Origin of the sequence: Pseudomonas mandelii, assembly GCF_024138395.1 — a bacterium.
In the GTDB taxonomy this organism is placed as follows: Bacteria; Pseudomonadota; Gammaproteobacteria; order Pseudomonadales; family Pseudomonadaceae; genus Aquipseudomonas; species Aquipseudomonas mandelii_E.
Genome location: NZ_JAMYDU010000019.1, coordinates 1 through 57,671 on the forward strand (window position 1 = coordinate 1; position 57,671 = coordinate 57,671).

Annotated in this window: 47 protein-coding genes and 1 pseudogene (1 of these 48 running past the window's edge); 21 read left to right on the plus strand and 27 right to left on the minus strand. The window is 59.2% G+C overall.

Going from position 1 to position 57,671, the window contains the following annotated elements; translation table 11 throughout:
- The first annotated feature begins 188 nt into the window (after window positions 1-188).
- From NHU87_RS21980 to NHU87_RS21990, 3 genes are all read left to right on the plus strand, one after another.
- The gene (locus NHU87_RS21980; protein WP_253552475.1) at window positions 189-1,226 is read left to right on the plus strand and encodes an NADP-dependent oxidoreductase; all 1,038 of its coding nucleotides are present in this window, start codon (window positions 189-191) and stop codon (window positions 1,224-1,226) included.
- A gap of 74 nt (window positions 1,227-1,300) precedes the next feature.
- Window positions 1,301-1,903, plus strand: coding sequence for a recombination mediator RecR (recR, locus tag NHU87_RS21985; protein WP_095051991.1), 603 nt, complete (start codon window positions 1,301-1,303; stop codon window positions 1,901-1,903).
- Window positions 1,904-2,102: 199 nt separating this feature from the next.
- On the plus strand, window positions 2,103-3,251 hold the full coding sequence (locus tag NHU87_RS21990; RefSeq protein ID WP_253552478.1) for an acyl-CoA dehydrogenase family protein: 1,149 nt from the start codon (window positions 2,103-2,105) through the stop codon (window positions 3,249-3,251).
- A 136-nt stretch (window positions 3,252-3,387) separates the two neighbouring features.
- Here the strand turns inward: NHU87_RS21990 and NHU87_RS21995 are convergent, their stop codons facing one another.
- The 16 genes from NHU87_RS21995 to ccoN (NHU87_RS22070) form a co-directional block, all read right to left on the minus strand.
- A complete protein-coding gene (locus NHU87_RS21995; protein WP_253552480.1) occupies window positions 3,388-3,936 on the minus strand; it encodes an adenine phosphoribosyltransferase in 549 nt (182 codons plus the stop codon).
- Between the two features lie 79 nt (window positions 3,937-4,015).
- Window positions 4,016-4,750 carry a fumarate/nitrate reduction transcriptional regulator Fnr gene (gene fnr / locus NHU87_RS22000; RefSeq protein ID WP_253552482.1) on the minus strand — a complete coding sequence of 245 codons (735 nt, stop codon included), beginning with the start codon at window positions 4,748-4,750 and terminating at the stop codon, window positions 4,016-4,018.
- Window positions 4,751-4,842: 92 nt separating this feature from the next.
- Complete coding sequence (hemN, locus tag NHU87_RS22005; protein WP_253552484.1) at window positions 4,843-6,225, minus strand: oxygen-independent coproporphyrinogen III oxidase; 1,383 nt, start codon at window positions 6,223-6,225, stop codon at window positions 4,843-4,845.
- 191 nt (window positions 6,226-6,416) lie between these two features.
- Window positions 6,417-7,100: a sulfite exporter TauE/SafE family protein gene (locus tag NHU87_RS22010; protein WP_253552486.1), complete on the minus strand. Its 684-nt coding sequence runs from the start codon at window positions 7,098-7,100 to the stop codon at window positions 6,417-6,419.
- Complete coding sequence (gene ccoS, locus NHU87_RS22015) at window positions 7,093-7,311, minus strand: cbb3-type cytochrome oxidase assembly protein CcoS (RefSeq protein WP_253552488.1); 219 nt, start codon at window positions 7,309-7,311, stop codon at window positions 7,093-7,095. Before ccoS ends, NHU87_RS22010 begins: the two co-directional genes overlap by 8 nt.
- Window positions 7,312-7,333: 22 nt before the next feature.
- Window positions 7,334-9,784, minus strand: coding sequence for a heavy metal translocating P-type ATPase (locus tag NHU87_RS22020; RefSeq protein ID WP_253552490.1), 2,451 nt, complete (start codon window positions 9,782-9,784; stop codon window positions 7,334-7,336).
- Between the two features lie 135 nt (window positions 9,785-9,919).
- Window positions 9,920-10,459 (minus strand): FixH family protein, encoded by a 540-nt coding sequence (locus tag NHU87_RS22025; RefSeq protein ID WP_253552492.1) that lies wholly within the window; start codon window positions 10,457-10,459, stop codon window positions 9,920-9,922.
- An 11-nt stretch (window positions 10,460-10,470) separates the two neighbouring features.
- Window positions 10,471-11,886 (minus strand): cytochrome c oxidase accessory protein CcoG, encoded by a 1,416-nt coding sequence (ccoG, locus tag NHU87_RS22030; protein WP_253552494.1) that lies wholly within the window; start codon window positions 11,884-11,886, stop codon window positions 10,471-10,473.
- Window positions 11,887-12,208: 322 nt separating this feature from the next.
- Window positions 12,209-13,192, minus strand: a complete 984-nt coding sequence (ccoP, locus tag NHU87_RS22035; RefSeq protein WP_253552496.1) for a cytochrome-c oxidase, cbb3-type subunit III — start codon at window positions 13,190-13,192, stop codon at window positions 12,209-12,211.
- Window positions 13,189-13,374 carry a CcoQ/FixQ family Cbb3-type cytochrome c oxidase assembly chaperone gene (locus NHU87_RS22040; protein ID WP_003175465.1) on the minus strand — a complete coding sequence of 62 codons (186 nt, stop codon included), beginning with the start codon at window positions 13,372-13,374 and terminating at the stop codon, window positions 13,189-13,191. Before NHU87_RS22040 ends, ccoP (NHU87_RS22035) begins: the two co-directional genes overlap by 4 nt.
- Window positions 13,375-13,379: 5 nt before the next feature.
- A complete protein-coding gene (gene ccoO, locus NHU87_RS22045) occupies window positions 13,380-13,988 on the minus strand; it encodes a cytochrome-c oxidase, cbb3-type subunit II (protein ID WP_007905434.1) in 609 nt (202 codons plus the stop codon).
- Window positions 13,988-15,430, minus strand: coding sequence for a cytochrome-c oxidase, cbb3-type subunit I (ccoN, locus tag NHU87_RS22050; protein WP_253552498.1), 1,443 nt, complete (start codon window positions 15,428-15,430; stop codon window positions 13,988-13,990). The genes ccoO (NHU87_RS22045) and ccoN (NHU87_RS22050) overlap by 1 nt, the downstream gene beginning before the upstream one ends.
- 481 nt (window positions 15,431-15,911) lie before the next feature.
- Window positions 15,912-16,865, minus strand: a complete 954-nt coding sequence (ccoP, locus tag NHU87_RS22055; protein WP_253552500.1) for a cytochrome-c oxidase, cbb3-type subunit III — start codon at window positions 16,863-16,865, stop codon at window positions 15,912-15,914.
- Window positions 16,862-17,065 carry a cbb3-type cytochrome oxidase subunit 3 gene (locus NHU87_RS22060; RefSeq protein ID WP_030128452.1) on the minus strand — a complete coding sequence of 68 codons (204 nt, stop codon included), beginning with the start codon at window positions 17,063-17,065 and terminating at the stop codon, window positions 16,862-16,864. Before NHU87_RS22060 ends, ccoP (NHU87_RS22055) begins: the two co-directional genes overlap by 4 nt.
- Window positions 17,066-17,086: 21 nt before the next feature.
- Window positions 17,087-17,695, minus strand: coding sequence for a cytochrome-c oxidase, cbb3-type subunit II (gene ccoO, locus NHU87_RS22065; RefSeq protein ID WP_253552502.1), 609 nt, complete (start codon window positions 17,693-17,695; stop codon window positions 17,087-17,089).
- A 10-nt stretch (window positions 17,696-17,705) separates the two neighbouring features.
- Window positions 17,706-19,130, minus strand: coding sequence for a cytochrome-c oxidase, cbb3-type subunit I (gene ccoN, locus NHU87_RS22070; RefSeq protein ID WP_253552503.1), 1,425 nt, complete (start codon window positions 19,128-19,130; stop codon window positions 17,706-17,708).
- Between the two features lie 109 nt (window positions 19,131-19,239).
- Here ccoN (NHU87_RS22070) and NHU87_RS22075 point away from each other — a divergent pair, with 109 nt between their 5' ends.
- On the plus strand, window positions 19,240-19,920 hold the full coding sequence (locus tag NHU87_RS22075) for an alpha/beta family hydrolase (protein WP_253552504.1): 681 nt from the start codon (window positions 19,240-19,242) through the stop codon (window positions 19,918-19,920).
- Here the strand turns inward: NHU87_RS22075 and NHU87_RS22080 are convergent.
- The 3 genes from NHU87_RS22080 to acnA form a co-directional block, all read right to left on the minus strand.
- Complete coding sequence (locus tag NHU87_RS22080) at window positions 19,910-20,416, minus strand: hypothetical protein (protein ID WP_253552505.1); 507 nt, start codon at window positions 20,414-20,416, stop codon at window positions 19,910-19,912. The two genes, NHU87_RS22075 and NHU87_RS22080, sit on opposite strands and share 11 nt — an antisense overlap.
- A gap of 339 nt (window positions 20,417-20,755) precedes the next feature.
- Entirely contained in the window at window positions 20,756-22,321 is a 1,566-nt protein-coding gene (locus NHU87_RS22085; protein WP_253552506.1) for a methyl-accepting chemotaxis protein, read from the minus strand.
- A gap of 158 nt (window positions 22,322-22,479) precedes the next feature.
- Complete coding sequence (gene acnA / locus NHU87_RS22090; RefSeq protein WP_253552507.1) at window positions 22,480-25,221, minus strand: aconitate hydratase AcnA; 2,742 nt, start codon at window positions 25,219-25,221, stop codon at window positions 22,480-22,482.
- A gap of 222 nt (window positions 25,222-25,443) precedes the next feature.
- Here acnA and rlmM point away from each other — a divergent pair, with 222 nt between their 5' ends.
- Together rlmM and tusA are read left to right on the plus strand one after the other, a co-directional pair.
- Window positions 25,444-26,517, plus strand: a complete 1,074-nt coding sequence (rlmM, locus tag NHU87_RS22095) for a 23S rRNA (cytidine(2498)-2'-O)-methyltransferase RlmM (protein WP_253552509.1) — start codon at window positions 25,444-25,446, stop codon at window positions 26,515-26,517.
- Between the two features lie 178 nt (window positions 26,518-26,695).
- A complete protein-coding gene (tusA, locus tag NHU87_RS22100; RefSeq protein ID WP_007907805.1) occupies window positions 26,696-26,947 on the plus strand; it encodes a sulfurtransferase TusA in 252 nt (83 codons plus the stop codon).
- On the opposite strand, the gene NHU87_RS22105 is transcribed toward tusA, so the two are convergent.
- Window positions 26,944-28,353: an MATE family efflux transporter gene (locus tag NHU87_RS22105; protein ID WP_253552511.1), complete on the minus strand. Its 1,410-nt coding sequence runs from the start codon at window positions 28,351-28,353 to the stop codon at window positions 26,944-26,946. The two genes, tusA and NHU87_RS22105, sit on opposite strands and share 4 nt — an antisense overlap.
- A gap of 341 nt (window positions 28,354-28,694) precedes the next feature.
- Between NHU87_RS22105 and pdxB the strand changes: the two genes are divergently transcribed.
- Entirely contained in the window at window positions 28,695-29,837 is a 1,143-nt protein-coding gene (gene pdxB, locus NHU87_RS22110; RefSeq protein WP_253552513.1) for a 4-phosphoerythronate dehydrogenase PdxB, read from the plus strand.
- 176 nt (window positions 29,838-30,013) lie between these two features.
- Here the strand turns inward: pdxB and NHU87_RS22115 are convergent, their stop codons facing one another.
- Window positions 30,014-30,193 carry a PA1571 family protein gene (locus NHU87_RS22115; protein ID WP_253552515.1) on the minus strand — a complete coding sequence of 60 codons (180 nt, stop codon included), beginning with the start codon at window positions 30,191-30,193 and terminating at the stop codon, window positions 30,014-30,016.
- A gap of 266 nt (window positions 30,194-30,459) precedes the next feature.
- Between NHU87_RS22115 and NHU87_RS22120 the strand changes: the two genes are divergently transcribed.
- Both NHU87_RS22120 and NHU87_RS22125 read left to right on the plus strand, forming a co-directional pair.
- Window positions 30,460-32,238, plus strand: a complete 1,779-nt coding sequence (locus NHU87_RS22120) for an ABC transporter transmembrane domain-containing protein (RefSeq protein WP_437180849.1) — start codon at window positions 30,460-30,462, stop codon at window positions 32,236-32,238.
- Window positions 32,239-32,359: 121 nt separating this feature from the next.
- Window positions 32,360-33,394 carry a Fic family protein gene (locus NHU87_RS22125; RefSeq protein ID WP_253552519.1) on the plus strand — a complete coding sequence of 345 codons (1,035 nt, stop codon included), beginning with the start codon at window positions 32,360-32,362 and terminating at the stop codon, window positions 33,392-33,394.
- 151 nt (window positions 33,395-33,545) lie between these two features.
- Here NHU87_RS22125 and NHU87_RS22130 read toward each other — a convergent pair whose 3' ends face one another.
- Complete coding sequence (locus NHU87_RS22130) at window positions 33,546-35,474, minus strand: transglycosylase SLT domain-containing protein (RefSeq protein WP_253552521.1); 1,929 nt, start codon at window positions 35,472-35,474, stop codon at window positions 33,546-33,548.
- Window positions 35,475-35,687: 213 nt separating this feature from the next.
- Between NHU87_RS22130 and NHU87_RS22135 the strand changes: the two genes are divergently transcribed.
- On the plus strand, window positions 35,688-37,607 hold the full coding sequence (locus tag NHU87_RS22135; protein ID WP_253552523.1) for an ATP-binding cassette domain-containing protein: 1,920 nt from the start codon (window positions 35,688-35,690) through the stop codon (window positions 37,605-37,607).
- Window positions 37,608-37,791: 184 nt separating this feature from the next.
- Here the strand turns inward: NHU87_RS22135 and NHU87_RS22140 are convergent, their stop codons facing one another.
- Entirely contained in the window at window positions 37,792-38,229 is a 438-nt protein-coding gene (locus tag NHU87_RS22140; protein ID WP_010456367.1) for a universal stress protein, read from the minus strand.
- A 104-nt stretch (window positions 38,230-38,333) separates the two neighbouring features.
- Between NHU87_RS22140 and NHU87_RS22145 the strand changes: the two genes are divergently transcribed.
- The 7 genes from NHU87_RS22145 (at window position 38,334) to NHU87_RS22175 (ending at window position 46,888) form a co-directional block, all read left to right on the plus strand.
- Window positions 38,334-38,771: a hypothetical protein gene (locus tag NHU87_RS22145; RefSeq protein ID WP_253552525.1), complete on the plus strand. Its 438-nt coding sequence runs from the start codon at window positions 38,334-38,336 to the stop codon at window positions 38,769-38,771.
- A gap of 648 nt (window positions 38,772-39,419) precedes the next feature.
- Complete coding sequence (gene fadB / locus NHU87_RS22150; RefSeq protein WP_253552527.1) at window positions 39,420-41,567, plus strand: fatty acid oxidation complex subunit alpha FadB; 2,148 nt, start codon at window positions 39,420-39,422, stop codon at window positions 41,565-41,567.
- A 30-nt stretch (window positions 41,568-41,597) separates the two neighbouring features.
- Window positions 41,598-42,773 carry an acetyl-CoA C-acyltransferase FadA gene (gene fadA / locus NHU87_RS22155; RefSeq protein ID WP_253552528.1) on the plus strand — a complete coding sequence of 392 codons (1,176 nt, stop codon included), beginning with the start codon at window positions 41,598-41,600 and terminating at the stop codon, window positions 42,771-42,773.
- Between the two features lie 98 nt (window positions 42,774-42,871).
- Window positions 42,872-43,108: a DUF1653 domain-containing protein gene (locus NHU87_RS22160; RefSeq protein ID WP_007907781.1), complete on the plus strand. Its 237-nt coding sequence runs from the start codon at window positions 42,872-42,874 to the stop codon at window positions 43,106-43,108.
- Between the two features lie 114 nt (window positions 43,109-43,222).
- On the plus strand, window positions 43,223-45,850 hold the full coding sequence (gene topA, locus NHU87_RS22165; protein ID WP_253552529.1) for a type I DNA topoisomerase: 2,628 nt from the start codon (window positions 43,223-43,225) through the stop codon (window positions 45,848-45,850).
- Window positions 45,851-45,988: 138 nt separating this feature from the next.
- Window positions 45,989-46,513, plus strand: a complete 525-nt coding sequence (locus tag NHU87_RS22170) for a DUF6586 family protein (RefSeq protein WP_008073064.1) — start codon at window positions 45,989-45,991, stop codon at window positions 46,511-46,513.
- A 141-nt stretch (window positions 46,514-46,654) separates the two neighbouring features.
- Complete coding sequence (locus tag NHU87_RS22175) at window positions 46,655-46,888, plus strand: hypothetical protein (protein ID WP_007907774.1); 234 nt, start codon at window positions 46,655-46,657, stop codon at window positions 46,886-46,888.
- Between the two features lie 94 nt (window positions 46,889-46,982).
- On the opposite strand, the gene sulA is transcribed toward NHU87_RS22175, so the two are convergent.
- Window positions 46,983-47,456: an SOS-induced cell division inhibitor SulA gene (sulA, locus tag NHU87_RS22180; protein ID WP_008073066.1), complete on the minus strand. Its 474-nt coding sequence runs from the start codon at window positions 47,454-47,456 to the stop codon at window positions 46,983-46,985.
- Window positions 47,457-47,466: 10 nt separating this feature from the next.
- Window positions 47,467-48,075, minus strand: coding sequence for a transcriptional repressor LexA (lexA, locus tag NHU87_RS22185; RefSeq protein WP_007907770.1), 609 nt, complete (start codon window positions 48,073-48,075; stop codon window positions 47,467-47,469).
- 229 nt (window positions 48,076-48,304) lie between these two features.
- On the opposite strand from lexA, the gene NHU87_RS22190 reads away from it, so the two are divergent.
- The 4 genes and pseudogenes from NHU87_RS22190 (at window position 48,305) to NHU87_RS22205 (ending at window position 54,278) form a co-directional block, all read left to right on the plus strand.
- The gene (locus NHU87_RS22190; RefSeq protein WP_007907768.1) at window positions 48,305-49,012 is read left to right on the plus strand and encodes a TetR/AcrR family transcriptional regulator; all 708 of its coding nucleotides are present in this window, start codon (window positions 48,305-48,307) and stop codon (window positions 49,010-49,012) included.
- A gap of 158 nt (window positions 49,013-49,170) precedes the next feature.
- A complete protein-coding gene (gene nagZ, locus NHU87_RS22195) occupies window positions 49,171-50,181 on the plus strand; it encodes a beta-N-acetylhexosaminidase (RefSeq protein ID WP_253552530.1) in 1,011 nt (336 codons plus the stop codon).
- A gap of 10 nt (window positions 50,182-50,191) precedes the next feature.
- Window positions 50,192-50,928 (plus strand): annotated as a pseudogene (locus NHU87_RS22200) (S-methyl-5'-thioinosine phosphorylase).
- A 44-nt stretch (window positions 50,929-50,972) separates the two neighbouring features.
- Window positions 50,973-54,278 carry a DEAD/DEAH box helicase gene (locus NHU87_RS22205; protein WP_253552531.1) on the plus strand — a complete coding sequence of 1,102 codons (3,306 nt, stop codon included), beginning with the start codon at window positions 50,973-50,975 and terminating at the stop codon, window positions 54,276-54,278.
- A gap of 116 nt (window positions 54,279-54,394) precedes the next feature.
- Here the strand turns inward: NHU87_RS22205 and NHU87_RS22210 are convergent, their stop codons facing one another.
- Window positions 54,395-57,085: a DEAD/DEAH box helicase gene (locus NHU87_RS22210; RefSeq protein ID WP_253552532.1), complete on the minus strand. Its 2,691-nt coding sequence runs from the start codon at window positions 57,083-57,085 to the stop codon at window positions 54,395-54,397.
- Window positions 57,086-57,096: 11 nt separating this feature from the next.
- Window positions 57,097-57,671: the 3' portion of a CsiV family protein gene (locus tag NHU87_RS22215; RefSeq protein ID WP_253552534.1), read on the minus strand. It continues 4 nt past the right edge of the window; the window shows 575 of its 579 coding nt (coding positions 5-579); the start codon falls outside the window, past its right edge; the stop codon is at window positions 57,097-57,099.

The following is a 57,671-nucleotide window of genomic DNA, read 5'->3' on the forward strand; positions in this document are numbered from 1 at the left end:
CTTTCTTTCATGGAACCTCCAAATTGGCGAAATCATATCGCCCTTAAGAGGTGTCCGGAATTATTAGGCCAGATCAGGCTTGCCCGCGAAGAAGCCAACTCGGTCCTCGGAAGAAACATCGAACGTGACACCCACACAAAGGTCTGCTCCCTATACAGCCGAAATTCATCGATCAAGGAGACGCTCACATGCCACAAGCATTGACCCTCAACCAACGTATCGTCCTGGTGTCCCGCCCGGTGGGCGCGCCGACACCGGAGAATTTCCGCCTGGAACGGGTAGCGCTGCCAAACCTGGCCGATGGTCAGATACTGCTCAAGACGCTTTATCTGTCGCTCGATCCCTACATGCGCGGTCGTATGAGTGACGCGCCGTCCTACGCTGCCCCGATAGAAATCGACGAGGTGATGACCGGTGGCGCCGTCAGTCGTGTCGAACGTTCGCTGCATCCGAAATTCCATGAAGGTGATCTGGTGGTCGGCGTCACGGGGTGGCAGAGCCACAGCATCAGCGACGGGCGCAACATCATTCCGATCCCGTCCGGGCTGCAGAGTCCGTCGATGGCCTTGGGTGTGCTGGGTATGCCCGGCATGACCGCCTATATGGGATTGATGGACATCGGGCAGCCCAAGGAAGGCGAAACCCTGGTGGTGGCGGCTGCGTCCGGCGCGGTGGGTTCGGTGGTCGGCCAAGTGGCGAAGATCAAGGGCTTGCGAGTGGTCGGTGTAGCCGGTGGCGCAGACAAATGCCGCTACGTGGTCGAGGAGCTGGGCTTCGATGCCTGTATCGATCACAAGCGCGCGGATTTCGCCGAAGAGTTAGCGCTGGCCTGCTTCAAAGGCGTGGATATCTACTTTGAAAACGTCGGTGGCAAGGTGTTCGATGCGGTGCTGCCGCTGCTCAACCCCAAAGCGCGGATTCCTCTTTGCGGTCTGATTGCCTCCTACAACGCCCATGAAGCGCCGAGCGGGCCGGATCGCTTGCCACAGTTGCAGCGCACGCTACTGACCAAGCGCGTGCGGATTCAGGGCTTCATTGTGTTCGATGACTACGGTGACCGTCAGCCGGAATTCATCAGCGCCATGGCGCCGTGGGTGCGTGATGGCAAGGTGAAATTCCGTGAAGACGTGATCGACGGCCTGGAGAACGCGCCTCAGGCGTTCATCGGTCTGCTGGAGGGACGCAACTTCGGCAAACTGGTAGTGCGGGTTGCGCGGACTGAGTAATTGACGGCGCTATTTGACGCTAAACAGAGGCGCGGGTATAAACCGCGTCTCGTTGTTATGTCGGACTTTTCCCCATGAGCTTCAGCCCTTTGATTCGCCAACTGATCGATGCCCTGCGAATTTTGCCGGGTGTGGGTCAGAAAACTGCCCAGCGCATGGCGTTGCAACTGCTTGAGCGTGATCGCAGCGGCGGTTCGCGACTGGCCCAGGCGCTGAGCCAGGCCATGGAAGGGGTGGGCCACTGCCGCTTGTGCCGCACGCTGACGGAAGATGATCTGTGCCCGCAATGCGCCGATCCGCGCCGCGACGACACCTTGCTGTGTGTGGTGGAAGGTCCGATGGATGTTTACGCCGTGGAACAGACCGGTTTTCGCGGTCGCTACTTCGTGCTCAAAGGCCATCTGTCGCCCCTAGACGGATTGGGACCGGACGCCATCGGCATTCCACAATTGATGGCGCGGATCGAAGAGGCGGGCACGTTTGCCGAAGTCATCCTCGCCACCAACCCGACGGTGGAAGGCGAAGCCACCGCGCATTACATCGCTCAATTGCTGAGCAACAAAGGCCTGATCGCCTCGCGCATCGCCCATGGCGTGCCGTTGGGGGGCGAGCTGGAATTGGTGGATGGCGGGACATTGGCGCATTCGTTTGCCGGGCGTAAGCCGATTGCCTTGTAGTGTCTGAACTGGCCCCTTCGCGGGCAAGCCTCGCTCCTACAGGAATTGGTGGTGTGTCCACAATATATGGCACAACAAAACCTGTAGGAGCGAGGCTTGCCCGCGAAGAATGCACCTCGGTCCATCTGATTCACACAACTCTATTGAAAACCAAGCAAGCGCTCGGTTAACTTCGCTGAACCTTCAGTGGAGTTCGCCGATGCCTGCCTTTCAGGAATACTTCGACCCCAGCCACCAATTGGTCCGCGACAGCGTCAGACGTTTCGTCGAGCGCGAGATTCTTCCGGACATCGACCAGTGGGAAGAAGCCGAAAGCTTCCCCCGCGAGCTCTACCTCAAGGCCGGCGCGGCGGGGATTCTCGGCATTGGTTATCCCGAAGCCTTGGGCGGCAGTCACGAAGGCGATGTGTTCGCCAAGATCGCCGCCAGTGAAGAGCTGATGCGCTGCGGTTCCGGTGGTCTGGTCGCGGGGCTGGGCTCGCTGGACATTGGACTGCCGCCGATCCTCAAATGGGCCAGGCCCGAAGTCCGCGATCGCGTTGTGCCTCAGGTGCTGGCGGGCGAGAAGATCAGCGCCCTGGCCGTCACCGAGCCCAGCGGCGGCTCCGACGTCGCCAACCTGCAAACCCGTGCCATGCGGGACGGCGACTTTTACCGGGTCAGCGGCAGCAAAACCTTCATTACCAGCGGCGTTCGCGCGGATTTCTACACCGTTGCGGTGCGCACTGGCGAACCCGGGTTTGGCGGCATCAGTTTGTTGCTGATCGAGAAGGGCACGCCCGGGTTCACCGTCGGTCGTCAGTTGAAGAAAATGGGCTGGTGGGCGTCGGACACTGCCGAATTGTTTTTCGACGATTGCCGGGTGCCGGTTGGCCATCTGATCGGGGTCGAGAACATGGGTTTCGCCTGCATCATGGGCAACTTTCAGAGCGAGCGTCTGGCCCTGGCGCTGATGGCCAACATGACCGCGCAGTTGGCGCTGGAGGAAAGCCTGAAATGGGCTCGTCAGCGCGAAGCTTTCGGCAAACCCATCGGCAAGTTCCAGGTGCTCAAGCACCGTCTCGCGGAAATGGCCACGGCGCTGGAGGTGTCACGGGAGTTCACCTACCGCCAGGCAGCGAAAATGGCGGCCGGGCAGAGTGTGATCAAAGAGATTTCCATGGCCAAGAATTTTGCCACTGATACGGCTGATCGCATCACGACCGATGCGGTGCAGATTCTCGGTGGTCTTGGTTACATGCGTGAAAGTCTGGTGGAGCGGCTGTACCGGGATAACCGGATTCTGTCGATTGGCGGGGGGACGCGGGAAGTGATGAACGAGATCATCAGTAAGCAGATGGGGCTTTGAGTTTTGCGGTGTTACGGCTGACGCTTTCGCGGGCAAGCCCGCTCCCACAGGGATTTTTGTCGTATACAAGATTTGTATTTAACGACAATCCCTGTGGGAGCGGGCTTGCCCGCGATGGCGTCAGTACAGACGCTGCTTATTTATCGGTAAGGGCAAACTGCGTCAGGCAAAACGTAGGAATCCCCATGTCTTCCAGCCGCTGCGAACCACCCAGCTCCGGCAAATCAATGATTGCCGCCGCTTCATGCACCCGCGCGCCCATGCGCTGAATCAGGTTCGCCGCCGCGATCAGCGTGCCGCCGGTGGCGATCAGGTCATCGAACATCACCACCGCATCACCCTCGCACAGGCTGTCGGCATGGACTTCGAGAAAGGCTTCGCCGTACTCGGTCTGATAACCCTCGGCCAGCACGTCGGCGGGCAATTTGCCCTGCTTGCGGAACAGCACCAGCGGCTTGTTCAACTGATAGGCCAGGATCGAACCGATCAGGAAGCCCCGGGCATCCATGGCGCCGATGTGAGTGAAGTCGGCCTCGACGTAACGATGGGCAAAGCTGTCCATCACCAGGCGCAGGGCTGTGGGTGACTGGAACAAGGGGGTGATGTCGCGAAAGATCACGCCCGGCTTGGGAAAGTCGATCACGGGGCGGATCAAGGATTTGATGTCGAAGGAGTCGAAGACCATCGTCGAAGTGTCCTGGCGGGCTGCAAACGTCGCAGTATAGCGGCGGCTGAACCGTTTCGCTCAGCCGCCATCGCCAGGATCAGCCGTCGATTGAGCCGCCGGCCAGGGCGCAGAGCTGGATCGGGTCGAGGATGTGCACTTCCTTGCCTTCGGCGGCGATCAGTTCGTTTTGCTGGAAGCGGGTGAACACCCGGGACACGGTTTCCACCGCCAAGCCCAGGTAGTTGCCGATCTCGTTGCGCGACATGCTCAACCGGAACTGGTTGGCCGAGAAGCCCCGGGCGCGGAAACGGGCCGACAGGTTGACCAGGAACGTGGCGATGCGCTCGTCGGCGGTTTTCTTCGACAGCAGCAACATCATTTGCTGATCGTCGCGAATCTCGCGGCTCATCACTCGCATCAACTGACGGCGCAGTTGTGGCAGTTGCAGGGCCAGTTCGTCGAGGCGATCGAAAGGGATTTCGCACACCGAAGTGGTTTCCAGGGCTTGCGCCGAGACCGGGTGCTTTTCAGTGTCCATGCCCGACAGCCCGACCAATTCACTCGGCAAATGAAAGCCCGTGATCTGCTCTTCGCCGCCATCGCTCAGGCTGAAAGTCTTCAGGGCGCCGGAGCGTACTGCATAAACGGAATCGAACGTGTCGCCCTGGCGAAACAGGAACTCGCCTTTTTTCAGTGGGCGACCACGTTTGACGATATCGTCCAGCGCATCCATGTCTTCCAGATTCAGAGAAAGTGGCAGGCAGAGGGGGGCCAGGCTGCAATCCTTGCAATGAGCCTGGCTATGAGCGCGCAGTTTTACTGGCTCGGACATTTCTTTAATCCTTGTGGGAAAACACACATAAGCTGTAAGGGTAACCCACGGGAGGACATTCGGGCCAGCCTGCGACATTTAGCCACCGGTGCCTAGATCACGCGTGAAAAGCGCTGGCGATTGCTGTGTTCCAGGTACGCATCGAAGACCATGCACACCGAGCGCACCAGCAGACGGCCCGCCGGGAGTACGGTGATCCGTTGGTTGTCCAGTTCGATGAGCCCGTCCTTGGCCATGTCCTGCAACTGTGGCCAGAGTTCGCCGAAGTAACCGCGAAAATCGATATTGAAGGCCTGTTCGATCGTTGCGAATTCCAGGTTGAAATGGCAAATCAGTTGCTGAATCACGGCTCTGCGCAAGCGATCGTCAGCGTTGCACACCAGACCACGGCTGGTGGCCAGTTGAGCGGACGCCAGCGCGTTCTGGTACTGGTTCAGGTCGCTGCTGTTCTGACAGTACAAATCGCCGATCTGGCTGATCGCCGATACCCCCAGGCCGACCAAATCGCAATGGCCGTGGGTGGTGTAGCCCTGGAAGTTGCGTTGCAGGGTCGATTCTTCCTGAGCAATCGCCAATTCATCATCGGGCAGGGCGAAATGGTCCATGCCGATGTAGCGGTAACCGCCGGTCGTCAGTTGTTCGATGGTGCGCTGGAGCATTTCCAGCTTCTGTGCTGGCGCCGGTAGATCGCTGCCGTTGATCCGCCGTTGCGGCATGAAGCGCTCCGGCAGATGGGCGTAATTGAACACCGAGAGCCGGTCCGGTTGCAGGCTGATGACTTCGTCGACGGTGCGGGCGAAGTTCTCGGGCGTTTGCTTGGGCAGGCCGTAGATCAGATCAATGTTGATCGAGCGAAATTGCAGGGTTCGGGCAGCGTCGATCACTGCGCGGGTTTCTTCCAGGCTTTGCAGGCGATTGACCGCCCGTTGTACCGCGGGATCGAGGTCTTGAACGCCAATGCTGACCCGATTGAAACCCAGTTCCCGGAGCAGACCCATGGTCGACCAGTCCGCCTCGCGAGGGTCAATCTCGATACCGTAGTCGCCGGAATCGTCGTCCAGCAGATTGAAATGCTTGCGCAGCTGAGCCATCAACTGACGCAGTTCGTCGTGGCTGAGAAAGGTCGGCGTGCCGCCGCCGAAATGCAGTTGCTCGACTTTCTGCGTCGGGTCGAGGTGGCAGGCAATCAGCTGGATCTCCTGTTCCAGACGCTGCAAATAGGGCAGGGCACGGCCACGGTCCTTGGTGATGACTTTGTTGCAGGCGCAGTAGTAGCAAATGTTCGCACAGAACGGCACGTGCACATACAGCGACAGCGGCCGCAGGGCTTTACGGCTGTCGCGAAGGGCGTGAAACAGGTCGAAGGTGCCGACCTGGCTGTCGAATTGCACGGCGGTCGGGTACGAGGTATAGCGTGGTCCCGCCAGGTCGTAACGGCGGATCAGATCTGTGTCCCAACGAATGGCGTCGAGCATGCGGGCATTCCCCCGGATAGGCTGGCAGTGTTTGCGAGTCTAGGGAGAAGTGCGCAAAGGCATCTTGATTTGCATCAAGGGTCGGGATTTGTGGTGTCAGTGAGGGCCTCTTCGCGGGCAAGCCTCGCTCCTACAGGAGTTCGCGGTCCCTTGTAGGAGCGAGGCTTGCCCGCGAAAGGCGCACCGCCGATCTAGTGCCCCATCAGCCAATGTTGATGCGGCCCTGGCAAGGTCCAGATGCCAAACAGCATCACCAGCAAGCCACCGGTCATGCGGACGCTGCGTTTGCGCAACAACGCCGTGACACGTTCGGCCGCCAGCCCTGTGGCGAGCAGCACCGGCCAAGTGCCCAACCCGAATGCCAGCATCAGCAATGCACTGTCCAGCGCATTGCCCTGGCTCGCCGACCACAGCAATGTGCTGTAAACCAGCCCGCACGGCAACCAGCCCCACAATGCGCCCAGCAGCAGGGCGCGGGGCAGGTTCGACACGGGTAACAGTGTGTTGGCCACCGGCTGGATATGCCGCCACAGGCCGCGACCGAGGCTTTCGATACGGGTCAGGCCGCTCCACCAGCCGGCCAGGTACAGACCCATGGTGATCAGCAGCAGTCCGGCGAAGATGCGCATGAACATCGCCGCCGGACTATTGGCCACGGCCCAGCCGGCCAAGCCGATCAGCAGGCCGGCAACGGCGTAACTGAGAATTCGCCCCAGGTTGTAGGCCAGCAATAATCGAAAGCGTCGGCTGCGTTGCTCCTTGGGGATCGCCAGGGTCAATGCGCCCATCAAGCCGCCGCACATGCCCAGGCAATGCCCGCCGCCGAGCAGGCCGAGGATCAGCGCAGACACCAGCAGTGGCGCCAATTCAAGCATGGGGCGGCGCCTTTTCGTCCGGTTTGGCCGGAGGGCCGCTGGCCTCGTCGACCGCTGCGGTGTGGTTCGGGTCCTGATCGTCGAACAGGATGCTGTGGGCCGGGCCGTCGAGGTCGTCGTACTGACCGCTGTCGACCGCCCAGAAGAAGATGTAGATAGCGATGGCCACGATCAGCAGCGCGGCCGGGATCATCACGTAGAGAGCTGGCATCTGGACTCCATGCCCGCGCGGCTCAGGCCGGCAGCGGACGGGTTTCTGGCGTGGTGCCGACAGCCGGCGCGCTCGGCAGGCGAGTCAGGCGCAGGGCATTCAGCACCACGGTCAACGAACTGATCGACATGCCGACCGCGGCCCATACCGGAGTGATCCAGCCGAGGGCGGCGAACGGCAACATGAGGCCATTGTACAGCGCCGCCCACAGCAAGTTCTCGATGATGACCCGACGGGTACGACGAGCCAGGCTGAAGGCTTGCACCAGCGCATCGAGGCGGTTCGACAGCAGCACCGCGTCGGCACTGGTTTTCGCCAGATCGGTAGCCGACCCCATCGCCACGCTGATGTCGGCGGCAGCCAGCACCGGCACGTCATTGACCCCGTCACCGAGCATCAACACCTTGCGGCCTTCCTTGTGCAGCTGCTGCAGCACCTGCAATTTATCGTCCGGACGCAAACCGCCACGGGCCTCGTCGATGCCCAATTCGGCAGCGACGCTGGCAACCATCGGCGAGCTATCGCCAGATAGCAGTAACGTGCGCCAGCCGCGAGCTTTGCAGGCTGTCAGCAGGGCGGGCGCGTCGGCGCGCAACCTGTCGTCGAGCACGAACCACGCCAGCGGCCCGTGGTTGTCGCCGAGCAGCAGCCATTGGCCGGGCTCATCGGGCATGACTGGCGTTTGAGCGCCGCTGAGTTCACAGACAAACCCTGGCTGGCCAATGCGCAGGCGTTGCGCGCCGACCAACCCCTCAAGGCCCAGACCCGGTGTGCTGTGAACTTCTTCGGCGGCCAGCGGCGCGCGGCCAAAAGCCCGGGCAATCGGGTGTTCGGAGCGGTTTTCCAGAGCAGCGGCGAGGCTCAGGCATTGATCGCTGGTCAAGGCACCAAGCGGCCGTATCGAACGCAAGGCCAAGCGACCTTCGGTGAGGGTGCCTGTCTTGTCGAAAATCACCGTGTCGATCTGGTTCAGGCCTTCCAGCACATGGCCGCGTGTCAACAACAGACCGAGCTTGTGCAGTGTGCCGGTGGCGGCGGTGAGGGCGGTTGGCGTGGCCAGCGACAAGGCGCACGGGCACGTCGCAACCAGCATCGCCAAGACGATCCAGAAGGCTCGCGAAGAATCCAGTTCCCACCACAGCAGGCCAATGGCGGCCACCGCGATAAGTGACAACAGCAAAAACCATTGCGCGGCGCGGTCGGCGATTTCCGCCAGTCGTGGCTTTTCGGCCTGGGCGCGATCCAGCAGGCGGACGATGGCCGACAGGCGCGTGTCCTGCCCCAGCGCCAGGACTTCCACGGTCAGCGCCCCTTCGACGTTCAAGGTGCCGGCGGTGACGGCGTCGCCCGGGGTTCGTGGTTGTGGCAGGTATTCGCCGGTCAGCAGGGATTCGTCGATGCTCGATTGACCCTCGAGGATTTTGCCATCGGCCGGCAGGATCGAGCCGGGATGCACCAGCACCTGATCGCCAACGCGCAATTCGCTGAGCAGAATCCGCTCGCTCTGGCCGTCGGCACTCAGCCGCAGGCAGGAGGCGGGCAGCAGATTGACGAGCTGTGCGGTTGCGGCGGCGGTGCGTTCCCGGGCGCGACGTTCCAGATAGCGCCCGGCCAGCAGGAACAGCGCGAACATCCCCACCGCATCGAAGTACAGCTCGCCGACCCCGGTGATTGAGGTCCAGATCCCGGCGAGGTAGGCACTGCCGATCGCCAGCGACACCGAGACGTCCATGGTCAGGTGACGGGTGCGCAGATCGCGCATCGCGCCCTTGAAGAACGGCGCGCAGCTGTAGAACACGATCGGCGTGGTCAGAAACAGCGCGACCCAGCGCAGGATGGTGTGCAGCTCGGGGCTGAGGTCGATGTTGAATTCCGGCCAGGTGGCCATGGTTGCCATCATTGCCTGGAACCACAGCAGCCCGGCGACACCGAGCTGACGCAGCGCCAGACGGTTTTCGCTGGCCAGTTGTTCACTGGCACGGTCGGCCTGATAGGGGTGGGCGGCGTAACCGATGTGGCGCAATTCACTGAGCACCTGGCTCAATGGTAATTGTGCATCGGCCCAGCGCACATGCAGGCGATGGTTGGACAGGTTCAGGCGTGCTTCGGCCACCGCCGGCAAGGCACGCAGGTGTTTCTCGATCAACCAGCCGCAGGCGGCGCAACTGATGCCTTCCATCAACAGCGTGGTTTCGGCGAGTTCGCCTTCGTGGCGGACAAAGGGCTGCTGCACATCGGCGCGATCGTACAGTGCCAGTTCGTCCACCAACTGCACCGGCAAGGCTTCGGGGTTGGCCGAGGCTTCGCTGCGATGCTGGTAATAACTTTCCAGCCCACCGGCCACAATGGCCTCGGCCACCGCCTGGCAACCCGGGCAGCAGAACTCGCGGATGTCCCCGAGGACGGCGGCGGTGAAGCGGCTACCGGCCGGGACGGGCAGGGCGCAGTGGTAGCAGGGGGTTGGAGTAGTCATGAGGCGTTGTCCGATGATCGTTCCCACGCTCTGCGTGGGAATGCCTCCCCGGACGCTCCGCGTCCGCTTCGGCCGGGACGCAGAGCGTCCCTGGCTGCGTTCCCACGCAGAGCGTGGGAACGATCAGGGTAAGGCTTATTTTTTCAGGTCTTCCGCGCCTTGCAGCGGTTCATCACCGAGCAGCAGATCCTTGGCATGGCTGACTTGTTCTTCTTCGAACATGCGCCAGATCTTGTCATCCTGCATACCCAGCAATTCGACAAAGCGACGACCTTCAATCTTGTCGCTCAACTGGCCAATGTAGCGGCCCTGTTCGGTTTCGCTGCGGGCCAGGGTGATCTTGCGATCCTTCTCCGGCTGAGTCGGTGAAATCAGGTTCAGTTCAAGGGTTTTCGGCTGGCTGTTGCCGCTCAGGCGCAGGTCGACTTCGCCGGTCACGTCATCCAGATGCACGCTGGCACGCAGTTGCAGGGTCTGGGCCAGCAGTTCGCGGTCCAGCGAACGGTTGATGCCTTTGCCGGCCTCGTAATAGTTGTCGTTGACCAGGTTGTCCGGGTTGTTCACCGCGATGGTCACCATCGACAGGGTCAAGGTCACCGAGCAGGCCAGAATGGCGATAATGATCCATGGCCAAAGGTGCTTGTACCAGGGACTTGCGGCAGTTGCTGCGGGCATGATCACTTCTCTCAACGAATTTGTGGGCCGATGAATCGGCTCTTGGCTTCAACGTGGACGTTGGCGTCGTCGGCGTCCTTGAGGATGAATGTTACCTCGTTGGTGCTCGACGGCAGTTGTTCCGGTGCGCTGGACAGTTCGACCGGCTGACTGAAAATCTCCCCGGCGGCGACCTTGATCTCGCGCTTGCCTTGCAGCTTGAGGTCCGGCAGGCCGGTGGCCTCCAGCACGTACGTGTGGTCGTGCTGGTCCTTGTTCATGATCTTCAGGCTGTAGACGTTTTCGATCCGGCCTTCGGCGTTCTCGCGATACAACACGCGGTCTTTACTGACATCGAAGCCGACCAGCGAGCGCATGAAGAACGCGGTCACCAGCAACGCGATCATCGCCAGCAACACCAGGGCATAACCGATCAGGCGTGGGCGCAGTTTATGGGTTTTTTGCCCCGACAGGTTGTGCTCGGTGGTGTAGCTGATCAGGCCGCGCGGGTAATCCATCTTGTCCATGATGCTGTCGCAGGCGTCGATGCATGCCGCGCAGCCGATGCATTCGATTTGCAGGCCGTCGCGGATGTCGATACCGGTGGGGCAGACCTGGACGCACATGGTGCAATCGATGCAGTCGCCCAGGCCCTGAGCCTTGTAGTCGATGCCTTTCTTGCGCGGGCCACGGCTCTCGCCACGGCGCGGGTCGTAGGAGACGATCAGCGTGTCCTTGTCGAACATCACGCTTTGGAAGCGTGCGTACGGGCACATGTAAATGCATACCTGCTCGCGCAACCAGCCGGCGTTGCCGTAAGTGGCGAGGGTGAAGAAACCAACCCAGAAATACGACCAGCCATCGGCCTGCCCGGTGAAGAAATCGAGCACCAGTTCGCGAATCGGCGAGAAGTAACCGACGAAGGTCATGCCGGTCACGAAACCGATCAGCAGCCACATCGTGTGCTTGCTGAATTTACGCAGGAACTTGGTGGCGCTCATCGGCGACTTGTCGAGCTTGATGCGCTGGTTGCGGTCGCCTTCGGTGACTTTTTCGCACCACATGAAGATCCAGGTCCACACGCTCTGCGGGCAGGTGTAGCCGCACCAGACCCGACCGGCATACACGGTGATGAAGAACAGGCCAAAGGCACTGATGATCAAGATGCCCGAGAGCAGGATGAAATCCTGAGGCCAGAAGGTCGCGCCAAAAATGAAGAATTTACGTTCCGGCAGGTTCCACCAGACGGCTTGATGGCCGCCCCAGTTCAGCCACACCGTGCCGAAATACAACAGAAACAGCCCAGCACCGCCGATCATCCGCAGATTGCGAAACAGGCCGGTGAAGGCGCGGGTGTAGATCTTTTCTCGAGAGGCGTAGAGGTCGACGCTGTTGTTCGCGTTCTTGGCAGGCGGAGTGACGTCGTGTACCGGAATCTGATTGCTCATCATTGCATCCCACGGCAGTGGAAAAATGCCCGGTCAGTACGTGCCGACCGCGGTCAAAAAGAGGTGTTTCAGTGGCGCAATGATACGCCTGTAGCTCTAGCACAAGGGTGCGACCTTTGGTCGCGTTGGGGGAAATCAATTGATGGTGTAATGACTTGAATCAATTGACTTGTGAATTATGGACGAGTTTTCGCACGGGAGTGCCCACCGCCACTTTCCGGTTGATCCCGATGCCCAGGTCGATTGCATAGTGGAATCCAAACAAAACGGCCCCGCCAATTCTCATTGGCGGGGCCGTTTTTTGTTGCATCAAGCATTTGCCTTACTGGGCGTCTGCTTCCGGTGCTTTTTCACCGTGAGAGAGGCTGTAGACGTAGGCGGCCAGCAGGTGAACCTTGTCGTTGCCTTGCAGCTGTTCTTGCGCAGGCATCTGACCCTGACGGCCGTAACGGATGGTCTGCTGCAGTTGAGCGAAGCTCGAACCGTAGATGAAACCGGTCGGGTGGGTCAGGTCAGGGGCGCCCATTGCTGGCGTGCCTTTACCTTGTGGGCCATGGCACGCCACGCAGTTGGCGGCGAACAGTTTCTGGCCGGCAACCGGGTCAGCCTTGGTGCCTTCCGGCAGCTTGCGGTCATCGAGGTTGGTCAGCACGAACGCGGCAACGTCTGCAACGCCTTGCTCGCCAATTACTTCAGCCCAGGCCGGCATCACAGCGTGACGACCGCCCATGATGGTGGTCTTGATGGTTTCTGCCTCGCCACCCCAGCGCCAGTCGGTGTCGGTCAGGTTAGGGAAGCCGTAGGCGCCTTTGGCGTCGGAACCGTGGCAGACCGAGCAGTTGGAGGCGAACAGGCGGCCACCCATCTTCAGGGCTTGCGGGTCTTTGGCCACTTCTTCGATTGGCATGGAAGCGAACTTGGCGAAGATCGGGCCGAACTTGGCGTCCGATCTGAGCATTTCCTTCTCCCACTCGTGAACGCCGGTCCAGCCGGTCTGGCCGTTGGCGAACGCGGTCTTGTTCTCGTTATCGAGGTAGTTGTAACCCGGCAACAGGCCTTTCCAGTTACCCAGGCCCGGGTACAGCACCAGGTAGCCGAGGGCGAAGATGATGGTGCCCACGAACAGCATGAACCACCATTTCGGCAGCGGGTTGTCATACTCCTCGATCCCGTCGAAGGAGTGGCCGACCGTTTCATCGGTGGATTCGCTGCGCTGGCCCTTGCGGGTGGACAGCAGCAGCCAGGTCAGGGCGAAGATGGTGCCGAGACTGAGGACTGTGACGTACAGACTCCAGAACGTAGTCATTCTTTGTTACTCCTAGAAGCTTGCTCGACGTGCTTGATGGCTTCGGGATCATCCGCGAAAGGCAGCAAGGTCGCGTCTTCAAACTCCGACTTGCGCTTGGGGCTGAACACCCACAGCGCCAGACCGATGAAGGCCACCATCACAACAACGGTGCCCAGGCCACGAATCATCCCGATATCCATCTAAATCACCGTTTGCTTTTGATGATGGTGCCCAGGCCTTGCAGATAGGCCACCAGCGCGTCCATTTCGGTTTTGCCCTTCACAGCATCCTTGGCACCAGCGATGTCTTCGTCGGTGTAAGGGACGCCGAGCGTGCGCAAGACTTCCATTTTCTTGGCAGTGTCTTTGCCGTCGAGCTTGTTTTCCACGAGGAACGGGTAAGCCGGCATTTTCGACTCAGGCACTACGTTGCGCGGGTTGTACAAATGCGCACGCTGCCAGTCATCGGAGTAACGACCGCCGACACGGGCCAGGTCCGGACCGGTACGCTTGGAACCCCACAGGAACGGGTGGTCCCAAACGCTTTCACCGGCGACCGAGTAGTGGCCGTAACGTTCGGTTTCAGCACGGAACGGGCGAATCATCTGCGAGTGGCAGCCGACGCAACCGTTGGCGATGTACACGTCGCGGCCTTCCAGTTCAAGGGCGGTGCGCGGCTTCATGCCCTCGACCGGCTTGTTGGTGACGTCCTGGAAAAACAGCGGAACGATTTGAGTCAGGCCGCCGACGCTGACGGCGATAACCATGAAGAAGGCCAGCAGGCCAATATTCTTCTCGACTGCTTCATGCTTCATCAGTGAGCTCCAACTACAGCAATCTTGGTAGCGGCTTCGGCTTCAACCGGGTTCGAGGCGCGAACGGTACGGAACACGTTGTAGGCCATGAACAGCATGCCACTGGCAAAGAACGCACCGCCCAGGGCACGAACGATGAAGCCTGGGTGGCTGGCTTGCAGCGCTTCAACGAACGAGTAGGTGAGGGTGCCGTCATCGTTGATTGCACGCCACATCAGGCCCTGGGTGATGCCGTTGACCCACATCGAGGCGATGTACAGAACGGTACCAATGGTCGCGAGCCAGAAGTGCGTGTTGATCAGGGCGATGCTGTGCATCTGCGTGCGACCGAACAGTTTCGGGATCATGTGGTAGATCGCGCCGATCGAAATCATCGCTACCCAGCCAAGAGCGCCGGCGTGTACGTGGCCGATGGTCCAGTCGGTGTAGTGCGAGAGCGAGTTGACGGTCTTGATGGCCATCATCGGGCCTTCGAAGGTCGACATGCCGTAGAACGCCAGCGATACCACGAGGAAACGCAGGATCGGGTCGGTGCGCAGCTTATGCCAGGCGCCCGAGAGGGTCATCATGCCGTTGATCATGCCGCCCCAGCTGGGTGCCAGCAGGATGATCGACATCGCCATGCCCAGGGACTGAGCCCAGTCCGGCAGTGCGGTGTAGTGCAAATGATGCGGACCGGCCCAGATGTACAGGGTGATCAACGCCCAGAAGTGCACGATCGACAGACGATAAGAGTAGATCGGACGTTCGGCCTGCTTCGGAACGAAGTAGTACATCATCCCCAGGAAGCCGGTGGTCAGGAAGAAACCTACCGCGTTGTGGCCGTACCACCACTGGATCATCGCATCGGTCGCACCCGAGTAAGCCGAGTAGGACTTGAAGAAACTGACCGGCAGGGACGCGTGGTTGACGATGTGGAGCATCGCGGTCACGACGATGAAGGCACCGTAGAACCAGTTACCGACATAGATGTGTTTGGTCTTGCGCTTGACGATGGTGCCGAAGAACACCAGACCGTAGGTGACCCAGACAATAGCCAGCAGAATAGCCAGAGGCCATTCCAGTTCCGCGTATTCCTTGGTGGTCGTGAAACCCATCGGCAAGGTAATGATCGCGCCGACGATCACCGCTTGCCAACCCCAGAAGGTGAAGGCCGCGAGGCTGTCGGAAATCAGTCGCGTTTGGCAGGTTCGCTGCACGACGTAATAGGAAGTGGCAAACAGCGCACAACCACCGAAGGCGAAAATCACCAGGTTGGTGTGCAGCGGGCGCAGGCGTCCAAAGCTCGTCCATGCCAGACCGAAGTTCAACTCCGGCCAGACCAGTTGCGAGGCGATGAAGACACCGAGCCCCATGCCAAGGATCCCCCAGACCACCGTCATGATGGCGAACTGGCGGACTACCTTATAGTTATAAGCAGTCGGACTGATTGCTGTGCTCATTCTAAGGTTCCACGGTTTGGGTGTTTTATTAGGAGTAAAAATCGGCCGCAAGTATGTAGAAAGCGGGGGGTCATTGCAACGCGCCATGACATGGGTCAATGCTTTCAAAAGCTGATTCTGCGGCCTTTCCATGCGCTGCGTAAGGACAAAATTGCCCTCGGACAAATGTCGCAACGGATGAAAGAGGCGAGGGGTTCAGGTCAGTTGTAACGGGGTATGTTCAAACACGACGATGGTGTAACAGAGGACAACGGGGACGATAGCCGGTGTCTACCAGCCTTTGCGGCCTGTTATCGAGCAAATTCGTCGAACACATCGGGTTGAATCGACCTGGAACCGGCGCTGGCCAGCACGCCTCGCAGGACAGCTTAAACCTGAATCCGGCGAACCGAAAGGAAAGACAAGGGAGGGTGCGACAATGCGTCGCAAAGGGGCAGTGAACTGCCGCATCCGGGTGAATGCGGCGTTGCGCGGGCGAGATTTATTCGCTTTTGCCTTCAGCCTGTAAACGCTCCGTGCTCAGACCCTGAGACAGGCTGTACACGTAAGCGGCCAGCAGTTGCACCTTATCGTTGCCGAGCAGTTCGTTCTGCGCCGGCATATGGCCCTGGCGACCATGACGAATGGTTTGTTCAAGCTGCGTCAGGCTTGTTCCATAGATAAATCCGGTCGGTTGCGTCAGGTTCGGCGCTCCCATGGCTTCAGTGCCTTGGCCGTTTGCCCCATGACAGGCTACGCAGGTGGTGCTGTACGCTTGCTGTCCGGCGTGCAGATCGGCCGTGCTGCCTTCCGGCAAGGGCAGGCCGGCCAGTTCATGACGCACATAAGCCGCGACGTTCTTCACCCCGGCGTCGCCGAGGATTTCCCCCCAAGCCGGCATCGCGGCCATGCGACCGCCCATGATGGTCGTTTTGATCATTTCGGCATCGCCGCCCCAGCGCCAGTTGCTGTCGGCCAGGTTCGGGAAACCAAACGCGCCCTTGGCATCCGAGCCGTGGCACACCGAGCAATTGGACGCAAACAGGCGACCGCCCATTTTAAGTGCTAGTGGATCCTTGGCGACTTCTTCGATGGGCATGGCGGCAAATTTGGCGAAGATCGGCCCGAACTTCGCGTCAGCCTTGTTCATCTCCTTTTCCCATTCGTGGACACCGGTCCAGCCGTCCTCATAACCGGGCAAAATGCCTTTCCAGTTACCCAGGCCCGGGTAAAGGATCAGGTAGCCGACGGCAAACACCAACGTGCCGGCGAACAGCATGAACCACCACTGCGGCAGCGGGTTATCGTACTCCTCGATGCCGTCGAAGCTGTGGCCCATGGTCTGGTCGGTGCTGCCCTTGGTTTCCCCTCGGCGCGTACCGATCAGCAACCAGGTCAGGCCGATCAGGCTGCCGATGGTCAGTACGCAGATCCACGTACTCCAGAAGGTGGTCATGGCCGGGTACTCCTTGTGGCGGATTCTTGTTGGGTGCTGTTTTCCGATGGCGGCTCGTCGGCGAACGGCAGCAGGCGCGCTTCGGCGAATTCCGGATTGCGCTTGCCGTTGAACACCCACAGCGTCAGGCCGACGAAGGCCACGAACACCACGACCGTGCCCAAACCGCGGATCATTCCACTGCTCATTTCGCTAATTATTTCAAAGGGCATGGACATGGCTCACCTCTTGCTCTTGATCGCAGTGCCGAGCACTTGCAGGTAGGAGACCAGCGCGTCCATTTCGGTTTTGCCCTGGAGCGAGGCGACTGAGCCTGCGATGTCGTCGTCGGTGTACGGCACGCCGAGGGTGCGCATGGCGCGGATCTTGGTTTCGGTGTGGCTGCTGTCGACCTTGTTGTCGACCAGCCACGGGTAGGCCGGCATCTTCGATTCCGGCACCACGTTGCGCGGGTTGTACAAGTGCGCGCGGTGCCAGTCTTCGGAGTAGCGACCGCCGACGCGCGCCAAGTCCGGCCCGGTACGCTTGGAGCCCCACAGGAACGGGTGATCCCAGACACTTTCCCCGGCCACCGAATAGTGGCCATAGCGCTCGGTTTCGGCGCGAAACGGGCGGATCATCTGCGAGTGGCAACCGACGCAGCCTTCGCGGATGTAAATGTCCCGGCCTTCCAGTTGCAGCGCGGTGTAGGGCTTCATGCCTTCCACCGGTTTATTGGTCACGTCCTGAAAGAACAGCGGGACGATCTGGGTCAGGCCGCCGATGCTCACGGCGAACACCATCAGCAACATCAGCAGGCCGACGTTTTTCTCGATTGTTTCGTGCTTCATGGCGGACTCCTCAGGCTATCTGTGCGGCAGCGGCGGCTTCGGCAAGCTGCGAGGCCCGCACGGTGCGCCAGGTGTTGTAAGCCATCAGCAACATGCCGCAGAGGAAGATCGCGCCGCCCACCAGTCGCACGACGAAGCCTGGGTGGCTGGCCACCAGGGTTTCGACGAAGGAATAGGTCAGCGTGCCGTCCTCGTTGACGGCGCGCCACATCAGGCCTTGGGCGATGCCGTTGACCCACATCGAGGCGATGTACAGCACGGTGCCGATGGTCGCGAGCCAGAAGTGCGCGTTGATCAGGCCGATGCTGTGCATCTGCGTGCGGCCGAAGACTTTCGGAATCATGTGGTACAGCGCACCGATGGAAATCATCGCTACCCAGCCGAGCGCGCCGGCATGAACGTGACCAATGGTCCAGTCGGTGTAGTGGGAGAGAGCGTTCACTGTCTTGATCGCCATCATCGGCCCTTCGAATGTCGACATGCCGTAGAACGCCAGCGACACAACGAGGAAGCGCAGGATCGGGTCGCTGCGCAACTTATGCCAGGCGCCCGAGAGCGTCATCATCCCGTTGATCATCCCGCCCCAGCTCGGTGCCAACAGGATCAGCGACATCACCATGCCCAGCGACTGCGCCCAGTCCGGCAGCGCGGTGTAGTGCAAATGGTGAGGGCCGGCCCAGATGTACAGGGTAATCAGCGCCCAGAAGTGCACGATCGACAAACGATAGGAATACACCGGACGCTCGGCCTGTTTCGGAACGAAGTAGTACATCATTCCGAGGAAACCGGCGGTGAGGAAAAAGCCTACGGCGTTGTGGCCATACCACCACTGCACCATGGCATCGGTCGCACCGGCGTACACCGAGTAGGACTTGGTGAAACTTACCGGCAATTCCAGGTTGTTGACGATGTGCAGGATCGCCACAGTGATGATGAATCCACCGAAGAACCAGTTACCGACATAGATGTGTTTGGTCTTGCGCTGCATGATCGTGCCGAAGAACACGATGGCGTAGGCTACCCAGACGATGGTGATCAGGATGTCGATCGGCCATTCCAGCTCGGCGTATTCCTTGGAACTGGTGTAACCCAATGGCAGGCTAATGGCCGCCAAAAGAATCACCAGTTGCCAGCCCCAGAAGCAGAACGCGGCGATTTTTGGCGCAAACAGGCGGGTCTGGCAGGTGCGTTGTACCGAGTAGAACGAGCTGGCGAACAGGGCGCAACCGCCGAAAGCGAAGATCACCGCGTTAGTGTGCAGTGGACGCAACCGGCCGAAACTGGTCCACGGCAGATTGAAATTGAGTTCGGGCCAGACCAACTGGGCCGCGAGAAAAACCCCGAGCCCCATGCCGACGATGCCCCACACAACCGTCATAATGGCGAATTGGCGGACCACCTTGTAGTTGTAGGCGGTACTGATAGAAGTGTTCATGGTTCCCCATCCACGGTTCAGCCGAAGTGAAGGCCTGTCTTTGCGAGTAAGCCGCACGGCAGACGCTCCCTTCGCCTGGAGTTATAGGCAGACTAAAAGCGAGGCAAGCATGGACAAAGAGCACAAGGCCAGTATTGACGGGGATCAATGGGCGCAGTGCGTGCGGGATCATGGGTGGTTGTGGAATGCCGCTTCAGGACCGGCTTCGGCGACGCTGATTCTCGCTCACGGTGCCGGTGCGCCGATGGACAGCAACTGGATGAGCGACATGGCTGCGCGCCTTGCCGCACAGGGGGTCAACGTATTGCGCTTCGAGTTTCCCTACATGTCGCAGCGGCGTATCGATGGCGGCAAACGCCCGCCGAACCCGGCACCGAAACTGCTCGAGTGCTGGCGGGAGGTGTATACCGTGGTGCGACGCCATGTCGCTGGCCGCCTGGCCATTGGTGGCAAGTCCATGGGCGGACGGATGGCGAGTTTGTTGGCTGATGAGTTGGGCGCGGATGCGCTGGTGTGCCTGGGGTATCCGTTTTATGCGGTGGGCAAACCGGAGAAGCCGCGGGTCGAGCATTTGGCTTCTTTGAAGACGCGGACGTTGATTGTTCAAGGTGAGCGGGATGCGTTGGGGAATCGGGAGGCGGTTGAGGGGTATGTGTTCTCGCCGGGGATTGAGGTGTTTTGGATGGCGGCGGGGGATCATGACCTGAAGCCGCTGAAGGCTTCAGGAGTCAGCCATGATCAGCATTTGATGGCAGCGGCAAAGCGAGTGGCTGAGTTTGTCATGTGTTGATCAAGAGCGCGGGCACGTCGGTTCTTGTCATTTTGAATGTGCCAATTGGCGCCAACCGGTATATATGTTTAAAAGTGGCTTTGAAGTCACCAGTAACGATCCCCTTGGTTCGATCCAGTCTAATCGTTAACTCAGCTTCGTCCGCATCAACAATTCTGACGCCCACGGTGCCGGGGCGTACGGAATGAGAGTGGACATGCGTAACATGCATCCAATCGGCTACACCGAGTTTGTAGGTACATTCCAGGAGATCTTGATCCAGATAGGGCACGCTGAAGAGAAAACTGAAGTAATTATCTTCGTACACCGAGCCGGTGCCGCCGCTAAAAACCCAGAACTCCTCGCCAGTAACTGGATACTTGGCGTAAAAAAACTGGGTTGAATCTGAATAAATCGGTTCTGCTCCCAAGCTCCAGTGGAAATCGTTGGTGGGGTTTTGGATGCTTTTTTGTTTAGGGAAGTAAAGGTCTCTAACACTCATTTTGAAGTTCTCCATATCCATAATTCCAAGCCAAAAGCTGGCTTTTCATTAATGCCGGAATTTGGATCGCGCAACTACTGTAAGAGCTGACAGCTCTGACGCAGAGCTGAAAGTATGAGTCTGTTTCGTAAAAGTGGGCTGCACCTCGGAATTCGAGGCCTGGGTTGATAGCAACCGATATGTGGCGCGCTACGCTCACTCCTACATTGGATCTGAGGAGATCATAGGTTTTGTGCCCGACGACGATCCCCTGTAGTCGTGAGCCTGCTCGCGATTGCGTCTGCCAGACCCAATAATTCCTGATCAAAAAAAACCGGAAGCTCTCGCAACCGGTTTTTTGTATTGCCAGAACAATCAGCGGTTAAACCGCTCCACCAACGAATACTGGGTATTCGCGGTCTTGGTCAGTTCCTCACTCAGCAGCGCCGAGTGCTGTGCCTGTTCCGAGGTCTGGTCAGCCAGTTGCGAGATGTTGCTGATGTTGCGGCTGATTTCTTCGGCCACTGCACTTTGCTCTTCGGTGGCGGCAGCGATTTGCGTGGTCATGTCGGTGATGTTGGCCACCGCTTCGCTGATGCCCACCAGCGCCTGATCCGCTTCCAAGACTCGCGCCACACCTTCTTCAGCCTGACGATGCCCGGCCTCCATGGTTTGCACGGCACTGGAAGCCGTCTGCTGCAGTTTGGCGATCAGGGCGTGAATCTGCCCGGTGGATTCGCTGGTGCGTTGCGCCAGTTGACGCACTTCGTCGGCCACTACCGCAAAGCCACGACCCATCTCGCCGGCGCGAGCCGCTTCAATTGCGGCGTTCAAGGCCAGCAGGTTGGTCTGATCGGCAATGCCTTTGATCACATCGACCACGCCGCCGATTTCGTCGCTGTCCTTGGCCAGTTGCGTGACCGTCAGGCCGGTTTCACCGACCACCACCGACAGACGCTGAATAGCTTCGCGGGTTTCCCCGGCGATGTCGCGACCGCGACCGGTCAAGCGATTGGCTTCCTGAGTGGCGTCGGCGGTGCGCTGCACGTGGCTGGCGACTTCCTGAGTAGTGGCGGCCATCTGATTCACAGCGGTCGCCACTTGCTCGGTTTCGACGCGTTGACGTTCCAGGCCGGTGGAGCTGTTGTGCGCCAAGGCGTCGGACTGTTTCGCTTGTTCGGTCAGGTGTTCGGCAGTGTCCTGCAGACGAGTCAGGCAGGTTTTCAGGCGTGCTTCCTGGCTGAGAATCGACATTTCCAGGCGTGCCTGGGCGCCACGACTGTCGGTATACATCTGCGCAATCAGCGGGTCGGACGTGGTCTGTTCGGCCAGGCGCAGCAAACGCTTGATACCGCGCTGTTGCCAGCTCAAACCCATCAAGCCCAAGGGCACCGAAAGGCCGGCGGCGAGGGCGAAGCCCCATTGAGAGTTGAGCGAGGCGCCGATCATGAAACTCAACTGGCTGACCAGAATGAACGGCAGCCAGTCCTGAAGTACAGGCAACCATTTATCGGTTTGAGGAACGGCTGACTTGCCCTGATTGATGCGTTGATAGAGCGCTTCGGCGCGGCGGATCTGTTCGGCGGTGGGTTTGACCCGCACCGACTCGTAACCGATCACCTGATTGCCGTCGAACACCGGTGTGACATAGGCGTTGACCCAGTAGTGGTCACCGGTCTTGCAGCGATTCTTGACAATGCCCATCCATGGCAAGCCTTGTTTCAATGTGCCCCACATGTGCGCGAACACCGCAGCCGGGACGTCGGGGTGACGGACCAGGTTATGCGGCGCACGGATCAGCTCCTCACGAGAAAACCCGCTGATTTCGACGAAAGCGTCGTTGCAGTAGGTGATCACGCCCTTGGCATCGGTGGTGGAAATCAACCGTTGCTGAGCCGGGAAGGTCCGTTCGCGTTGTGTAATGGGCTGGTTGTTACGCATGGCTTTTTCAATCCGCAAGGCTTTGAAAGGTTGTCGGCAATGTCAGGCATTTATTGAAATGTTTTTTTCATTAATCAGTAACGCGTCGCAAAACGACATAGACTTTTGCGGCCCGAACAAAAACACCGCCCGAAGGCGGTGTCGTTGTCAGCAAGCTGTTACGAGGCAATCAATTGCCGCAATACGTAATGCAAAATCCCCCCGGCCTTGAAGTACTCCACCTCATTGAGGGTATCGATGCGGCACAACACCTCGATCTTTTCATTGCTGCCATCTTCACGGGTGACAACCAGCGTCAGGTTCATCCGAGGAGTCAGTTCGACGCCCGTCAGGCCAAGGATGTCTAGGGTTTCCTTGCCGGTGAGGTTCAGGCTCTTGCGGTTCTGATCCAGCTTGAACTGCAACGGCAATACGCCCATGCCCACCAGGTTGGAACGGTGAATCCGCTCGAAGCTCTCGGCGATGACGGCTTTCACGCCCAGCAGATTGGTGCCCTTGGCCGCCCAGTCGCGACTCGAACCGGTGCCGTATTCTTGCCCGGCGATCACCACCAGCGGCGTGCCCGATGCCTGGTAACGCATGGCCGCGTCGTAGATCGGCAGCTTCTCCCCGGTCGGAATATAAATCGTGTTGCCGCCTTCTTCGCCGCCGAGCATCTCGTTGCGAATCCGGATATTGGCGAAGGTGCCGCGCATCATCACTTGATGGTTGCCGCGACGGGAGCCGTAGGAGTTGAAGTCCCGCGGTTCCACCCCTTGCTCGCGCAGGTAATGGCCGGCAGGGCTGTCCGCCTTGATGTTGCCGGCCGGGGAGATGTGGTCGGTGGTCACCGAATCACCAAGCAGCGCGAGAACTTTCGCCCCTTCGACATCCTTGACCACCGGCGCAGGGCCGCCGATGTCATCGAAGAATGGCGGATGCTGGATATACGTCGAATCGTTGTTCCAGACATAAGTCGCCGCCTGCGGCACTTCGATCGCCTGCCACTGCTCATCGCCGGCAAACACTTCGGCGTATTCCTTGTGGAACATCGCGGTGTTCACCTGAGTGACCGCGTCGGCGATTTCCTGGGTGCTCGGCCAAATGTCTCGCAGATAAACCGGGTGGCCATCCTTGTCGTGGCCCAATGGCTCGCTGCTGATGTCGATGCGCACCGTCCCGGCCAACGCGTAGGCGACGACCAGGGGCGGGGAGGCCAGCCAGTTGGTTTTCACCAGCGGATGCACGCGACCTTCAAAGTTGCGGTTGCCCGAGAGCACCGAGGCGACGGTGAGGTCGGCTTTCTGAATGGCTTTTTCGATCGGCTCCGGCAACGGTCCCGAGTTGCCGATGCAGGTGGTGCAGCCATAACCGACTAGCGCAAAACCGAGTTCATCAAGGTATTGGGTCAGGCCCGCTGCCTTGTAGTAGTCGGTGACCACTTTCGAGCCGGGTGCCAGCGAGCTCTTGACCCACGGTTTGCGCTTCAGGCCTTTCTCCACGGCCTTTTTCGCCACCAGACCCGCCGCCATCATCACGCTGGGGTTGGAGGTGTTGGTGCAAGAGGTGATTGCGGCAATCACCACCGCGCCATTTTTCAACCGATAGGTGCGGCCTTCGTGATCGTAATCCGTTTCGCCGATCAGATCGGCGTTGCCCACCGCGACGCCACCGCCACCCTCACTTTCCAGGCGACCTTCTTCCTTGCTGGAGGGTTTGAATTGCAGGCCGAGAAAGTCAGTGAACGCTTGCGCGACATTCGGCAGCGAGACGCGGTCCTGAGGGCGTTTCGGCCCGGCGAGACTGGCCTCGACGCTGCCCATGTCCAGGGCCAGACTGTCGGTGAACTCCGGCTCCTTGCCGGGCAGGCGCCACAGGCCCTGGGTCTTGCTGTAGGCCTCCACCAGTTTCACGGTTTCCGGTGTGCGGCCAGACAGACGCAAGTACTCCAGTGTCACCTCGTCCACCGGGAAGAAGCCGCAGGTGGCGCCGTATTCCGGGGCCATGTTGGCGATGGTCGCGCGGTCGGCCAGCGGCAGGTCGGCGAGGCCGTCGCCATAGAACTCGACGAATTTGCCGACCACACCTTTCTTGCGCAGCATCTGGGTTACCGTCAGCACCAAATCGGTGGCGGTGATGCCTTCCCTGAGCTTGCCGGTGAGTTTGAAACCGATCACTTCCGGAATCAGCATCGACACCGGCTGGCCGAGCATCGCCGCTTCCGCTTCGATCCCGCCGACGCCCCAGCCAAGTACGCCGAGGCCGTTGATCATGGTGGTGTGGGAATCGGTGCCGACCAGCGTGTCGGGGAAGGCATAGGTGCGCCCGTCCTCGTCTTTGGTCCAGACCGTGCGGCCCAGGTACTCGAGGTTGACCTGATGGCAGATGCCGGTGCCCGGTGGCACCACACAGAAATTGTCGAAGGCGCTCTGGCCCCAGCGCAGGAAGGCGTAACGCTCGTGGTTGCGCTGCATTTCGATGTCTACGTTCTGTTCGAAGGCGCTTGAGCTGGCGTACTTGTCGACCATCACTGAGTGGTCGATCACCAGGTCCACCGGCGACAGCGGATTGATTCGCTGCGGGTCGCCGCCGGCCTTGGCCATGGCGGCGCGCATGGCAGCCAGGTCGACCACGGCGGGGACGCCGGTAAAGTCCTGCATCAATACCCGCGCCGGGCGGTACTGGATTTCGCGATCGGAGCGACGCTCCTTGAGCCAGGCGGCAATCGCTTTGAGGTCGGCGCCGGTAACGGTTTTCTCGTCTTCCCAGCGCAGCAGGTTTTCCAGCAGCACTTTCAACGACATCGGCAACTTGTCGAGATCGCCCAGGCTTTTGGCGGCTTCGGGCAGGCTGAAATAGTGATAGGTCTTGTCGTCGACTTGTAAGGTTTTAAGGGTTTTCAGGCTATCGAGGGACGGCATTGAAATGACTCCTTTAAATCCGCACGGCTACGGACTGAGGGAACGAACTGAGGCTTAAACCTAGTCCTGTTTGATGCTTAAGGCTAATTACTGGACTCTATGGAGAAGTCCAAGGTTCCGAACTCGGCTATCATGCGCCGGTTTTCGTGACAGGCTTTGCTTCAACGCAAGTCTGGGCATCGCGCAGTGGCTGAATTCTTCGCCAACTGCCCAGGAGTAAAAATGAACACCCTCTTTATGCATTGCCGGCCGGGCTTCGAAGGCGAAGTCTGTTCCGAGATTTCCGAACATGCCGCGCGGCTGAACGTGGCCGGTTATGCCAAGGCCAAAACCGCCAGCGCCTGCGCCGAATTCATCTGCACCGAAGAAGACGGCGCCGAGCGTTTGATGCGTGGTCAGCGTTTCGCCGATCTGATCTTTCCTCGCCAATGGGCTCGCGGGATCTTCATCGATCTGCCGGAAACCGACCGCATCAGCGTAATCCTCGCGCACATGGCGGACTTCCCGCTGTGCGGCAGCCTGTGGCTGGAAATGGTCGACACCAACGATGGTAAAGAGCTGTCGAACTTTTGCAAGAAATTCGAAGGCCACCTGCGCAAGGCGCTGATGGCGGCCGGCAAACTGGTGGAAGACGCCCACAAGCCACGGCTGCTGCTGACCTTCAAGAGCGGTCGCGAAGTGTTCATGGGCCTGGCGGAATCGAACAATTCGGCGATGTGGCCGATGGGTATTCCACGCCTGAAATTCCCGCGTGAAGCGCCGAGCCGTTCGACCCTCAAGCTGGAAGAGGCCTGGCACCATTTCATCCCCCGGGATCAGTGGGACGAGCGCCTGCACAGCGACATGACTGGCGTCGATCTTGGCGCCGCACCTGGCGGCTGGACCTGGCAACTGGTCAACCGCGGCATGCTGGTGACCGCCATCGACAACGGCCCGATGGCCGAAAGCCTGATGGAGACCGGTTTGGTGCAGCACTTGATGGCCGACGGTTTCACCTTCAAGCCCAAGCAACCGGTGGACTGGATGGTTTGCGACATCGTCGAGAAACCGGCGCGCAATGCGGCGATGCTGGAAGAATGGATTGGCGAGGGGCATTGCCGGGAAGCGGTGGTCAACCTCAAGCTGCCGATGAAACAGCGTTATGCCGAAGTGAAGCGTTTGCTGGAGCGCATCGCCGACGGGTTCAAGGCGCGGGGCATTCGGGTCGAGATCGGCTGCAAGCAGCTGTATCACGATCGCGAGGAAGTGACCTGCCATTTGCGCCGATTGGACGTGAAGAAACCCAAGTCCCGCTGAGTACACAAAAACCTGTGGGAGCGGGCTTGCCCGCGATTGGCGATTGATTAGTCAGCACAAATGTTGAATGTTCCGCCCTCATCGCGGGCAAGCCCGCTCCCACAGGTGAGGTGTAACGCCACAGATGACCGAACACCCGGCAATGCGCGACAATGCCGGCAAGTTTCAGGAGTAAATCATGAGTGAAATGATCGATACGCCGGTAGACGGCACCCTCGACGCCACCGGCCTCAATTGCCCGGAACCGGTGATGATGCTGCACCAGCACATCCGTGACCTGGTGCCTGGCGGCCTGCTGAAGGTAATCGCCACCGACCCGTCGACCCGTCGCGACATCCCCAAGTTTTGCGTGTTTCTCGATCACGAACTGGTCGCGCAGCATGAAGAGGCAGGCACCTACCTGTACTGGATCCGCAAAAAACTCGCTTAACCCGCCGAACGACTGATGCGGATCCGCTTGCGTGCACTGCGCGTCAGGCGGATCGACAGCATCAGTGCCGCGCAACTCAGGCCGACGATCAAACCCTGCCACAGCCCGCTCGGGCCACTCGGCGCGCCGAACCAGTCGGTCAGGCCCAAGGCGTAACCCACCGGTAAACCAATCCCCCAGTACGCGAACAGCGTCAGGATCATCGTCACTCGCGTGTCCTGATAGCCGCGCAGTGCGCCCGCCGCCGTCACCTGGATCGCATCGGAAAACTGGAACAGCGCCGAATACACGATCAGCATCGCGGCCACCTGAATCACCGTCGGGTCGGCGGTGTAAATCGCAGCGATGGGTTCACGCAGCAACAGCATCATGCTCGCCGACAGGCACGCATACGCCAGGGCGGTGGCCATGCCGACACCGGCGGCGAAGCGGGCTTCGCGTGGTTCCTCTCGGCCGAGTGCCTGGCCGACTCGCACGGTCACGGCCATGCCGAGGGAGTAGGGGATCATGAACACCAGCGAGCTGAAGTTCAGCGCGATCTGGTGCCCGGCGACCACGGTGGCGCCGAGGCTGCCAATCAGCAGGGCGATCACGGCGAAGATGCTCGACTCGGCGAACACCGCAATGCCGATCGGCAGGCCGATGCCCAGCAAACGCTTGATCACCGACCACTGTGGCCAGTCGAAACGGCTGAACAACTGACTCGACTGATAGGCCGGCGCCCAGCGCTCCCAGCCGGCCATGCCCAACGCCATCACCCACATCACGATCGCCGTGGCCCAGCCGCAGCCGACGCCACCCATGGCCGGCACACCAAAGTGGCCATAGATGAAGATGTAATTGAGTGGAATATTCAGCGCCAGCCCACACAGGCCAAGGACCATGGCCGGGCGGGTGCGACCCAGGCCATCACTGAAGCAGCGCAGCACATGATAGAGCGCGACGGCAGGCAAGCCGCTGGCGATGCCGTGCAGATACTGCATGCACGGGCCGATCAATTCGGGATCGACTTTCATGATGTGCAGGATCGGTTCGGCGCTGAACAGCATGCCGGTCGCCATCAAACCCACCACCAGCGCCAGCCACAACGCCTGACGCACGATCGGACCAATCTCGCTGTGCGTGCCGGCGCCGAAACGCTGGGCGACTTTCGGGGTAGTAGCCAGCAGCGTGCCGGTCATCAGCAGAAACACCGGCACCCAGATCGAGTTGCCCAGCGCGACGGCCGCCAGATCTCGAGGCCCGACACGTCCGGCCATCACCGCATCAACGAAGCCCATGGCAGTGGTCGCCAGTTGCGCGATCATGATCGGCAACGCCAGGCCGAGCAGGTTTTTCAGCTCCAGGCGAACCCGGGCCGGGGGGTTGAGGGAAATAGCGGCGGGGCGGTCAGTCACGGAATTCAAGGCGAAACGTCCAAAAGATTTTGATGCGCAAGGCGGCGCATTCTACGCCTTGACGCAGTGGTCAGGAAAAGTCCTGTGTTAGGGATTTGTAATCAGTTTCCGATCATTGTGATATCCCCTACGGCGACGCAACCTTGTAGCAGCTGGCGCAGCCTGCGTTCGGCTGCGCAGCAGTCGTAAAAACAGACCCTGCGGTGCTTCAGCAAGACCTCGGGCTCAGGTCTCGCGTCTGCTACGCAGCCGAACGCAGGCTACGCCAGCTGCTACAGAGGGTGCGTAATGCCTGCTGGCCCATCACGGTCAACTCCGCCTAAACTGCCGATCCGCCAAAGGAGCCTGCCATGCTGATTGTTGCCGACGAAAATATCCCGCTGCTCGATGCCTTCTTCGCAGGTTTCGGTGAAATCCGCCGGGTGCCGGGACGTGCCATCGACCGCGCCACTGTCGAGCAGGCCGATGTGCTGCTGGTGCGTTCGGTGACCAACGTCAACCGCCAATTGCTCGAAGGCAGCAAGGTGCGCTTCGTCGGCACGTGCACCATCGGCACCGACCACCTGGATCTGGATTACTTTCAACAGGCCGACATCACCTGGTCCAGCGCGCCAGGCTGCAATGCCCGGGGTGTGGTCGATTACGTGCTGGGCAGCCTGTTGACCCTGGCCGAAATTGAAGGTGCCGACCTGACTCAACGCACCTACGGTGTGGTCGGTGCTGGCGAAGTGGGCGGGCGGTTGGTCAAGGTTCTACAAGGTCTGGGCTGGAACGTGCTGGTCTGCGATCTCCCACGGCAAGCCGCTGAAGGCGGCAATTACGTCAGCCTCGAGCAGATCATCGAGCAATGTGACGTCATCAGTCTGCACACTCCGTTGAACAAGCAGGGCCCACAGTCAACCTGGCATCTGTTCGATAAAAACCGCTTGAACCAACTCAAGCCTGGCACCTGGCTGATCAACGCCAGCCGTGGCCCGGTCATCGACAACGTCGCCCTGCGCCAGGTGCTGTTGCAGCGTGAAGACCTGCAAGCGGTGCTGGATGTCTGGGAGGCTGAGCCCGAGGTCGATGTGGCGCTGGCCGAGTTGTGTGTGCTGGCGACGCCGCACATTGCCGGTTACAGCCTCGACGGCAAACAGCGCGGTACGGCGCAAATCTATCAGGCGTTTTGCGAGTTCCTCGGGCAACCGGAACAGGTTCACCTGAGCGATTTGCTGCCAGCGCCGTGGTTGTCGGCAGTGACGCTGAACGCTAACAGCGATCCGGCCTGGGCGCTGGCGATGTTGTGCCGTGGCGTGTACGACCCACGCCGTGACGATGCGGATTTCCGACGCAGCCTTGTAGGGAATGTGAGCGAGCAGCGTGCGGCGTTCGATGCGCTGCGCAAACAATACCCGCTGCGGCGTGAGATCGATGGGTTGAAGGTGCGGATCGAGGGGGATTCGCCGGTGTTGCAGCGAATCGTGGCGGCGTTGGGGGCTTTGGCTGTCTGAGTACCGCGTTGGCTTTATCGCGGGCAAGCCACGCTCCCACAGATCATGCGTCAATGTTGAAATCACGGTAATCCTGTGGGAGCGTGGCTTGCCCGCGATAGGAGTGCGCAGCACCCTCAAAAGGCACCCATAAAAAACCCGGCTAAAAGAGCCGGGTCAAGAAGACGGTGGCTATATCACTCTTCTTCGGCAGGCTTGACCAATCGCTTCTCCAGTTCGCGGCAAGCGTCCTGGATCATGTTTTCAGTGATCGGTACTTCGTGCCCATCCTTATCAATAATCGAGCAACCCAGAGACTGGTCTGGTTGCGTGCGGATCACTGGAATCTTGTCATCGCTGCTGTTTTGCAAGGACATGGCCTGTCTCCTCATCAGGTTGTGTGCTTACTGTAGAACCGCCAAGTGACCGGGCTATGACAACTCCCTGCGATCTTTCAGGTCGGTATCCTCAGTCCATCAGAAATACCCGGACGTTTCCACCCGGACTTTAGACCAATAATCTCTAGCCACTAGTGTTGGCGGTCATAATTAACCTGACTCATTATGATTTACAGCGTTCAATCTCATTGACGGTGTAGGCTTGGCCGGGTCTAAGCCATTGGTTGCGCCATCGGATGATCTTCATGCTCTCTTCCCGTCACCGCCGCGCCATTCGTCTGGCCAGCCGTTTCCTCGCGCCTTATCGCTGGCCGGCTTTGGGTGCCTTGCTGGCGTTGATCGTCACTGCCGGCATCACTTTGTCCATGGGGCAGGGTATTCGACTGCTGGTGGACGAGGGTTTCATGACCCAGTCGCCGCAGTTGCTCAACCGATCCATCGGCGTGTTCATGCTGCTGGTGGTCGGTCTGGCAATTGGCACCTTTGCACGGTTTTACCTGGTGTCATGGATCGGCGAGCGCGTTGTCGCCGACATCCGCCGTCGGGTGTTCAACCATCTGGTCTACCTGCATCCGGGGTTCTATGAAGACAACCGCAGCTCCGAGATCCAGTCGCGGCTGACCGCCGACACTACGCTGCTGCAATCGGTGATCGGCTCATCGCTGTCGCTGTTCCTGCGTAACGGGCTGATGGTGATCGGCGGGATTGTCTTGCTGTTTATCACCAACCCCAAACTCACCAGCATCGTGGTGGTCGCGTTGCCGCTGGTGGTCGCGCCGATCCTGATTTTTGGTCGTCGGGTGCGCACCCTGTCGCGTCTGAGCCAGGACCGGATTGCCGATATCGGCAGCTATGTCTCCGAAACCCTGAGCCAGATCAAAACCGTGCAGGCCTACAACCATCAGGTTCAGGACGAGCAGCGATTTGCCACGACCGTGGAAGAGGCTTTCAACACCGCCCGCAAGCGTATTTTCCAGCGCGCCTGGTTGATTACCCTGGTGATCCTGCTGGTGCTGGGCGCGGTCGGAGTGATGCTCTGGGTCGGCGGCATGGACGTCATCGCCGGGCGGATTTCCGCGGGTGAACTGGCAGCGTTTGTCTTTTACAGCCTGATCGTCGGCGGTGCCTTCGGCACGTTGAGTGAAGTGATCGGCGAACTGCAGCGAGCGGCGGGGGCGGCGGAGCGGATTGCCGAGTTACTGCGGTCGGAAAACATCATCCAGCCACCGACCCAGGGCCTAGTGACTTTGCCTGAACGGGTGAAGGGCGATCTGGTGCTGCAAGATGTGCGCTTTTCCTACCCGTCGCGTCCGCAAAGCTATGCCGTCGATGGCCTGAATCTGACGATCAATGCCGGCGAAACCCTTGCATTGGTCGGGCCGTCCGGTGCCGGCAAATCGACTGTGTATGACCTGCTGTTGCGCTTTTACGACCCCATCGAAGGACGCATCCTGCTGGACGGTGTGCCGCTGACTCAACTCGATCCTCTGGACTTGCGTCGCTGCTTCGCCCTCGTCTCGCAAACCCCGACGCTGTTCTTCGGCAGCATTGAAGAGAACATTCGCTACGGTCAGCCGACGGCGACGTTGGCCCAAGTCCAGGAAGCCGCGAAAATCGCCTATGCCCACGACTTCATCGAGCAAATGCCCCACGGCTACCAGACTCACCTGGGCGATGCTGGTCTCGGTTTGTCCGGCGGGCAACGCCAGCGCCTCGCCATCGCCCGAGCGCTGCTGGTGGACGCGCCGATCCTGCTGCTGGACGAAGCCACCAGCGCCCTCGACGCCCAGAGCGAGCACTTGATCCAGCAGGCCCTGCCCAGCCTGATGAAAAATCGCACCACACTGGTCATCGCCCACCGACTGGCCACGGTGAAAAACGCCGACAGGATCGCGGTGATGGACCAGGGGAAACTGGTGGCGGTAGGGACGCATCAAGAGTTGATTGCGAGTAATGCGTTGTACGCACGGCTGGCGGCGTTGCAGTTCAATGACGGCAAGGCCGAAACCGATCTGCGAGCATAGGAGCTGGTTGGGGGATGATCTTTTCGATTCCCGTCAAAGGTCGAAAATGGCCACGAGGTTTAAATAAATGTGGCCGCGATCGGGCATTATGTCGGACTCAGTTGCGAGCCTGGATAAGGATATGAGCCGTTATCAACCACCCTTGACCCTGACCACAAGAATATTGGCGTTGATCGCCGAGATCAGTGAACAGATTGGTCAGCTTTCGGCGATGGATGATCGTCGGCAGACGCCTCAACTGCGCCGTAGCAATCGAATTCGTACGATTCAGGCTTCTTTGGCGATCGAGAACAACACCCTGAGCATTGAGCAGGTGACGGCCGTTCTGGCAGGGCAGCGAGTGCTTGGCCTGCCACGAGAAATCCAGGAAGTACGTAACGCTTTTACAGCCTATGAATCGATGCCGCAGTGGCAGCCGAGCAGCCGGGCCGACCTGCTCCAGGCGCATGAGTTGCTGATGCGGGGTTTGATTGACGACTGTGGGCAGCTTCGTCGAGCCGGGGTGGGCATCTACCGTGGCGAGAAATTGGTTCATATGGCGCCGCCGCCCAGTCGCGTTGCAGTTTTGATCGACGATTTGTTGGCATGGCTCGCAGCTTCGGACTGGCATCCGTTGATCACTAGCTGTGTTTTTCACTACGAGTTTGAGTTCATCCATCCTTTCGCCGACGGTAATGGGCGTATGGGTCGCCTTTGGCAGACTTTGATACTCAGTCAATGGCGACCGGTGCTGGCTTATCTGCCGGTCGAAGCAGTCATTCGAGAGCAGCAGGACGAATATTACGCAGTATTATCGGCAGCCGACCAATTGGCTGAATCAACACCTTTTGTCGAGTTCATGCTGCAAGCGCTGAGCCTTGCACTTCAGGAGGCGGCCAGGAGCGAGCCAGTAACCGACCCAGTAACCGACCCAGTAACCGACCAAGTAGCAAAATTGCTTCGGGCTCTCGATGGAAGCGGTCCGCTGAAGATAAGTGAGCTGATGACAGAGGTCGGATTGGCACACAAGGCAACGTTTCGAGCTAACTATCTCAAACCGGCGTTAGCCGCCGATTTGATTGAGATGACAAACCCCGGGTCGCCCAATAGTCCGGCTCAACGGTATCGCTTGACCGAACTTGGCAAGCAGGCTGCAGCACGCTTTAGATCAGCGTAGGAGCTGCCGCAGGCTGCGATCTTTTGATTTTGATTTTGCTTTTGATTTTGATTTTTAGCTGAGCCGAAAAAGATCAAAAGATCGCAGCCTCGTTTCACTCGACAGCTCCTACACAGCTCCTACACAGCTCCTACATATCCGGCATTACCGGTCATTGATCGTCGAAATACCGCTCATGCCAATCCACCAACGGCTGCGGTGAGTTGAGCTTCTGGCCGTAGATCACCGAATACGACAGCACGTTTTGCACGTACTGCCGGGTTTCGTCGAACGGGATGCTTTCCACCCACACATCGAAGCTCAGGTGATCGGCGCCACGCAGCCATTGACGTACGCGGCCGGGGCCGGCGTTGTAGGCAGCGGAGGCGAGGACGCGGTTGCCGTTAAATTGGCTGTGGACCTGGCTCAGGTAAGCGGCACCGAGCTGGATGTTCTTGTCCGGATCGAACACCTGCTGCGGTGACGCGAGGGGAATGCTGAATTTGCGCGCGGTTTCCTTGGCGGTGCCGGGCATCAGTTGCATCAGGCCGCTGGCGCCAACGCCGGAGCGCGCATCGGCCATGAAGGCGCTTTCCTGGCGAGTGATGGCGAATACCCAGCTCGAGTGCAGACCACGGACCTTGGCCTCGCGAACCAGGGTTTCGCGGTGGGCCATCGGGAAGCGGATATCCAGGTCATCCCAGTACTTCGCCTGACTGATGGTACGGATCGCCGGGAAATACCATTTCAGGTCGTAAGCCAGTTTCGCCTGAGCAACCATTTCGTCACGGCTGAAGTGCCGGCTGACGTGGTACCACTCGCGACGACCGTCGACGATCTGCCCGCGGGCATGGAATTCCAGGGCGCGTCGTATGCCGGGGGTATTGCGCACCTTGTTGATCAGCGCCTGACTGAGCACCAGCGGTTTGTTGTTCAGCGAATAGGGGGATTGCGAGCGGTCGGCCGCCAGGAAACCGTAGAAGTCGCGCTCGTTAGCCAGATTCTTGTAGAGCGTCTGTGCTTCCGGATTCTGTGGCTGGGCCAGCTCCAGGCTGCGAGCCTGCCAGTAACGCCAGCGGTTGGTGGTGGCCAGGTCCTGGGGCAGGCGGCGGGTCAACTGATAGGCATCGTCCCAACGGGCCAGGCGCAACAGCAGGCGCAAGCGCCATTCGGAAACGGTGTTGTCCCGCAGTTCCGGGTCGTATTTGGTCATCACGTCCAGCGCGCGGCTGTCGAAACGTCGTGCGAGGGTCAGGCCGATTTCCCGGGCAATCGCGACTTTTTCGTCACGGGAAAAGTGCATGCTGCTGGCGTAACCATCGAGCAGGGCCATGGCCTTGTCCGGATCCTGACGAGCCAGACGGCGCAGGCCGAGGCTGACGATATCCGACATCGGCTCATCGGCCGGGGTGAAGCGCGACGGCTGATTGAGCAACTCCGGTTTCTGCGCGACATCCACCAGCAGGCGACCGCGCGGGGCGAGGGTCGTCAGGCCATTGATCAGGCTGTTGGCCAGCGGATAGTTGCGCGCCTGGGCGGCGAGTTTGGTGCGCTCCCAGCGTTTCTGTTCGGTCAGTTGACCTTCGGCGGCCCACATGCCGAACAAACCATCGCAGGCGTCGGGCTGGGTTTTGCCGGTCAGCCAGAGCTTGTCGGCGTTGGCGTAGCCTTCGGTCTTGCGGTTATGGCTGATCTGATACTGCGCATTCAGGCAGTCCAGTTCGGTGAAATTGAGTTTGGGGTCATAATACTTGACGAAGGTTGCCCAATCGCCGCGTTCGGCCAGCCAGCGCAGCCAGCGCAACTTCATCCAGTTGGCTTGCGGCAGGTCACCGTGTTCGGCGAGGAATTTCTCGATTTCGGCGTTGCTCGCGGTTTTGAGGCGCGCGGTCAATTCGTCATAAGCCAGATAGGGCTCCAGCGGATAATCACGCAGAGCCTGGCTGTAACGGAAGTAAGGGCCGGAATCGCCTTTGGCCAAGGCACGCTTGGCTTCATCGTAATACTGGCGTTGGGTGGACAGGTCCACCGCCTGGGCGGATTGAGCGACAGCGGCTGTAAGAAGCAAACACGAAAAAAGATTGAAAAGGCGACTGCGCATGAGACGTCCGGGCAGAGAAATCATGACAAGTGCCAGCAACCGCAGCACTGAATTGTCTGTAGCTTAGCCTTTTGCCAGCAAGGGGCGAAAGCTTTGCCGAGCTGTCGGCACAAGTTCGCAACAATTGTTGTGCAGAGTGCTTCGACATTGAAATTGCCGGCCTTCTGAAGCCTCAAGTCAGGTAGAATGCGCGCCCGGTTTTTGGAGAAGCTCATGACCCTGCTCAAATTCAGCGATGTGTCCCTTGCTTTCGGCGCTATGCCGTTGTTGGACAAGGTGTCCTGGCAGATCGCCCGTGGTGAGCGGGTGTGCATCATCGGCCGCAACGGCACTGGCAAGTCCAGCATGATGAAGCTCGTCAAGGGCGACCAGAAGCCTGATGAAGGTTCTGTTTGGCGGGCACCTGGCCTCAAGATTGGCGAATTGCCGCAAGAATTGCCGGTAGCCGACGAGCGGACTGTGTTCGACGTGGTTGCCGAAGGCCTGGACGGTGTCGGCGAGCTGCTCGCGCAATATCACCACCTGAGCCAGAACATCGTCACCGACGCCGATCTGGACAAACTGATGCATGTCCAGCACGACCTCGAAGCCCGCGACGGCTGGCGTTTGCAGCAACTGGTCGACAGCACCTTGAGCCGCTTGCAACTGCCGGCCGACAAGACCCTCGCCGAATTGTCCGGCGGCTGGCGTCGCCGCGTCCTGCTGGCTCAGGCTCTGGTTTCCGAACCGGATCTGCTGCTGCTCGACGAACCGACCAACCACCTGGACATCGGCGCCATTGCCTGGCTCGAAGAAGCGCTGAAGGATTTCCAGGGCGCCGTGCTGTTCATCACGCACGACCGTTCATTCCTGCAGAACCTCGCGACCCGCATCCTGGAACTGGATCGTGGCGGCCTGATCGACTGGAACGGCGACTACGCGAGTTTCCTCGTGCACAAAGAGGCGTCTCTGGCGGCTGAAGAAACCGCCAATGCGCTGTTCGACAAGAAACTGGCCCAGGAAGAAGTCTGGATCCGCCAGGGCATCAAGGCGCGTCGCACCCGTAACGAAGGCCGTGTTCGCGCATTGAAAGCATTGCGCGTTGAGCGTAGCGAGCGTCGTGAGCGCACTGGCAAGGCCAACATTCAGCTGGACACTGCTGACAAGTCCGGCAAGCAGGTCATGGTCCTCGAGAACGTGAGTTTCGCTCACCCGGGTGGCCCGTTCCTGATCAAGGATTTCTCGATGGTCCTGACGCGCGGCGACCGTATCGGTCTGCTCGGCGCCAACGGTACCGGCAAAACCACGCTGCTGAAGCTGATGCTCAGCGGTCTGCAACCGACCAGCGGCACAGTGGAGGAGGGGACGCGCATCGACGTGGCCTACTTCGACCAGTTGCGCCATCAGCTGGACCTGGAAAAGACCGTGATCGACAACGTGGCCGAAGGTCGCGATTTCATCGATATCGATGGTCAGAGCCGCCATGTGCTGAGCTACCTCGGCGACTTCCTGTTCAGCCCGCAACGTGCCCGCACGCCGGTCAAGGCGCTGTCCGGGGGTGAACGTGCCCGTCTGTTGTTGGCCAAGCTGTTCAGCAAACCGGCGAATCTGCTGGTACTCGACGAACCGACCAACGACCTGGACGTGGAAACCCTCGAACTGCTGGAAGAGGTCTTGCTGACCTTCAACGGCACCGTGCTGATGGTCAGCCACGACCGGGCATTCCTCGACAACGTGGTCACCAGCACCTTGGTCTTCGAAGGCGAAGGCAAGGTTCGCGAATACGTCGGTGGTTATCAGGACTGGCTGCGTCAGGGCGGCTCGCCGCGCCTGCTGGGCGTGACCGAGAGCAAGTCCGGCAAGGCCGACCTGAACTCGGCTGTCGTCACTGCTGAACCAGTACCAGTCGCTGCGGTAGTAGAGGCTCCGGTGGCAAAGAAAAAGCTCAGCTACAAGTTGCAGCGTGAGCTGGAAATGTTGCCGAGTCAGATCGAAGCCATGGAACAGCAGATCGTGGTGGTTGAAGCGCAGATGGCGGATGCCGGCTTCTATCAGCGTCCTGCTGCCGAAACAGCTGCGGTGATCGCTCAGCTTGAGCAGTTGCAGACTGAACTCGACGTGATGGTCGAGCGCTGGGCCGAGCTGGATGCCTGATTGATCCGGCGATAAAAAAGCCCGGCGTTCAGTGATGAGCGCCGGGCTTTTCGTATGGAATGCGATCTACTGGCTGACATGGATTCACTGTGGGAGCGGCGGTGTGACGATTACATTCAACATCAATGCTGACTGAATATTCGCATTCGCGAGCAGGCTCGCTCCCCACATTAAGTGTTATGTGTCAGCTTTTGATCAGGCGCACCGCCAGCACATCGCAAGGCGCGCCGTGCAGTACGTCATTGGCGGTGGAGCCGAGCAACAGCGCCAGACCGTGTCGGCCATGACTGCCCACCACGATCAGGTCGCACGTTTGCTCCTTGGCGAGGTGGTGAATCTCCTGGCGGGGCTGGCCGTAGGTCAAGTGACTGTATTCCTTGGAGAGTTCCGGGTATTTCACGATCAGCCGATCAAGACGCTCCTTGGCCTGATCGAACTGTTGCTGTTGCAGCTGGGAAAGATCCATCGGCACGTCGCCGCCAAAGGCCATGGCCATCGGTTCGACAATATGCACCAGGGACAGCTTCGCGCCATTGCTCACCGAGAGTTCGCGAGCTCGGTGGATTACAGGATCGCACTCTTCCGTTAGATCTACAGCGACCAGAATATGGTGGTAGGGCATGAGGTGCTCCTCCTGAGGATTGCAATATTGGTAAGTATGGCTGGTTTCAAGCGCATTGGTTTCAAAGTGACTCAATGGGCCCATCAAGAATCGGGAGTACACATATGACGGTCTGGATAGTGGTGTCAATCCTGCTGGTGGTCTTGAGCCCGCTGGCCTGGTTGCGACCCTCTCGTGCCCAGAGCGGGCGCATAGCCCTGCGCATGGAGGCGCGGCGCATTGGCCTTGCCATGCAGCTGGCGCCCCAGGAATGGCCCCATTGGCTGAGTCAGGAGCCACCGAGCCCTTGCGCCCAGTACCATCGGCCGCGCCGTGGCACGCGCCCGGCGTGCTGGAGTTATTGGCAGAAGGCGCCGGGCGTGTGGGTCAATCAGTGGCAGGAGGCCTGCGAGGATGGAATGTTGCTGAATCATTTCGAAAAATTGCCTGCCAACGTCTATAAAGTCGAGGCAGACAAGCAAATGATTGCTCTGTATTGGGGCGAGAAGGGCGAGGCATCTGTTTTGCAACAAATCGACATCACCCTCAAAGCACTCGCCTGAACCCGATCTGTAGCAGCTGCCGAGCCTGCGAGGCTGCGTCCGGCTGCGAAGCAGTCGTAAATCAGGCACCGTGGTGCATCAAGCTGATCGCGTGCTCAGGGTTTACGACGACTTCGTCGCCGAACGCAGCCTCGCAGGCTCGGCAGCTGCTACAAAAAGCAATAAAAAGCCCGACATCATCATCGGGCTGAGGTTGGCCAGGCAGGCCGGTAATTCTGTAGGGCTGATCTTACGCTGGGGCATTCGTCAAAGCGTTCAAATTTTTTCTTCAAGGTCCCGCCAGCGTAGCTGGTTAAACACAGGTTGCCGGTAATTAGGGCGACTTTTCTAACTATTGATTCTATGAATGGCCTCACATGCATGAGCGTGTTGCAGGGCTTCGTGGTACGGAAGTGACCGGAAAGTCGCGTTTCAACCAGTATTTTGGGCGATTGACAATTGCCGGAAATTCCGTGAAGGTGACATACCCAAATCAAACGGGCGTATGAATTGAGCGTTTGTATCACAGAGCGTTCCTACAGAATCCCGACTATCGCGTTGGCGGGTGTGCCGGGTGAATTGGCGTAGCATCGACGTAAACGTCCTTGCCGAGCCAGTCGCCTGCGTCCGACGTGTACTGTTCAGCTTCCATATCGTGGAGATCAGTTGATGATTTACGAAGGTAAAGCCATCACGGTTAAGGCTCTTGAAAGTGGCATCGTCGAATTGAAATTCGACCTCAAGGGTGAGTCCGTCAACAAGTTCAACCGTCTTACCCTGAACGAACTGCGTCAGGCTGTAGACACCATCAAGGCAGATGCTTCGATCAAGGGTGTGATCGTCAGCAGTGGCAAGGACGTGTTCATCGTCGGCGCCGACATCACCGAATTCGTCGACAACTTCAAGCTGCCGGATGCAGAGCTTGTCGCTGGTAACCTCGAAGCCAACAAGATTTTCAGCGATTTCGAAGACCTCAACGTCCCGACTGTCGCCGCGATCAATGGCATCGCACTGGGTGGCGGTCTGGAAATGTGCCTGGCGGCAGATTTCCGCGTCATGGCCAATACCGCCAAAATCGGTCTGCCGGAAGTCAAGCTGGGCATCTACCCAGGCTTCGGCGGTACTGTGCGTTTGCCGCGCATCATCGGTGCCGACAACGCTATCGAGTGGATTGCCGCCGGTAAGGAAAACCGCGCTGAAGACGCGTTGAAAGTCGGTGCCGTCGACGCCGTGGTCGCCCCGGAGAAATTGCAGGAAGCGGCTCTGCACCTGGTCAAGGGCGCCATCTCTGGCGAGTTTGACTACAAGGCCAAGCGTCAGCCGAAGCTCGAAAAGCTCAAGCTCAACGCCATCGAACAAATGATGTCGTTCGAAACCGCCAAAGGTTTCGTGGCCGGTCAAGCGGGCCCGAACTACCCGGCGCCGGTCGAAGCGATCAAAACCATCCAGAAAGCCGCGAACTTCGGTCGCGACAAGGCGCTGGAAGTCGAAGCCACCGGTTTCGTCAAACTGGCCAAGACCTCTGCCGCGCAGAGCTTGATCGGTCTGTTCCTGAACGATCAGGAACTGAAGAAAAAGGCCAAGGCCTACGACGAAATCGCCAGAGACGTGAAGCAGGCCGCCGTATTGGGCGCCGGCATCATGGGTGGCGGTATCGCTTATCAGTCGGCCTCCAAAGGTACGCCGATCCTGATGAAAGACATCAACGAGCACGGCATCGAGCAAGGTCTGGCTGAAGCCGCCAAGCTGCTGGTGGGCCGCGTTGATAAAGGTCGCATGACCCCGGCGAAAATGGCCGAAGTGCTCAATGGCATTCGTCCGACCCTGTCCTACGGTGATTTCGGTCACGTCGACCTGGTCGTCGAAGCCGTTGTCGAGAACCCGAAGGTCAAGCAAGCCGTTCTGGCCGAAGTTGAAGACAAGGTCAAAGAGGACACCATCCTCGCGTCCAACACTTCGACCATTTCCATCACCTTGCTGGCCAAAGCCCTCAAGCGTCCGGAAAACTTCGTCGGCATGCACTTCTTCAACCCGGTGCACATGATGCCGCTGGTTGAAGTGATCCGTGGCGAGAAGTCCAGCGAAGTGGCCGTTGCCACCACCGTTGCCTACGCCAAGAAAATGGGCAAGAACCCGATCGTCGTCAACGACTGCCCGGGCTTCCTGGTCAACCGCGTGCTGTTCCCGTATTTCGGCGGTTTCGCCAAACTGGTCAGCGCCGGCGTGGACTTCGTCCGCATCGACAAGGTCATGGAAAAATTCGGCTGGCCGATGGGCCCGGCATACTTGATGGACGTGGTCGGCATCGACACCGGCCACCACGGTCGTGACGTCATGGCTGAAGGCTTCCCGGATCGCATGAAGGACGATCGCCGTTCGGCCGTCGACGTGCTCTACGAAGCCAAGCGCCTGGGCCAGAAGAATGGCAAGGGCTTCTACGCCTACGAGACCGACAAGCGCGGCAAGCAGAAGAAAGTCGCCGATCCTTCGGTGCTGGAAGTGCTCAAGCCAATCGTGTTCGAACAGCGCGAAGTCACTGACGAGGACATCATCAACTGGATGATGATCCCGCTGTGCCTGGAAACCGTGCGTTGCCTGGAAGACGGCATCGTCGAAACCGCCGCCGAAGCCGACATGGGTCTGGTCTACGGTATTGGTTTCCCTCCATTCCGTGGCGGTGCGCTGCGCTACATCGACTCGATCGGTGTTGCAGAGTTCGTTGCCCTGGCTGACCAGTACGCTGATTTGGGCGCGCTGTACCACCCGACCGCGAAGCTGCGTGAAATGGCCAAAAACGGTCAGAGCTTCTTCGGTTAAGCGCCCACACTAGAGCGAGAGTGAAAGTATATGAGCTTGAATCCTAGAGACGTCGTGATTGTCGACTTCGGTCGTACGCCGATGGGCCGCTCCAAGGGCGGCATGCACCGCAACACCCGCGCCGAAGACATGTCGGCGCACCTGATCAGCAAATTGCTGGAACGCAACGTCAAGGTTGACCCGAGCGAAGTCGAAGACGTTATCTGGGGCTGTGTGAACCAGACCCTGGAACAGGGCTGGAACATCGCCCGCATGGCGTCCTTGATGACGCAGATCCCGCACACTTCGGCCGGCCAGACCGTCAGCCGCCTGTGTGGCTCGTCGATGAGTGCTCTGCATACTGCCGCGCAAGCGATCATGACCGGTAACGGTGACGTGTTCGTGGTTGGTGGCGTCGAGCATATGGGTCACGTGAGCATGATGCACGGTGTCGATCCGAACCCGCACATGTCGCTGTACGCGGCGAAAGCCTCGGGCATGATGGGCCTGACCGCGGAAATGCTCGGCAAAATGCACGGCATCACTCGCGAACAGCAGGACGCCTTTGGCGTGCGCTCCCACCAGCTCGCCCACAAGGCGACTCTGGAAGGCAAGTTCAAAGACGAAATCATTCCGATGCAGGGCTACGACGAGAACGGTTTCCTGAAACTGTTCGACTACGACGAAACCATTCGTCCGGAAACCACCCTGGAAAGCCTGGCGGCTCTGAAGCCAGCGTTTAACCCGAAGGGCGGCACCGTGACAGCCGGTACTTCGTCGCAGATCACCGACGGTGCTTCGTGCATGATCGTGATGTCGGCGCAGCGTGCCCAAGACCTCGGCATCCAGCCGATGGCGGTGATTCGTTCGATGGCAGTGGCAGGTGTGGACCCGGCGATCATGGGCTATGGTCCAGTACCGGCAACGCAGAAAGCACTGAAGCGCGCGGGCCTTGGCATCAACGATATCGACTTCTTCGAGCTCAACGAAGCTTTCGCCGCACAGGCGCTGCCAGTGCTGAAAGATTTGAAAGTGCTCGACAAGATGAACGAGAAGGTTAACCTGCACGGCGGCGCGATCGCCCTGGGTCACCCGTTCGGTTGCTCCGGTGCCCGTATCTCTGGCACTTTGTTGAACGTGATGAAGCAGAATGGCGGCACCTTCGGGGTGGCTACCATGTGCATTGGTCTCGGCCAAGGCATCTCCACCGTCTTCGAACGCGTTTAAGCGTTTTGCTGATGGAAGCCGGGGCCAAGTGCCCCGGTTTTTGTTTTTCCGGATTTATTTTGTTTTTATTTTGAAAAAATTTCAGTGAGGGCCAAAACATGCCGATACAACCTGGGCTCTACGAACATTACAAAGGTCCGCAGTACCGCGTATTCGCTGTTGCGCGGCATTCGGAAACCGAAGAAGAAGTGGTCTTCTACCAAGCCCTGTATGGCGATTACGGCTTTTGGGTGCGTCCCTTGAGCATGTTCCTGGAGTCGGTCGAGGTCGACGGCGAACAGGTGCCACGCTTTGCTTTGGTGCAAGCCGAACCGAGCGTTTTTCCGCAGCCATAAGGGGAGTGCGCGCAGAACCCTGCGCTTGACCTCACCTTGTAGCCACTATATATAGCGGTGCCGCGTCAGGCGCCAACCGCCTTTCACTTCTAGAATTCAGGAATTTTCTGATCCATGGGCAAATCGCTGGTCATTGTGGAATCCCCGGCTAAGGCCAAGACCATCAACAAGTATCTGGGTAACCAATACGTGGTGAAGTCGAGTATCGGCCATATCCGAGACCTGCCCACCAGCGGTTCGGCTAGCGCCAGCAAAGAGCCTGCCGCCAAGCGCGGCAAGGCCGCCGCAGGTGAAGGTCCGGTGCTCACGCCGAAAGAGAAAGCGCGCAAGCAGCTGGTCTCGCGCATGGGTGTCGATCCCGATCATGGCTGGAAAGCCAAGTACGAGATCCTCCCGGGCAAGGAAAAAGTCATCGAAGAGCTGCGCCGGCTCGCCAAAGATGCTGACACCATCTATCTCGCAACCGACTTGGATCGCGAGGGGGAAGCCATTGCCTGGCACCTGCGCGAAGCCATCGGTGGTGACGACAGCCGCTACAAGCGCGTGGTGTTCAACGAAATCACCAAGAAAGCGATCCAGGAAGCCTTCTCCAAACCGGGCGAGCTGGACATCGATCGAGTCAACGCCCAGCAGGCGCGTCGCTTCCTCGACCGCGTGGTGGGTTACATGGTTTCGCCGCTGCTGTGGGCCAAGGTCGCCCGTGGCCTGTCCGCCGGTCGCGTGCAATCGGTTGCCGTGAAGCTGGTGGTCGAGCGTGAGCGTGAAATCCGTGCGTTCAATCCGGAAGAGTACTGGGAAGTCCACGCCGACCTCGGTACCGCCAAGGGCGCGACCGTGCGTTTCGACGTGGCCCGCGAGAAAGGCGAAGCCTTCAAGCCGCTGAACGAAGCCCAGGCCATGGCCGCGCTGGAGAAGCTCAAGGCTTCCAGCTACAGCATCGTCAAGCGCGAAGACAAACCGACCAGCAGCAAGCCGTCGGCACCGTTCATCACTTCCACCCTGCAACAGGCCGCGAGTAACCGCCTGGGCTTCGGTGTGAAGAAAACCATGATGATGGCTCAGCGTTTGTACGAAGCCGGCTACATCACTTATATGCGTACCGACTCCACCAACCTCTCGGCCGATGCCGTGACGATGGCGCGTACTTATATTGAAGGCGAATTCGGCAAGAAGTACCTGCCGGAAAATCCAAACGTCTACAGCAGCAAGGAAGGCGCACAAGAGGCTCACGAAGCGATTCGTCCATCCGACGCCAATACCGAGCCAAGCAAGCTGTCGGGCATGGAGCGTGATGCCGAGCGGCTTTACGAGCTGATCTGGCGCCAGTTCCTGGCTTGCCAGATGCTGCCGGCGCAATACCTGTCGACCACGGTCACCGTCGGTGCCGGCGACTTCGAGCTGCGTGCCAAGGGCCGCATCCTGAAGTTCGACGGTTACACCCGCGTCATGCCGCAAATTGCCAAGCCTGGCGATGACGACGTGCTGCCAGACATGGCCCAGGGCGACGCGATGAAGCTGATCAAGCTTGATCCGACCCAGCACTTCACCAAGCCACCGGCGCGTTACTCGGAGGCGAGCTTGGTTAAAGAAATGGAAAAACGCGGCATCGGTCGTCCTTCGACCTACGCGGCGATCATTTCGACCATTCAGGACCGCGGCTACGTGGCGCTGCACAACCGTCGTTTCTATTCGGAAAAGATGGGCGACATCGTCACCGAACGTTTGGCCGAGAGCTTCTCCAATCTCATGGATTACGGCTTCACCGCCGGCATGGAAGAGAACCTCGATGACGTGGCTCAGGGCGAACGCGACTGGAAAAACGTGCTCGACGAGTTCTACGGCGACTTCAAGAAGAAACTCGAAGTGGCTGAAAGTGTCGAAGGCGGTATGCGCGCCAACCAGCCAGTGATGACTGACATTCCGTGCGTGTTGTGTGGTCGTCCGATGCAGATCCGTACTGCTTCGACCGGCGTATTCCTCGGTTGCTCGGGCTATAGCCTGCCGCCGAAAGAGCGCTGCAAAGCCACCGTCAATCTGGTGCCGGGCGATGAAATCGCCGCGGACGACGAGGGTGAATCCGAGTCGTTGGTCCTGCGTGGCAAGCATCGCTGCCCGATTTGCAGCACCGCGATGGACGCTTACCTGCTCGACGAGAAGCGCAAGCTGCACATCTGCGGTAACAACCCGGATTGCTCTGGCTACGAAATCGAAGAGGGCACCTATCGCATCAAAGGCTATGAAGGTCCGAGCCTGGAATGCGACAAGTGCGGCAGCGAGATGCAGCTCAAGACCGGTCGTTTCGGCAAGTTCTTCGGTTGCACCAACGCTACCTGCAAGAACACCCGCAAGCTGCTGAAAAGCGGTGACGCGGCGCCGCCGAAGATGGACCCGGTGAAGATGCCTGAGCTCAAATGCGAAAAGGTCAACGACACCTACATCCTGCGCGACGGTGCTTCCGGCCTGTTCCTCGCGGCCAGCCAGTTCCCGAAAAATCGTGAGACTCGTGCACCGCTGGTGATGGAAATCGTGCCGCACAAGGATGAGATCGATCCGAAGTACCATTTCCTCTGCGAAGCGCCGAAGAAAGATCCGGACGGCCTCCCTTCGGTAATTCGTTACAGCCGCAAGACCAAAGAGCAGTACGTGCAGACTGAGGTTGACGGTAAACCGACTGGCTGGAAGGCGTATTACGACGGCGGCAAGTGGACGGTTGAAGACAAGCGTCCATCAGCCAAGGCTTAAAAGGCTGTACACAAAAGGCCGCATGACAACCCTCGGGTTTTCATGCGGCCTTTTGTTTTGGGCTTGCGGGAAGCTCAGGTGATCCACGACACTGTCTGACCTGCGTGAAGCAATTATTTCGTTGTGGAGGCTGCCGTCATGGCCCACGAACTCTATACCCGTACCAACCAGAAGATTTATTTCGCCGGCTTGTCGCTGGAAGCGCTTGCCAAAGCCGAAGAGGGGCGGGCGATGAACTCCTTGGCGCTGATTCAGGCCGGGCGCGAATCGGCGTTGTTTCACCTGTACGGTGCGCTATTGGGGCTGTGCCATGAAATCGCCGGTTTCTATCGCCTGCCTCAGGCCAATGCGCCGCGGGCAGAGATGCTGCTGACCCGCGAAGTGCTCGAAACCATCGCTATTCCGGAAATGGCCGAAATGGTCGAACTGGCGCAAAACCCTGAAACCTGGCTGGCCAAGCTGCTGTCGGCACATGCCGCACTGTTTCAGCCGCCTCGCGCTCCGCACAAGCCCAAGGGCGATGTGACGCAGCCGCTAATCCAGGCCGTTAATCTGGATGAAGAAGAGGCACCTGAGGAGCTGAGTCGGGAAGAACTGGAGAGCTGGCGTCAGAACCTTAAAGGCCTGGCAATTCGGTTTCGCGAAGGGTTGAACGAGTGCTGAAGGATTGAGTGTTTAGGGAAGGGGCTGCTCAAGGAAGAGGGCTGTCAGAATTTTCCTTTCGTGATGGCATTTGGTCAAGATCCCGAGCGAAGCTTGGCTGATGCCTATATAATCCCCGCCTTTCGTGGAGAACAGACCTTTATGCCAACGTCCTTTCTAGAAATTGTCGAGTTACCAGACGGCCGAATCGAGCTGCGCAGGGCCGAGGACGAAGGTTCTCTGGTTACTTTGGATTTCTCCGAGGATGCCAAGGTTTTCCTTCAAGGCCAGCATGTGGAAGTCGCCAAGGCGATGTTGAGCGTCGGTGTTCAGATGGCAGGCCGCCTGGTTGAAGGCGAGTTTGATAAGGAAGAGGGGCCACGGGTTCTTCATTGATCCCGCCCGTCGGATTCTTCGGATACCTCTACAGATCGGCTTCTCTATCCCTGGAGAAGCCCCGCGCTGTTCAGCGCACAACAGCGTTTGTCAGTTAACCCAGTCGAATATTCAGACTTTGCGCATCCCCGATACGGGCGGCGCTGATCAACTGTTGCCGTGACGTTGTGCTCAGCGGGTTAAGCCAGCTGACGACCGTATGGCTGCGACCAAGTCGCAAGGCTTCGCAGGTCAACTGCTGAGCGCTCTGCGTGCCGCGCGGTTGCAGGAGCAGAATGCGCTCACGGTTCAGACCGGCGTCCCGTAACCAGGCTTGTGTCAGGCTGGCGGGCGGGGCGATCAGTGTCAGCCAGCGTGCGTCCTGATCCTGACTCAGTTCTCTGAGAATCGGTGCCAGAAGGTTCAGGCAGTTCCCGGCCGCGCCGCGCAGTGATAGCTCGCTGAAGACTTCAGGCTCGGCGCTCCAGGGCGATTCGACCACGTCTTTCAGGATCGGCGCCAATGGCTGTGCCATGAACGCCTCGAACAACGGCAGTTGGGCTTGCTGTGAGGTATGTGGGAACTGCATAAAGCCTCCTTTAGCGGCGAATCACGCCGACACTCAAGCCTTCGATAACCAGTTCCTGATCTTTCAGGTTGACTTCGATAGGGGCGAATTCAGGGTTTTCGGCAATCAACCAGACCTTGCTGCCGTCGCGCTTGAAGCGCTTGACGGTCACTTCGTCACCGATCCGCGCCACGACGATCTGGCCGTTGCGGGCTTCGCGGGTGGTATGGACGGCCAGCAGGTCGCCGTCGAAAATGCCGACGTCCTTCATGCTCATGCCATGGACCCGCAGCAGATAGTCAGCGCGAGGATGGAAGAACGAAGGGTTGATGTTGCAGGATTCTTCGATGTGCTGCTGGGCGAGGATCGGCGCACCGGCAGCCACCCGGCCAATGATCGGCAAGCTGGATTCGTCTGCCTTGGCTTCGAAGCCAGGGATGCGGATGCCGCGGGAGGCGCCCGGGGTCATTTCGATCGCGCCCTTGCGGGCCAGTGCCTTGAGGTGTTCTTCCGCCGCATTGGGCGACTTGAAGCCCAGTTCCTGAGCGATTTCCGCGCGGGTCGGCGGGTAGCCGTTGTCTTCGAGGCAACGTTTGATGAAGGCCAGAATCTCTGCTTGGCGTGGCGTCAGCTTTAGCATATTGATCGCTCTGTTTTTTTATACAGTGACTGGGATTATATACAGTGAACCGGTCTTGGCAATGCCCCTTTTTTTGTCGGCCGCTGGACGGTCATTTTGCTCGCTGATGGAAGCGGCGCTGTTGTATGGTTAAATACCTGACCGACCATTCCCAAAACGAACCGCCAGACTTGACAAGGCCAAGGCTGAAACGTATGTTTCAAACAAGTGTTTGTCAGGCGGAGTAGCCATGGCCCAGTCGGAAACCGTTGAACGCATTCTCGATGCTGCCGAGCAGTTGTTCGCGGAAAAAGGTTTTGCTGAAACCTCATTGCGTCTGATCACCAGCAAGGCCGGTGTCAATCTGGCGGCGGTGAATTATCACTTCGGGTCGAAGAAGGCGCTGATTCAGGCGGTCTTCTCGCGTTTTCTCGGGCCATTCTGCCTCAGTCTCGATAAAGAGCTGGAGCGCCGTCAGGCCAAGCCCGAGAACAAGCCGACCCTTGAAGAGCTGCTGGAGATTCTTGTCGAGCAAGCGCTGGTAGTGCAGCCACGCAGCGGCAATGATCTGTCCATCTTCATGCGTTTGCTGGGGCTGGCGTTCAGTCAGAGCCAAGGGCACTTGCGTCGTTATCTGGAAGATATGTACGGCAAGGTATTCCGCCGCTACATGATGCTGGTCAACGAGGCCGCGCCGCGCATTCCCCCGATCGAACTGTTCTGGCGTGTGCACTTCATGCTCGGTGCCGCGGCGTTCAGCATGTCGGGGATCAAGGCCTTGCGTGCGATTGCCGAGACCGATTTCGGTGTCAACACCTCCATCGAACAAGTGATGCGTCTGATGGTGCCGTTCCTGGCCGCGGGCATGCGCGCCGAAACCGGCGTCACAGACACTGCCATGGCCACCGCGCAGTTGCGTCCGCGCAGCAAATCGGCCCCGGTTGCCGCCAAGGTTTAACCGCACACGGGTGGGCGCGGCAGCTGACATCCGCTAAGCTAGCCGCCCATGCCGACTCTCGTTCTGAACCCGCTCCTCATTGATATCGCCGACCTGCCGGGCTCAGCCCATGGCGGCGAGTTCGCGCGAGCCGGGTTTCTCGTAATCAAGGAATCTCTATGACTGCTGGCCTGCAAGGCTCGTTGATGGTGGACGTCGCCGGTACCTGGCTGACGGCTGAAGATCGCCAATTGTTGCGCCAGCCCGAAGTGGGCGGCCTGATCATTTTTGCCCGCAACATCGAACATCCGCGTCAAGTGCGCGAGTTGAGCGCTTCAATCCGCGCCATTCGTCCCGATCTGCTGCTGGCGGTGGATCAAGAGGGTGGTCGGGTTCAACGGCTGCGTCAGGGCTTCGTGCGGCTGCCAGCCATGCGTGCCATTGCCGATAACCCGAATGCCGAAGAACTGGCCGAGCAGTGTGGCTGGATCATGGCGACCGAAGTGCTGGCGGTCGGTCTCGACCTGAGCTTCGCCCCGGTGCTGGACCTGGATTACCAGCGCAGCGCGGTGGTCGGCACTCGTTCGTTCGAAGGTGATCCCGAACGCGCGGCCTTGCTCGCCGGTGCATTCATCCGCGGCATGAACAGCGCGGGAATGGCTGCCACCGGCAAGCATTTCCCGGGTCATGGCTGGGCCGAGGCCGATTCTCACGTCGCGATTCCCAACGACGAGCGCAGCCTCGACGAAATTCGCGCAAACGACCTGGTGCCGTTCGCGCGATTGAGCAAACAACTGGCCGCCGTCATGCCGGCCCACGTTATTTATCCGCAAGTCGATTCCCAACCTGCAGGTTTCTCCCGTCGCTGGTTGCAGGACATCCTGCGCGGCGAGCTGCAGTTCGATGGCGTGATCTTCAGCGACGACTTGTCCATGGCCGGTGCCCACGTGGTCGGCGATGCCGCCAGTCGCATCGAAGCGGCATTGACTGCCGGTTGCGACATGGGCCTAGTGTGCAACGATCGTGCAGCTGCCGAGCTGGCCTTGAGCGCCGCCCAGCGGTTGAAGGTCAAACCGTCGGCGCGTATTGCGCGGATGCGCGGGCAGGCGCACGCCAGCACCGAGTACCGTCAAGACCCTCGCTGGCTGGCGGCCATCGGCGCGCTCAGAGAAGCTCAATTGATCGATTAAGGACTTTCTAATGACGGTTTACGCGATTATCGGTGGCACCGGCCTGACTCAACTCGAAGGTCTGAGCATTCGTCAGTCATTGGCGGTAGACACCCCTTACGGCGCGCCTTCGGCCGAGGTGCAGATCGGTGAGTACGCCGCAAGGAAGTGCTTTTTCTCGCGCGTCATGGGCACCCACACCGTTTCCCGCCGCATCAGGTGAACTACCGCGCCAACCTGTGGGCCTTGAAGCAGGCCGGTGCCGAAGCGATTATCGCGGTCAACGCCGTGGGCGGGATTCATACTGCGATGGGCACCGGGCATTTCTGCGTGCCGCATCAACTGATCGACTACACCAGCGGTCGCGAACACACCTATTTCGCCGATGATCTGGAACAGGTCACGCACATCGACTTCAGCTATCCCTACAGCGAACCCCTGCGTCAGCAATTGATCGCCGCGTTGGCGGCTGAAGGTGTTGGCTACAGCAGCCAAGGCGTGTACGCCTGCACCCAGGGCCCACGTCTGGAAACCGTCGCTGAAATTGCGCGGCTGGAACGTGATGGTTGCGACATTGTCGGCATGACCGGCATGCCAGAAGCCGCATTGGCGCGTGAGCTGGCACTGGATTACGCCTGTCTGGCGCTGGTGGTGAACCCGGCGGCGGGCAAGTCGACAGCGGTGATCACTATGGCCGAGATCGAGCAGGCGTTGCATGACGGGATGGGCAAGGTGAAGTCGACATTGGCGCGGGTGTTGAGAGGCTAAGACGTACCCCACGTAATTCAGTCATTTTCAGAAGCGTTGAATCTATGTCGACAATCATTGAACAACTTCATCAGATGCCGTGGGCGACGGCATTCAGTAATCGTGCTCTGGACAAGGCGCGTAGATACGCAAAAGAGAATCGGGTCAAGATCATCGACGTTGATGATCTGACGGTTAATGCGACTTGCAAAGGCTCCGAAGGGAATGTCTACGAACAGTTCATCGGACTCGTCGAGAGTTATGACGGTACGTTCGAGCTGGATTGCACCTGCTCTTGTCCCGTAGTGATCGATTGCAAGCACTGCGCAACGGTCATTTATCATCTACAAGACCTTCCTGTGGAGTGGAGCGATAGTTCAGCCCCGGTTAGCCTGAACCGCGATTTGGAACGCTGGCTCAATGATATGCCCCGCGAGGCTTCAGATAGCGACGGGGCTGCTCAGAGCACCGGCACGTGCTGGGTGTACAAACTCAAAGCCACGCCCACCGCAGGCAAGTGGTGGCTGGAAATCTACAAGGCTCGTCAGCTCAAGGACGGCCGATTGCAGGACATCAAATCTGTGTTTTCGCCGTCAGATGCACTGATGCGAGAGCCGGGCTATCTATCGGAACTTGACCTGCGAATCGCCAGATTGCTGGTCGCCGTCCACTCCTCCCATTCTCATTACGGTGGGTACCCCTTGCAAGGCAGCAGCGGGGCCGAAGTCCTTGAGTTGGCGTTGAAAACTTCACGACTGTTTCTCGATTTCGAGCAATCGCAGCCCTTGGCACTTGGAATGAAGAGGTCTGCGCAGTTTGTCTGGGCTGAGCAAGGCAACGGCAGTTTCCGTCCGCAGTGGCGTAGTAATGAAGCCCCAGAGGAGACGATTCTGGCGCTGGAACCTTTGTATTACCTGGACCGTGAAAGGATGGAGGTTGGACCGCTGCTGAGTGAGCTGGACAACAAACTGGCCAGACACTTGTCATTGGTTCCCGACATCCCGGCGCGGCAGGCGATGCAATTCAGTCATCGGATGAGCGCCGTGACTCGAATAGCACCCTCGCCGCACGCATTGACCGAGCGGATCGTCGATGACATTGAGCCCCAAGCCTTCCTGACGCTTGCTACTACCAATCGTTATAGGAACTGGAAGTACGAACCCGAGCACCGCGCAGCGCTGGCGTTCACATACAACGGCCATATGGCAGCGGACAAAAAATCCACGGAGGTATTGGTGCTTTCCGGCACCGAAACCCAGCGCATTCAGCGAAAACCGGCTGCCGAAAAAGCCCTGCGTCAGGCCTTGCAAAAACAAGGCTTCAAAAAGGCCACGCGTAAAAGTGATGCGTTACCTGATAGCGCGGGCGAAATGTTCGACTTGCCAGATGAATCGGCATGGCTTGCTTTTGTGCAGTCTGGAGTGCCAGTGATCAGAGAGGCGAACTGGCAGGTGACTATCACTGAGGGCTTTCATTTCAATTTGCAGGCCGTAGAAGAGTGGTATGCCGATATCGAGGAATCGCCGGGCCGCGAATGGTTCGATCTGCAATTGGGCATCGTGGTCAATGGCGAGCGCCACAGCTTGTTGCCGATTCTGCTGCATTTGTTACGCAGCCAGCCACAGTTGATGAACCCGGCTGAGCTAGCCTGCCGCGACGATAACGATCAGGTATTGATTAATCTCAATGGTGGGCGGTCCGGAGCGAAACCAGGCACGAAAGTCGCCCTGCCTCTCGGGCGGATCAAGCCATTGATGGCTACGCTGGGTGAGTTGTATTTGGGTGTGAACAGCGGTAACTCGCTGCGCCTGAATGCTCCTGATGCGGCGCGCTTGAGTGAGCTGGAAGGGCTGCCACTGGTATGGCAGGGCGGCGAGCGTTTGCGCACTTTCGCGAAACGCTTGCGTGAGTCGACTCATGCTCACGTTGCTGCTCCAGAAGGCCTCAACGCGGTACTGCGTCCGTATCAGCTCGAAGGCCTGAACTGGATGCAGACCCTTCGCGAGCTGGAAGTCGGCGGTATCCTCGGCGACGACATGGGCTTGGGCAAGACTCTGCAAACCCTGACTCATTTACTGCTGGAAAAACAGGCGGGACGTCTCGACTGCCCGGCACTTGCCGTGATGCCTACCAGCCTCATCCCCAACTGGCTCGACGAGGCGGCACGCTTCACTCCGCAGCTCAAAGTCCTGGCGCTCCATGGTGCCGCTCGGCAAAACGATTTTGCCAACCTTGCCGACTACGATCTGGTGTTGACGACTTACGCGTTGCTGCCGCGCGATCTGGAGGTTTTACAACCTCGGGTCTGGAGTGTGCTGATTCTTGATGAGGCACAGAACATCAAGAACCCGCTCAGCAAAGCCGCTCAGTCGGCTCGACAATTGGAGGCTCGGCAGCGTTTGTGTCTTTCTGGCACGCCACTGGAAAATCACTTGGGCGAGTTGTGGTCGCTGTTTCACTTTTTACTGCCCGGTTGGCTCGGCGACAGTAAAACCTTCAATCGCGATTACCGCACCCCGATCGAGAAACACGGCAACAGCGAACGAATGCAACACCTGACGGCCCGAATAAAACCCTTCTTGCTACGCCGCAAGAAAGAACAAGTCGCTACCGAACTGCCCCCCAAAACCGAGATCGTGCATTGGGTCGACCTTAGCGATGGGCAACGGGATGTGTATGAAACCGTGCGCGTGGCGATGGACAAGAAGGTGCGTGATGAGATTGCCCGCAGCGGCGTCGGGCGCAGTCAGATCATCATCCTCGACGCTTTGCTCAAGTTGCGTCAGGTGTGCTGCGATCTGCGACTGATCAAAACGCCTCTGACGGCAAAAGTCCTTCGTTCGGGGAGCGGAAAACTGCTTAGCTTGATGGAGATGCTCGAAGAGTTGCTCAGTGAGGATCGCAAGATTTTGCTGTTCTCGCAGTTCACCTCGATGCTGGCGTTGATTGAGCAGGAATTGTTGCAGCGCGGTATTGGCTACTCGTTATTGACCGGTGACACTGCCGATCGGCGCACGCCGGTAAAAGAGTTTCAGAGTGGCAAGGTGCCGTTGTTCCTGATTAGCCTGAAGGCCGGGGGGACCGGTCTCAACCTGACGGCGGCGGATACGGTGATTCACTTCGATCCGTGGTGGAACCCGGCAGTGGAAAACCAGGCGACCGATCGCGCCTACAGAATTGGCCAGGACAAACCGGTGTTCGTTTACAAGATGATTGCCCGCGGCACAGTAGAAGAAAAAATACAGGCGCTTCAACAGGAAAAGGCTGCGTTGACCGGGGCCGTGCTCGAAGGTGGGGCGAGTGGGGGATGGAAGCTCGAACAAAGTGATATTGAAGCGCTGTTCGCGCCATTGCCCGATCCCAGGTCCTGACAGCTGGCCTCTTCAGTGAGTCAACGGTGAGGCCTTCGCGGGCAAGCCTCGCTCCTACAGATCACCGATATCTGTAGGAGCGAGGCTTGCCCGCGAAGGCGATCTACCTATAGACGCTACTTATCAATTTTTTCCGGCAACGGCGCAAACAACGCTTCGATATCATCGCTCTGCAATTTCCAGTCCCCGGTCTTGCGCCCATCCAGCACGCCTGCGGCAAGATCGGATTTTTCCTTCTGCAGGTGCTGAATTTTCTCTTCCACCGTGCCCCTGGCAATCATCTTGTAGACGAATACCGGCTTCTCCTGGCCAATGCGATACGCCCGATCCGTCGCCTGATTTTCTGTCGCCGGGTTCCACCAAGGGTCATAGTGAATCACCGTATCCGCTTCGGTCAGGTTCAGGCCCACACCGCCGGCCTTCAGGCTGATCAGAAAGATCTGACGCTCGCCGCTCTGGAACTCTTTCACCGGCGTACGTCGGTCACGGGTTTGTCCGGTCAGGATTGCGTACGCCACGCTGCGTTTTTTCAGCTCCTCCTCAATCAACGACAGCATTGAGGTGAACTGCGAAAACAGCAGAACCCGCCGACCTTCTTCGAACAACTCCTCCAGCATTTCCATCAGGCTGTCGAGTTTGCCGGAAGTGCTGCCGCGCGCGGGTAGGGCAGCGTCGTTGACCAGGCGCAAGTCGCAACACACCTGACGCAGCTTCAGCAACGCCTCAAGAATGATGATCTGGCTACGCGCCACGCCCTTGCGGGTGATTTCGTCGCGGACTTTCTTGTCCATGGCCAAGCGCATGGTTTCGTACACGTCGCGCTGGGCTTCGTTGAGTTCGACCCAATGGATGATTTCGGTTTTCGGCGGCAGTTCGGTCGCCACCTGTTCTTTGGTTCTGCGCAGCAGGAACGGTTTGATCCGACCGTTGAGGTGCTGAAGTCTTACGTCGCTGGCACGCTTTTCTATCGGTACGCGGTAATCGCGGTTGAAGCTTTTCACGTCACCGAGCCAGCCGGGCAGCAGGAAGTGGAACAGCGACCACAACTCGCCCAGGTGGTTTTCCAGCGGTGTGCCGCTCAGGCACAGGCGCTGGCGAGCATTCAGCTCACGGGCTGCATGGGCGGCCTTGCTGTTGGGGTTCTTGATGTACTGCGCTTCATCCAGCACCAGTACATGGAAAGGTTGCGCGGCCAGGCGTTCGACGTCCTTGGGCAGCAGCGCGTAGGTGGTCAGAATCAGGTCGTAATCGGTCAGGTTGTCGAAATGCTTTTTGCGACTGGCACCGTACAACGCCAACACTTTGAGCTGCGGCGTGAAGTGTGCGGCTTCGTCGAGCCAGTTGGGGATCAGACTGGTGGGCATGACCACCATGCACGGCCGATCAAGGCGCCCGGCGTTTTTCTCGCTGAGAATGTGCGCCAGGGTCTGTAGGGTTTTGCCCAGACCCATGTCGTCCGCGAGAATCCCGCCGACTTCCAGTTGTCGCAACGATTGCATCCAGCTCAGACCTTCCAGCTGATACGGGCGCAAGGTGGCATTCAAGCCTTCGGGGGCCGCCGCGGTGTGGTCCTTGATATCGCGCAGACGTTGGGCAAAGGTGCGGATCTGCTCGCCACCTTCCCAGAGCAACGGCAGGCCTTCCAGCGGATTGAGTCGCGTGGCGTCGGCCTTGCTCAGGCGCAGCGTGGTTTCGCCGGGCTCTTGCAGATAAAACTCGCCGAGGGTGGCCAGCACCGGTTTCAGGCGGCCGAAGGGCAGGGCGACCTGCAATGGGCCTTGGTCGGTGTTGCGGCGCTGCGGGATGTTCACCAGAATCAATTCGTCGTCGCGACGCCGGGCGAGCCGTTCCGGGTTGAGGATCTCAGTGTGGGAGCGCATCAGGTTCAACAGGATCGGCAACAGGCTCAGCCGTTCGCCGTTGACGATAATCCCCAATTCCAGGTCGAACCAGTCGCGCTCAGGTGCCTGCTCGACAGTGGCGTACCAGTCATCAACGGCGGTCAGGTCGAAACCGAAATCCTCGTCGATCTGCAACTCCCAGCCTTGGGTGCGCAGCTTCGGCAACTCGTTGAGGGTGAAGGTCAGCCAGGCGCTGTCGTTGACCATTTCGTAGAGTTCGCCAGCACTTTCCGGCAGGGCCTTGCTTTGTCGGGTGGCAATCTTGAAACCGAGGATTCGCAACTGTTCCCTGTAGGCCTGTTCGATTTCCGGGTGACGTTTTATCCGCAACGTCTGCGTCTCTTGGCGAATCAGAATGTCCGTGTTTTTCTGTCCGCTGACGTATTCATCCAGATAGCTGAAGGACAGCGCCGCGCGATGCTGGATGTACCGCTGCATCTTGCCGTTGCGCGGTTCAAAAGCGCTGAACTCGATGCTTGCCAGCCACAGCCGCGGCACCGGTTGCACGTTGTCCACCAGCACTTGCGGCGGCGCTTTCGGGCTGCGGTTTTCCAGAACAGCCTGAAGCTTTTCCAGTAACTCGGCGTCTTGCGCGGCAGCGGGATAGGTCAGGGTTTCCTGGACCTTCAGCAGTACCGCTGCACAATGTTTACAGTTGCTGCGCACCGGGCAGGTGCAGGTGGCATCGACCATCAGCAATGTAGCTTTGGCTGACTCGCGCAGGCGAATGGTCTGACGGTAAACGTTACCGCCGGACCCTTCGCATGCAGCGACGATGGTGGCATCCCCGACTTCGACAATCCTGACGCGGTTCTCCAGGGCGTAGCGGCGGCCACGCTCCAGGCTCTGTTCTTTGAATCGGCTGACCCAGGATGTTGCCAGGGGTTTGCTCAGGGTCGCGGACATAAGGGCTTCAATCAGTCCGGAATTGCATCGGGGACTGGCCGAGGCGCAGGGGCGGTCAGCGAGGTGATCTTGATCAGCAGGCCCAGGTGGCCGTTGTCGAGGAAGTTCAGCTGACCGTTCTTGGTGTGGCTTTCCTGCTTCAGGCGTTCGCTGGCGGTGACCAGACCGTTGGCATCGATCTGGTTAACCCAGAAGTCGGCGTCGACGTCGGTGAAGCGCCCGAGTTTCAGGCTCAGTGTGCCCTCGATCGGGAACTGGCCAAACTGTTCGTTGCCCTCGCTGATCGCCACTTTGCTGGCTTCTTCCCCCAGGTTCTGTTGCCAGGCTTTGTGCAGCAATACCGTGTAGTTGTTGCTGGTGCTGAGTTTTTCCACTTCAGCATTCAGGCTGGGTGTGCGAAAGCTGTCGGGGCTGATGCGTTGAGCGCCGGCATCCCAATCTTCGGGCGCGGCGCGGCTGACGATGGCGGGCACAGCGTTTTGCCGCACCAGAATCATTTCAACCTGATACAGATCATCAGCAAACGCCGTGGGGGCGAGCAGCGTGGTGATTAACATCGTCAACAAGGTCAGTGAGCGAAACAGGC

Bases quoted from the DNA above. Each gene is read 5' to 3' on its own strand.
- NHU87_RS21980 (WP_253552475.1), top strand. From the start codon at position 189: ATGCCACAAGCATTGACCCTCAACCAACGTATCGTCCTGGTGTCCCGC.
- recR (WP_095051991.1), top strand. From the start codon at position 1,301: ATGAGCTTCAGCCCTTTGATTCGCCAACTGATCGATGCCCTGCGAATT.
- NHU87_RS21990 (WP_253552478.1), top strand. From the start codon at position 2,103: ATGCCTGCCTTTCAGGAATACTTCGACCCCAGCCACCAATTGGTCCGC.
- NHU87_RS21995 (WP_253552480.1), bottom strand. From the start codon at position 3,936: ATGGTCTTCGACTCCTTCGACATCAAATCCTTGATCCGCCCCGTGATC.
- fnr (WP_253552482.1), bottom strand. From the start codon at position 4,750: ATGTCCGAGCCAGTAAAACTGCGCGCTCATAGCCAGGCTCATTGCAAG.
- hemN (WP_253552484.1), bottom strand. From the start codon at position 6,225: ATGCTCGACGCCATTCGTTGGGACACAGATCTGATCCGCCGTTACGAC.
- NHU87_RS22010 (WP_253552486.1), bottom strand. From the start codon at position 7,100: ATGCTTGAATTGGCGCCACTGCTGGTGTCTGCGCTGATCCTCGGCCTG.
- ccoS (WP_253552488.1), bottom strand. From the start codon at position 7,311: ATGCCAGCTCTCTACGTGATGATCCCGGCCGCGCTGCTGATCGTGGCC.
- NHU87_RS22020 (WP_253552490.1), bottom strand. From the start codon at position 9,784: ATGACTACTCCAACCCCCTGCTACCACTGCGCCCTGCCCGTCCCGGCC.
- NHU87_RS22025 (WP_253552492.1), bottom strand. From the start codon at position 10,459: ATGCCCGCAGCAACTGCCGCAAGTCCCTGGTACAAGCACCTTTGGCCA.
- ccoG (WP_253552494.1), bottom strand. From the start codon at position 11,886: ATGAGCAATCAGATTCCGGTACACGACGTCACTCCGCCTGCCAAGAAC.
- ccoP (WP_253552496.1), bottom strand. From the start codon at position 13,192: ATGACTACGTTCTGGAGTCTGTACGTCACAGTCCTCAGTCTCGGCACC.
- NHU87_RS22040 (WP_003175465.1), bottom strand. From the start codon at position 13,374: ATGGATATCGGGATGATTCGTGGCCTGGGCACCGTTGTTGTGATGGTG.
- ccoO (WP_007905434.1), bottom strand. From the start codon at position 13,988: ATGAAGCATGAAGCAGTCGAGAAGAATATTGGCCTGCTGGCCTTCTTC.
- ccoN (WP_253552498.1), bottom strand. From the start codon at position 15,430: ATGAGCACAGCAATCAGTCCGACTGCTTATAACTATAAGGTAGTCCGC.
- ccoP (WP_253552500.1), bottom strand. From the start codon at position 16,865: ATGACCACCTTCTGGAGTACGTGGATCTGCGTACTGACCATCGGCAGC.
- ccoO (WP_253552502.1), bottom strand. From the start codon at position 17,695: ATGAAGCACGAAACAATCGAGAAAAACGTCGGCCTGCTGATGTTGCTG.
- ccoN (WP_253552503.1), bottom strand. From the start codon at position 19,130: ATGAACACTTCTATCAGTACCGCCTACAACTACAAGGTGGTCCGCCAA.
- NHU87_RS22075 (WP_253552504.1), top strand. From the start codon at position 19,240: ATGGACAAAGAGCACAAGGCCAGTATTGACGGGGATCAATGGGCGCAG.
- NHU87_RS22080 (WP_253552505.1), bottom strand. From the start codon at position 20,416: ATGGAGAACTTCAAAATGAGTGTTAGAGACCTTTACTTCCCTAAACAA.
- NHU87_RS22085 (WP_253552506.1), bottom strand. From the start codon at position 22,321: ATGCGTAACAACCAGCCCATTACACAACGCGAACGGACCTTCCCGGCT.
- acnA (WP_253552507.1), bottom strand. From the start codon at position 25,221: ATGCCGTCCCTCGATAGCCTGAAAACCCTTAAAACCTTACAAGTCGAC.
- rlmM (WP_253552509.1), top strand. From the start codon at position 25,444: ATGAACACCCTCTTTATGCATTGCCGGCCGGGCTTCGAAGGCGAAGTC.
- tusA (WP_007907805.1), top strand. From the start codon at position 26,696: ATGAGTGAAATGATCGATACGCCGGTAGACGGCACCCTCGACGCCACC.
- pdxB (WP_253552513.1), top strand. From the start codon at position 28,695: ATGCTGATTGTTGCCGACGAAAATATCCCGCTGCTCGATGCCTTCTTC.
- NHU87_RS22115 (WP_253552515.1), bottom strand. From the start codon at position 30,193: ATGTCCTTGCAAAACAGCAGCGATGACAAGATTCCAGTGATCCGCACG.
- NHU87_RS22120 (WP_437180849.1), top strand. From the start codon at position 30,460: ATGCTCTCTTCCCGTCACCGCCGCGCCATTCGTCTGGCCAGCCGTTTC.
- NHU87_RS22125 (WP_253552519.1), top strand. From the start codon at position 32,360: ATGAGCCGTTATCAACCACCCTTGACCCTGACCACAAGAATATTGGCG.
- NHU87_RS22130 (WP_253552521.1), bottom strand. From the start codon at position 35,474: ATGCGCAGTCGCCTTTTCAATCTTTTTTCGTGTTTGCTTCTTACAGCC.
- NHU87_RS22135 (WP_253552523.1), top strand. From the start codon at position 35,688: ATGACCCTGCTCAAATTCAGCGATGTGTCCCTTGCTTTCGGCGCTATG.
- NHU87_RS22140 (WP_010456367.1), bottom strand. From the start codon at position 38,229: ATGCCCTACCACCATATTCTGGTCGCTGTAGATCTAACGGAAGAGTGC.
- NHU87_RS22145 (WP_253552525.1), top strand. From the start codon at position 38,334: ATGACGGTCTGGATAGTGGTGTCAATCCTGCTGGTGGTCTTGAGCCCG.
- fadB (WP_253552527.1), top strand. From the start codon at position 39,420: ATGATTTACGAAGGTAAAGCCATCACGGTTAAGGCTCTTGAAAGTGGC.
- fadA (WP_253552528.1), top strand. From the start codon at position 41,598: ATGAGCTTGAATCCTAGAGACGTCGTGATTGTCGACTTCGGTCGTACG.
- NHU87_RS22160 (WP_007907781.1), top strand. From the start codon at position 42,872: ATGCCGATACAACCTGGGCTCTACGAACATTACAAAGGTCCGCAGTAC.
- topA (WP_253552529.1), top strand. From the start codon at position 43,223: ATGGGCAAATCGCTGGTCATTGTGGAATCCCCGGCTAAGGCCAAGACC.
- NHU87_RS22170 (WP_008073064.1), top strand. From the start codon at position 45,989: ATGGCCCACGAACTCTATACCCGTACCAACCAGAAGATTTATTTCGCC.
- NHU87_RS22175 (WP_007907774.1), top strand. From the start codon at position 46,655: ATGCCAACGTCCTTTCTAGAAATTGTCGAGTTACCAGACGGCCGAATC.
- sulA (WP_008073066.1), bottom strand. From the start codon at position 47,456: ATGCAGTTCCCACATACCTCACAGCAAGCCCAACTGCCGTTGTTCGAG.
- lexA (WP_007907770.1), bottom strand. From the start codon at position 48,075: ATGCTAAAGCTGACGCCACGCCAAGCAGAGATTCTGGCCTTCATCAAA.
- NHU87_RS22190 (WP_007907768.1), top strand. From the start codon at position 48,305: ATGGCCCAGTCGGAAACCGTTGAACGCATTCTCGATGCTGCCGAGCAG.
- nagZ (WP_253552530.1), top strand. From the start codon at position 49,171: ATGACTGCTGGCCTGCAAGGCTCGTTGATGGTGGACGTCGCCGGTACC.
- NHU87_RS22205 (WP_253552531.1), top strand. From the start codon at position 50,973: ATGTCGACAATCATTGAACAACTTCATCAGATGCCGTGGGCGACGGCA.
- NHU87_RS22210 (WP_253552532.1), bottom strand. From the start codon at position 57,085: ATGTCCGCGACCCTGAGCAAACCCCTGGCAACATCCTGGGTCAGCCGA.